Here is a 55,776-nt window from a genome sequence, read left to right on the forward strand (position 1 = left end):
CGGCCTGCGCTTCGTCTCGGCAGACCACGGGGGCGTCTACGACGCCGAGAGCCGGATGGTCAGCTGGAACGTCGGGCCGGTCGGCGGCACACCGATCGTGGTCTCGGTGACCGCGCGGGTCGAGGAGTCGGTCGCTCCTGGCACGACCATCGCCAACCGTGCGACCGTGACGCTCGACGGGGTCTGCCCCGGGTACGACGACCTCGAAGCGTGTCAGGCCGTCGACACCGACGCGGTCCCTGCGCTGGTGCTGATGAAGTCCAACGGGACCGACGTCGGACTTCCCGGCGGGACGACCGCGTACGAGCTCACCGTCGTGAACACGTCGTCGGCGGAGGCGCCCGATGTCGTGATCGTGGACGCGCTTCCCGAGGAGCTTGTCTTCGTGGCCGCCGATTCGAACGGCCACTATGTCGCTGACGACCATGAGATCACGTGGAAGCTGGGCGCGCTGGCCGCAGGAGAGCAGCGCTCGGTACGCGTGATCGCCTGGGTCGACGACCGGGTGGGGCCAGGAGCCGAAATCGTCAACGTGGCCTCGGTGACGAGCTCGGGCGCGTGCTCCGACAGTTCGGTGCCCGCGGACGAGCCGTGGACGCCGGGCGAGGCCCCGCGCTCGACGTGCAGTGCGACGGACATCGACCGGGTTCCCGCTGTCTCGATCACCAAGGACGACGGCAGGACCACGGTGTTCCCCGGTGAGCGACTCGACTACCGCGTCGTCGCCACGAACACGTCCGACAGCCCGGCGCCCGACGTCATCGTGATCGATCGGCTGCCCCACTCGGTGTCGTTCGTCGAGTCGAGTCTCCCGCTCGCCGACGTCTCCACAGCCTCCGTGCTGCACTGGGACCTCGGCGACCTCGCTCCGGGGGAATCGCGGGAGATCATCGTCTCGGTCGTCGTCGACGAGCACAGTCTGCCGGGAACGGCGATCGTCAACACGGCCGTGATCAGCTCGGCCGGAGTATGCGTCGACGATCCGAAGACCGAGGTGGACGAGTGCACGGCGGTCGACGAGGACGTCATCGTCACGCCGGCGGTTCCGGACGAGGAGGAGCCGCCGGCCCCGGTGGATGGTGAGCGGCCGGAGCTCCCGGTCGAGGAAGAGACGGCCGACGTCCGTCCGGTGGCGACCGTTGCGCGTGCCTCCACCGCGGGGAGGCTGGCCGATACCGGGCAGAATCTTCGCATGGTCCTCGAGTTGGGTGGGCTCGCTGTGGCGCTCCTTGTGACGGCGGGGGCGAACACCCTCGCTCTGCGCCGACGCCGCCTGCGGCGCTCTGCCTAAGCGAACATGTGTGCGGGCGGTGAGGCCGGGTTCGGGCTCACCGCCTTCACGTGTGTCCGATGCGAGAGGTCGATCAGCGGCGCGCCGGAGTGCGCTGTCCGGAACGCACGGGGGGATGCGCCGAAACGGTCGGTGAACGAGCGGCTGAAGTGTGCCGCATCCTTGAAGCCCCAGCGCGCGGCGATCTGGGCGATCGTGAGACCGGAGAAGGCCGAGTCGACGAGTTCGCGTCGGCAGTGGTTGAGGCGCCGCGAACGCACCCAGGCCGCGACCGTGATGTCCAGCATCTCGAAGAGGGAATGCAGTTTGCGCGCCGACATGAAGTTCGCGGCGGCGATCTCACCGACAGAGAGGTCGGGTCGGGAGAGATTCTCCTCGATGTAGTGCAGAACGGCGTCCAACTCCTCGGTCCGGGCGGTGTACCCGGTCTCCCGACTGGTCTCGAGGACGATGGCGCCGAGCATGCGGATCGCGGCATCCACCATCCGAGTCTCGACACCGGAGTCTCCCGTCTCGAGGGTGCGGCCGAGGTGCCGGGCGAGCGGGGTCACTGCTCCGACCATCGGGCGCTCACGATCCAGTCGGACTGCGAGCAACTCGTCGATCACCGCGTCCTGCACCTGGAGTTCGGTCGTCGGTGCCCGGAGGATCAGGGACTCTCCGCTGTGGTCGAGCGAGAACGGGCGGGCGGACGAATAGAGGGCGATGTCCCCCGGCCGCAGCACCGCGGTCCGACCGTTCTGCACGAGGGTGCTCGACCCATCGAGCTGCACGTGGACCATTCGCGTGGAGCTCAGGTCACCGTCATCCGAATCGTCTTCGGCCGAGCCGAGGTGTTCGACCGTGTGGTCGCTCCCGGCGAAATGATTGACCGTGATGTCGCCGATGTCTCCGCGATCCATGAGGAGCGAGAACGTCTGCTCGCCCGGCGATGAGCCGATGAGGCCGAGTGGCGCGTCACGAACCCTGCGCCGGAACTGATCGAACGAGACTAGGCGGTCTTCGGCGTCCATGACGAATGGTGACTCTCTTGTTACCGAGACCTGCGGGCCGGTAGCGGAACCCGGCCATATCTCAGATCTCGAATCGAGAATCTAGCAGATCGGATCAAGGGGGCGCGAGAGCTGCGGTCTTGTCACGCCCAGCGGCGGTTCGCCCACCGTTCGAAGAGACCGACGAGTGAGTCGGTGAGCTTGCCGAGGATCGCCAGCAGGATGATCGCGAGGAACAGCCGGTCGGTGCGCCCGTTGTTCTGCGAGTCGCTGAGCAGGAATCCGAGCCCCATCGACGATGCGATCAGCTCGGCCGCCACCAGGAACAGCCACGCTTGGGCCAGTGCGAGTCGGAGCCCCGAGATGACGGCCGGGAGCACCGAAGGGAGCTGGACCGTGGTGAAGAGCCGCACGCCGCCGAGTCCGAATGCCCGCCCCGCCTCCACCAGTTGACGGTCGACGTGGCGAAGAGCCGCGGCCACCGTGGTGTACACGGGGAAGAAGGCGCCGATGGCGATGAGGATGAGCTTGGAGTCCTCCCCGATCTTGAACCAGAGGATCAGCAGGGGCACCCAGGCCAGCGACGGAACCGCGCGGATCGCGCCGAGGGTCGGGCTGAAGAGGATGTCGCCCAGACGGGAGAGCCCGACCACGGCACCGAAGACCAGGCCGAGGGCAGCGCCGATCGCGAACCCGACCAGCACGCGCTGCGTGGAGATCGCGATGTACAGCCCGAGGAGGCCGCGCTGCGCGAGGTCGACGGCCGCCTCCACGACCATCGCGGGCGTGGGCAGCTGCGACGAGGTGAACGCTCCCGAAGTCGACGCGAGCTGCCAGGTCGCAAGCAGCGCGACCGGGATGAGCGCGCCCCCGACGATCCGCACCCAGCGGCGCGACAGGAACGGTGTGCGGCCGGCGGCTGTGGGCGGCGCGGCCTCGCGCGGGGTCTCGCGGGCGACCGCGGTCGCGGCGAGCCCTTCGCCGGGGCCGCCGACGACGATCAGCGGACCGTCGCCATCAGGAGCGTTCTGGTACGACAAGCGCGATCAGCCGCCGATCGCGCTCGGGTCGGCCTTCTTCGCGAAGGTCGGGTCGAGGAGGGAGTCGAGAGCCGTGTCGATGTCCTTCTGCGAGCGCACATCGCCGGACTCCACGAAGATCGGGCCGACCTTCTTCAACACCTTCAGCTGCGCGGCTCCCGGGACGTTCGACACCTCGAGGTTGGTGCGCTGGGTGATGACCGTGGTCGCCACGGCCGGGTCGATTCCCGCGACCTCGGCGAGAATCTTCGCGGTCTCGTCCTGGTGCTTCAGCGCCCAGGCGCGCGCGTACTCGTAGGTGTTCACGACCGTCTGCGCGACATCGGGCTTCGACGAGAGGAACGACTCGGTCGCGTTGAGGAAGCCATACGTGTTGTAGCCGACATTGCGGTAGATGAGCTTGGCGCCCGACTTCTCGGCGTTGGCCATGATCGGGTCGAGTCCGCTCCAGGCCTCCACCGAGCCGCCCTGCAGTGCCGCCCAGCCGTCGGCGTGCTGGAGGTTCTGGATCGTGACATCTTTCGCCGACAGGCCGTTGGCCTCCAGCGCCTGCAGTAGGAAGAAGTAGGGGTCGGTTCCCTTGGTGGCCGCGACCTGCTTGCCCTTGAGTTGCGCGACCGACGTGAGGTCGGAGTTCGGGCCGACCACGATCGCCGACCACTCCGGCTGCGAGAAGATGTCGATGGTCTTGATCTCGGACCCGTTGGAGCGAGCGAGCAGGGCGGCGGAGCCGGCCGTCGATCCGACGTCGATCGCGCCGGAGCGGAGCGCTTCGTTGGCCTTGTTCGAGCCCGCCGACTGCACCCAGTTGACCGTGATGTTCTGCTTCTTGAGCGCCTTCTCGAGCCAGCCCTGCTTCTTGATGACCAGGCTGAGCGGGTTGTACGTGGCGAAGTCGATGTTGAGCGTGCCGCCCTCGGTGACGCCGGCCCCCTTCGTCGAGCCCGACGCGGCGCCTTCGCCGGCGACGCACCCGGAGAGCAGGAGAGCGGCCGAGGCGGCGAGTGCGGCGACGGCGGTGACGATCGTGGGTCTGCGATGCATGGTCGGAGTGCCTCTCGGTTCTGGTGTCTGTTGTGCGGCTCGCGGTGCTGTGTCTCGAGCCTCGCGGATCCGCCGCCGAGGCGGGCGCGATCCGCTGGATCTGTGGATCAGTAGGGGAAGACGGGGATGGTGGAGGAATGCAGATCCTCGAGCGCGCGGCCGTGCCGGTCGATGCCGAGGCCGTCGAGCAGTTCTGCCCGCAGCTCGGCCAGCGCGGCCGACCCCCGGTCGCGCGGGCGCGTGCCGGGGACGGTGACGACGCGACGGATGGTCGCGCCGTCCCGTCCGTCCTCTCCGCCCAGCAGGATGATGCGGTCGGCGAGCTGGAGGGCCTCGTCGACATCGTGCGTCACGAGGAGGATCGTCGTGGGGGCGGCGGCGTGGATGTCGAGCAGGAGATCCTGCATCCGCAACCGCGTCAGGGCGTCGAGGGCGCCGAACGGTTCGTCCAGCAGCAGCACGCCGGGATTGCGCGCCAGCGCGCGAGCGAGCGAAGCCCGCTGGGCCATTCCGCCGGAGACCTCCCGCGGGCGGAGGGCCGCCGACGCTCCGAGACCGACGAGGTCGAGCAGGCGCGCCACCCGCGTGCTGCCCTCCCTGCGATCCAGGCCGCGGGGAAGCCCGAGCGCGACGTTGTCGGCGAGCGATCGCCACGGCAGCAGTCGCGGCTCCTGGAACCCCACGGCGCATCGTGCGTCGATGCCCGCGACCGGCGTGCCGTCGATCAGGGCGGCGCCGGTCGTCGGCGCGTCGAGGCCGCCCGCGATACGCAGCAGCGTCGACTTGCCGCACCCGCTCGCGCCGAGGATCGCGACGACCTCGCCCGCGTCGACGGTCAGCGAGACGTCGCGGAGCACGGTCCGCGACTCCGGGGCCGCACCCGCGCGCTTCACCGCAGCGAACGCCCGGCCGATCCCGGAGAATTCGACGGGGTACGCGGACGAGGGGGAGACCATGGTGCCTTCGACCGTATCGACAGCGGGCCAGCGGCTGCTCCCCGTCCGCAACACCGCGTAACGAAAGTGTCGGCGCGCAGCGATCCGGCGGTAGAGGCGGGATCAGAAAGTGAAGCCGGGCACCCCGGAGACCACCAGGCCCGCGCCGGCGAGCCACACCAGCACCGCCAGTACGATGCCGGCGATCGAAACCCAGAAGCTCACCCGCCGCCGCACCATCAGGACGATCGCGACGACGATCGCCGCCAGCATGACGATCGCAGGGCCCAGCAGCGCGACGAGGAAGCCGGCGCCCATTCGTCCCGTATCGCAGGCGGTGCCTCCGCTGCCGCAGGAGTCGCTCGCGAACACGAGGAAGAAGGCGAAGAAGGTGAGCGCGGCGGCGATCACCACGCCGACCGCCAGGAGCACGGACGACGTCACGATGTCCCAGACGATCGGGGCCCGGGCCGCCCGGGCCGCGCGGGGCGGCCGAGCCACGTCGTCGCTCACCAGATCATCGGGCGGTCGTCGTCGTCGCTCTCGTCCGCCTCCGAGAGCTCCACGAGCACCGGGACGTGGTCACTGGGCGCGTCGCCCTTGCGCTCGTTGCGGTGGATGCTGGCGTCGGTGACCCGGTCGGCGAACGCCTCCGAGCCGAGGATGAAGTCGATCCGTAGGCCCTCGTTGCGCGGGAAGCGCAGCTGCTTGTAGTCCCAGTAGGTGTATCCGTCGGGGACGATCGGGCGCACGACGTCGGTCAGCCCCACCTTCTCGAAGGCGGCGAACGCCGTGCGCTCCTGCGGTGAGATGTGGGTGGACTCTCCGGGGACGAGACTCGGGTCTCCCACGTCGGAGTCGAGCGGCGCGACGTTCCAGTCGCCCATCAGGGCGAGCGGAAGATGGGGGTTCTCACCCAGCCAGCGCTGGGTGTCGGCGGCCAGGGCGGCGAGCCAGTCGAGCTTGTACACGTAGTGCGGGTCGTCGAGCGCTCGCCCGTTCGGCACGTAGAGGCTCCACAGCCGGACACCGTCGACCGTCGCGCCGATCGCGCGTGCCTCCTTGGGCAGGTCGGGCCCGTCGTGGTCTTTGAGGAAGCCCGGCATGTCGGGGAAGCCGATCTCGACGTCCTCGATGGGAAGCCGGGCAGCGATGGCCACGCCGTTCCACTGGTTGAGGCCGTGCAGCACGACCTCGTAGCCCGCCGCCTCGAAGGCCTCGTAGGGGAACTGCTCCGGCTTGCACTTGATCTCCTGCATGGCCAGGACATCGACGTCCTCCCGGACCATCCAGTCCACGACTCGGGAGACTCGGGTGCGGATGGAGTTCACATTCCAGGTGGCGACGCGCATGCCCCGATCGTATCGGCCGCCACCGACCCGCTGCCGAGGGCACGGTGCCCGTAGAATGTCAGACGTGACCGACGCACGACAGCAGCTTATCGACTTCATCTCCGCCGAGGCCGTCTTCCACGGCGACTTCACGCTGACCAGCGGCAAGAAGGCCAGCTATTACGTCGACCTGCGCAAGGTCAGCCTCGACCACCGGGTCGCCCCGCTCATCGGTCAGGTGATGCTCGACCTGATCGCAGGCGTCCCCGACGTGGTCGCCGTCGGCGGAATGACGATGGGGGCCGACCCCGTCGCTGCTGCGATCCTGCACCAGGGTGCCGCTCGCGGTCTCGCTTACGATGCGTTCGTCGTCCGCAAGGAGCCGAAGGACCACGGCCGCGGCAAGCAGGTCGAAGGACCCGATCTCGAGGGCAAGCGCGTGATCGTGCTCGAAGACACCTCCACCACCGGCGGCTCGCCGCTCAAAGCGATCGAGGCGCTGAAGAAGGTCGGAGCCGAGATCGCGGGAGTCGCGGTCGTCGTCGACCGCAACACGGGCGCGCGCGAGGTCATCGAGTCTGCCGGATACCCCTACTTCGCCGCGATCGGCCTCGAGGATCTGGGGCTGGAGTAGTGGCGGAACACCGCGACCCCGGCACGGGGGGCGAACCGGACCAGCCGGAGCGCGACCCGCAGCAGCACGACGACTCCGAGCCGGAGTTCGGCAGCTCGGAGTGGCTGCTCGCACAGCTCACCGGCGGCCGGCGCGTCGAGCGGGCGGACGAGACGGTCGGTGCGACGACCGGCGTTGCGCCCGAGGGGGAGCGGGAAGAAGACGGCGCGGGCGTCGGCGGCGCGGATGGCGGCGAGGTCGCCCCGGAGACGTCCGAGTCGACCGTGTCGAGTGGGGACGAGCCCGCATTCGGAGCCTTCGACGATCTGCTTCGGGAGCCCACGGCGTCGGGAGAGGACGTCGGTGCCCCCGCAGCGCAGCCGGTCCCTCTCGATTTCGCGGATCTGCTTCGAGACGTTCCCGCCCCGACGCCGGACGAATCGGCCGACGACGACGTCGCCACCACCCCGATTGCCACGGTGCCGCAGGGTTTCGTCTGGAACCTGACGTCCCGACAGGACGGGGAGCGAGACGACACGGTCGCATCGGCGCCGAGCGCGGAGCCGGACCGGACGAGCGCATTCGGGGCCGAGAGGCCGACCGAGGAGGCGGGTGCTCCCGAGGCGGATGCTCCCGAGGCGGATGCCGAGGACGCGACCCCACCCGTACGTCGCACGAACTTCGTCGAACCGCAGAGCCGCCCTGCACGGGAGACCCCCGCGGCTGAGAGTGCCGCTGCGTCCGGTTTAGCTGCCGGATCCGCGCCTGCGGCCCAGCCCGAGGTGCCGGCTGCCCAGACGCCACCTGCCCAGACGCCACCTGCCCAGACGCCACCTGCCCAGACGCCGGCCGCTCCGGCGCAGGGCTTCGAGCCGCCGAGTTTCGTGGCTGCTCTGCGGATGCCGCGTCCGCCGGAGTGGGGCGACGCTCCCTCGTCTCCCGCGGAGCCGCCGGCCGGGAGTGACAGCGTCGCGCCCGCCGGCGAGGGGCTCGGAGAAAGCCGACCGAACGTCGACGAGCCGGAAGCCGAACCGAAGCCGCCGACGAACGACACGGAGCCACTGCACGGTCATGGGCTCGCTGCGCTGCTCGGCGCATACCAGGACGAGCGTCCGGCACCGCGTCCTCTCCTCGGTGACACGACCGGGATCATCCCCCTTCCACCCACGTACATTCCGCCCGCCCCGACCGCACCGCCCACCCAGACCCCGCCGCCAACGACCCCCGCTGTGGCGACTCCCGAGACGGTGACCCCCGAGACGGTGAGCCCGGGAGCCGGAACGTCGGGCTCCGACGCGAATCCGGCACCGGTGACTCGGCGGGAGGCCTTGCGTGCCGAGGGGGAGACGGCCCCGGGGGCGTTCGTCCCGCCGGCGCTGAGCGAGCCGGCACCGCCGGCGCCCGTCGTGCCGCCCGACGAGGGGCCGTTCGACGAGGCCGCCCAGACCGAGGCCATCCTCGGTGCGCCGCCGTCGCCGGCAACGAGTCCCTTCGATGCCGCAGCGCTCGCCGCTGCGTCGGCCGAGCTGTCGACCGCGGCGATCCCCGTCGGCGATGTTCCCGCGGCTCCGGAACCGGCGCAGCCGGTCGGGCGGGCCGCTGGCGAGCTGAACGATGCCGGCGAGGCCGATGGCCACGACGAGCCGGACGGCATCGCGGCTCTCTTCGGCGACTTCGCGCTCGCCGACGGCGCAGAGGGCACAGACGACGATTCTGATCGCGTCCACGAGGTGGGCTCCCCGGTCGTCGACGAGTCGCAGCCTGCCGCGGAGTCCGCACCTGCCGCGTCCGCCGCGGCAGCCGACGCGGACACGCCCGCCCCCGCGAACCCGGCGGCCCCCGCGGACCGGGCGGCCACAGCGCAGGGCGGTTCCCTGGGCATCGACGCCATCCTGTTCCCGGAGCTCGCCGGTGACGCGCAGGCGAGCCGAGAGGCCGACCCGGACGCTGCGGACGCCTCCCTTCCGGAGCCCGCTGCCGCGCTGGAGGGGCCGCAGCTGGGCGCCGAGCCGGGTGCCGGATTCGGGCTGGACGACTTCGATACGGCAGCGCCGCCGACCGTCGCGTTCGATGCGGCCGCCGCTGCTCGTGAGCCGCTGGCGGCTCCCACCCCGCCGAGCCCCGCAACGACGCCTGTCGACAGCCCGGCAGCCGGTCCCGCGGCCGGCCCGGCGGCAACCGCGGCCTGGGCAGCAGCCGGTCCCTCCGCTTCCACCGCACCCGCCACCCGACCGACATCGCCGTCGTCCACTCCACCGTCGTCCACTCCGCCGCCGTCCACTCCGCCGACCCCGTCGAATCCTCCCCAGGGCCCGCGCGACCCGCGGCTCAACCGACGCATCTACCTCATCGCCGGTGTGCTGGCGGTGCTGCTCGTGCTCGTCGGTCTGTTCGCGCTCGGCACGCGCATCCCCGCGCTGTTCGGGGCGTCCGCTCCGTCGCACCCGGCCTCGGCCTCCCGGGCAGCGTCCGCGACGCCCACCCCGACGCCGACCCCGACCCCGACCGTGATCCAGAAGCCGGCGGCGGCCGTCGGTCCGGGCGAGCACGCCTGGGACACCCTCGGCGGCGGGGAGTGCATCCAGCCGTACACGTCACCGTGGGCCGAGACCTTCACGGTCGTCGACTGCACAGCCGATCACAGCGCCCAGATGGTCTACACCAACCTGCTCTCCGCCGACCCCGCCGCTCCATACCCCGGCGCGGACGCGCTCGCTCAGCAGATCAACACTCTGTGCACCGCGGGCGGCGTGGTCGACCTGAACGCCGCTGCCGCCTACCCCGACCTGCAGGTGCAGGGCACGTTCCCGGCGACCGACGCGCAGTGGAAGAGCGGCCAGCGCTCGTACTATTGCTTCGCCAGCCGCTCCAGCGGGCAGCCGCTCAGCACCTCCGTGCAGGGCCAGGGACCGACCGGCTGATCGCCTCCGCCTCCTCGCGGCGCGACCCGGTCAGAGCGCCCGATCGTTCTCGTAGCGGTCGAGCGCGGCCGGCGGGTTGAGCCGCCGGGCGGAGGCCAACTCCAGCGCCGCGTCGCCGTCGCCCGGTACGGTCACATTGACGACGACGGCGTCGCGCTCGGCGCCGACGCCGAAGACGCCGTCGGCATCGAGGTCGGCCAGGGCGGCGACCATCGCCTCGCGCAACCGGCCGTTGACCGCGGCCGAGCGTTCGAACGGGTCGCCGAGACCGTCGAAGAGTCGCTCCACCTCGCCGAAGTGGGTGTCACCGAAGAACGCGAACGGCGACTCCAGCTCCGACCAGCGCAACTCGTCGGGCAGCAGTTCGACGCCCTGGTGGCGGTAGCCGGCGACCGTGAGGGCGAGCCCGTCGTACGACGCAGCGGTCGGGGCCGGCCGGTGCGACTGAGCGGTGGTGGCGAGACCGAAATAGTAGAAGGTCTCGGACGGGTGGACGGACCGGAGGTCGTCCCAGGCGGACCGTGCCGCCTCCCGGACGGCGACGCGCACGAGGTCGTAGGTTGCGGAAGTGGGGACGCCCATGGTGGTGCTTCTTTCTGGTGGGGGCGATCCGACGCGGTTGCGTTCGGGGCACGACGGGACCGCGGCCCGTGGAGGCCGGTGGTCCCGGGTCAGAGATCCGACTCGACCGGACCCGTGGTGACGAGCTCGTGCACGCCGGAGAGGATCTCGTCGGGGCGGAACGGGTACCGGTCGATCTCGGCCTGGTCGCTGATGCCGGTGAGCACCAGGATGGTGTGCAGGCCGGCCTCGATGCCGGCGACGACATCGGTGTCCATCCGGTCGCCGATCATCGCGGTGTTCTCGGAGTGTGCGCCGATGCGGTTGAGCGCCGAGCGGAACATCATCGGGTTCGGCTTGCCGACCACGTAAGGCTCCATTCCGCCTGTCGCCTTGGTGATCATGGCGGTCACCGCTCCGGTCGCGGGAAGCGGGCCCTCCGCGCTCGGCCCTGTGGCGTCGGGGTTGGTCGAGATGAAGCGGGCACCCGCGCCGATCAGACGGATCGCCTTGGTGATCGCGTCGAACGAGTAGCTGCGGGTCTCGCCGACGACCACGTAGTCCGGGTTCGTGTCGGTCATGATGAAGCCCGCCTCGTGCAGGGCGGTCGTCAGCCCGGCCTCCCCGATGACGTACGCGCTGCCTCCCGGCGCCTGCGACTTGAGGAAGTCGGCGGTGGCCAGCGCGGAGGTCCAGATCGACTCCTCCGGAACGTCGAGCCCCGACGCGCGGAGTCGGGCGGCGAGGTCGCGCGGCGTGTAGATCGAGTTGTTGGTGAGCACGAGGAACGGCGTGCCCTGGTCGCGCCACTGCTGGATCAGCTCGGGGGCGCCGCGCAGGGCCTCGTTCTCGTGGACGAGCACGCCGTCCATGTCGGTCAGCCAGCACTCGATCTCGTCGCGTCGCGCCACGCAGGACCCCTTTCGAAGGTGATGTGACGCCCCCAGCTTATTGCCCGGTTGGTTGCAGCAGGGTTTCCAGAGCCTGACGGGATCCCCCGAATGCGTCCATGTCGATGTACGTCTCGTCGCCGTCGTAACCCGCGAGCCGCTCGCGATCGGAGTACTGCCAGAACGTCCAGCGGCGGCCGTCCGGGATCATCGGCGGCAGCAGGACGGAGCGGTACCAGATCGGATTGTCGCGGTACGCGCCCTTCAGATAGCGGTCGTAGGCCGTGCCGGTCGCGTAGAGGATCGCGGGCCTTCCGTAATGCTTCTCGAGCTCGTCGAGGAGCGGGTCGAGGACGGCCTGCACGCGTTCGCGCGACGGAGGAGCGGAGAGGTAGCCGCCGTAGAGCTCGACGTCGACCGTCACCGGGAGGGTTCCCGCGTCGGCGGGGACGGTGCGGAAGATGTTCTGCGCCTGCCGCTCGGCGCTGCTGTCGAAGCTGAGGAAGTGGTACGCGCCGACGATCAGCCCGCTGGCCTTGGCGTCCCTCCAGTTCGCCTCGAAGCGTTCGTCTTCGTCGCCGGAGCCCTCGGTGGCTTTGATGATCGCGAAGTCGACGCCCTGCCGCGAGAGCACCGGCCAGTCGATCCTGCCCTGATAGCTGGACACGTCGACGCCGCGCACCGGCAGCGCGGCGGCGAGGACGCGGTTCGGCCAGAGGATCCCCGCGAAGAGGAGCACCGCCGCGACGGACACGGCGGTGACGCCCGCGACGATACCGACCACGAGGTACGTGCCGTGCCGGGGACGCGCGGGGTTGTTCGCGTCGTGCGCGGTCTTCGTCACCCGCCCACCCTGGCAGCAGCCGCTGGGAACTCGCGGTGCGGACACGCGGGTCTCGCTACGCTGGATCGGTGACGCCAGAGACACCGCAGGAGCCGGGCCGGGAGCACCTCCCGCCGTCGGCCGAGCTGACCACCCACGGCGTCGGCCCCTGGCCGGGCGACTGGCCGGAGGACCCCCGGTACGACCCCGAGCTGCTGCGACACGGCGACACCCGCAACGTGATCGACCGCTACCGGTACTGGCGCATGGAGGCCGTGGTCGCCGATCTCGACGAGCACCGGCATCCGTTCCACGTGGCCATCGAGAACTGGCAGCACGACATGAACATCGGCTCCATCGTGCGCAGCGCGAACGCGTTCGCGGCCGACACCGTTCACATCATCGGCCGGCGCAGGTGGAACAAGCGCGGCGCGATGGTGACCGATCGCTATCAGCACGTGCTGCACCACGACGACGTGGAGGCCTTCGTGGCGTGGGCGCGGCAGGCCGGCCTCCCGATCGTCGCGGTCGACAATGTGCCGGGTTCGGTGCTCATCGAGACCTACGCGCTGCCGAAGGAGTGCGTGCTGTTGTTCGGGCAGGAGGGTCCTGGTCTGTCGGCCGCCGCCCTGGAGGCCGCGGACGTCGTCGTCGAGATCTCCCAGTTCGGCTCCACCCGCTCCATCAACGCCTCCGCTGCGGCCGCCGTCGCCATGCACGCCTGGATCCTCCAGCACGTCCCCTTCTCGTAGAGCTATCCGTTCCTCACTTTCTCTCGCTGTCGCCCGGCGTGTTGCGGGAGGAAGTGAGGAAGCGACGGTGGGTGAAGGTCAGCGGTTGCTGCGGCGGATGACGAGCTTGAGGGCCGACCAGTCGTGCGAGAGGGCGGCGACCTTGACGTCGACGAGGCCGCGCGCGAGCGCGGTGTCGCGGATGACGTTCTCGTCGAGGTCGCTGACGTGGCCCGCGGCCTTGCGCGGCCAGGCGGCCCAGATCATCCCGGCCGGGTGGATTCGCGGCGCCAGCGCGTCGAGCTCGCCGAGGTACTCCGCGGCCTCCCGGTAGAACGCGACGATCATCCCCGCCGGTGCCGTGGAGGACGGCGGCAGCCAGACGATGTCGCCGGGGCCGTCCTCGACCGGGACCGACCAGCCGGGATCGGCGTGCAGCAGCTGTGCGCGCATCCCGGGCTTGAGGCCAAGCTTCTTCCAGAGCGGCGTGCCAGAGTAGCCTGCGGCGCCGGTCATGCGCCGCTCCATCCCGAGTCGGCCGCGATGCGCGCGATCGCTTCGGCGTCGAGGTCGTAGACCGTCTCGCCGTCATCGGCGGCGGGTGCGCGCACCACATGCGCCCGCACCGGGCCGTCGACCGGCAGCCAGATCATCGCGAACCCTGCTCCGCGCTCGGCGCGCTCCCGTGGCGGGGGCCACAGCACGTCGGTCGTGTTGGCGACCGCGGGCGCCACCACGACGGGGATGCCGCGCGGGCCGGCCTCGGTGACCAGTGCGTGGTGGTAGTGGCCGGCGAGGATCAGCCGGACGTCGGAGGCCGAGCACACGTCGATCAGCGGCTGCGGATCCACGAGGCGCAGGGTGTCGAAGAGCCCGGTCGTCGGCGGGACCGGCGGGTGGTGGAGGACGACGACGGTCCCGTTCGCGCTCGGGGTGCGCAGTGCGTCGCGCAGCCGCTCGAGTCGCGCGCCGTCCACTCTCCCGTAGCCGGCCCGCGCGACGGTCGTGTCGACGGTGACGACACGGAAACCGCGCACCTCCCGCTCGGTCTCGCGCGGCCCGAGCACCTCCTCGAACGCGTCGGAGAGGTCGTGGTTGCCCATCGCGTACGCGACCGCGGCTCCCCGCTCGGCCGCCCACGGCTCCAGTCGTTCGCGCAGCAGCCGGTAGGAGGCCGCGCTGCCGTCGTCGGAGAGGTCCCCGGACGCCACGACCAGATCGACGGCCTCCAGCTCGCCCGCGCGCAGGAGCACCCGGTCCAGGGCCGCCAATGTGTCGACCAGCCCGTAGTGCAGCCGGCCGTCACCGTACAGGTGGGTGTCGCTGAGGTGCAGGATGCGCAGGGGATCGGTCACGCGGCCCACCCTAGCGCCGAGCTCCGACCCTCATGCGTAGCGCGGTCCGGCGTCGGCCGTCTCCGCACGTGGGCCGTTACTCGGTGTCGACGGCCTGGATGAGCGCTTCGACCGCGGTGAGCAGATTGTGCAGCGCCTGCCGCTCGATCGAGTCCTCTGCGAGCTTCTGGATGTCGTAGCTCGCCGCGCTGGCCGCCTGCCTGGCTTGCGAGATCGCCGCCTGTGCTTCGAGATCCGCCATGGGTTCCTCCTCGGTTCGGGGTGTCGTCGTGCGACACCCTAGTCACCGGCCGGGTGCGAGCGATAGGCCCGCCCGGCTCAGCCGATCAGCGACGGCCGCAGATCGCGCAGCGTCCGGAAGTGCGTCATCCGGGTGACCCCGATCGCCGAGACGAGCAGGGCGATCAGCATCCACAGCGTCAGCACGCCCGCGTCGGCCCACGCCGTGGCCGGGTTGCCGCCGTACATCAGCTGTCGTATTCCGTCGACGGCATACGACATGGGCAACACGTGGTGCAGTCCGGCGAGCGGCCCGGGCAGCGTCTGCCAGGGGAACGTGCCCCCGGCGGTGACCAGCTGGAGCACCATCAGCACGAGTCCGAGGAACTGCCCGACGCTTCCGAGCCAGACGTTCAGCGCGAGGATGATCGACGCGAACGTCAGGGAGGCGAGAGCCATCATCCCGAACATGCCGAGCGGGTTGTGGATGGCGAAGCCCAGCGCTCCGGCGACGATCGCGAACAGGCCGACCATCTGAATCGCACCGAGGAGGCCGGGGGTGAGCCATCCGGCCAGCGTGATCTTCACCGGCGAGTGGAGGGCGGTGATCGCCCTGCGGGACACCGGCTTGACGATCAGGAACAGGGCATAGATGCCGATCCACCCGGCGAGGGCGACGAAGAAGGGCGCGAGGCCGGCGCCGTAGGTTCCCGCTGAGGTGATCGAGTCGTTGTGCAGGTTCACGGGGTCGGCGATGGTGGACGCCTGCTTCTTCTGCAGCGACGGCGAGTTGTCGGGGATCTGCGACACCCCGTTCACCAGCCCGTCGCGCAGTTGCGTCGTGCCGTCGTGCAGGGTGGTCAGGCCGTCGCGCAGCTGGGCGGAGCCGGTGGCGGCGCTGGACGCTCCGCTCGCGAGCTGTGCTGCGCCGGCCTGCGCCTGCGACGACCCGCTCGCGACCTGGGCAGCGCCGGACGCGACCTGGTCGGCGCCCGAGGCCAGCTGGTTCACCTGGCCGACCGCGGACTGGATCTGCGCGTTGCCCGACTGCACCTTTCCGTCGATGTCACCGAGCGCGGTCTGCACCTGATCGATGATCGCGGGGTCGACGTGGGCGGCCTGGAGGCGGGCGATGAGGTCCTGGCCCACCGCGGGAGCATCCGTGGCGAGTTGCGCGGCCACCTGGCCGGCCTGCGTGGCCTTGGCGGCGAGCTGGTCGTTGCCGGCTGCGACGCGCGATGCGCCATCGCTGACTTGCGCGGCCCCGGCGGACAGCTGGCCCAGCTTGTCGGCGAGCGTCTGCGATCCGGTGGCGAGCTGTGCGGTGCCGTCCGCCAGCTGGGAGGCGCCGCTCTGGGCGGTCGCGCTGCCGTCGACCAGCTTGTCGGCGCCGTCCACGGCCTTCACGAGGCTTGAACGGATGTCGGCGAGACCGAGCAGGAAACGCTGGGCGGCCTCCTCGTTGACCTGCTTCACGATCGAGGTGCGGATCTTCTCGGCCGCCTGCGTGCCGATCGTGGAGGCCAGGTAGCTGTTCGTGTCGTTGGTCGTCAGGGTGACGATAGCGCGTCGCGGGCTGTCGCCGGACGCCGAGGCCAGAGCCGTCGAGAAGTCGGAGGGGAACGTGATGCTGAAGTCGTACTTCGAGTCGTCGACGCCACTCGCCGCCGAGCCGGACGCGACGCGGTGCCACTGGAACGAGCCGTCCTCGATCAGCTGGTCGGCCACCTGGTCGCCGTAGTTGACGCTCTTGCCGTCGATCGTGGTGCCGGTGTCGTCGACGACGATCGCCGCGGGGATGCGGTCGAGGTTGGCGTACGGGTTCTGGTTGGCCCAGAGGTAGAGGCCGCCGTAGAGCACGGGCACGCACATCAGCGCGATGAGCGCGACGATGGACATGGGGCTGGCGGTCAGCCGGCGGAACTCCGCCGCGATCATCTGCGGGATCTTCATGCGTTCTCCACCGGGTCGGTGCCGGTCAGGTCGCCGGATTCTGAGGGGTGCGGTTCGTCGGTGTCGTCCCGTCCCGGGTCTTCGTCGAAGGTCTCTTCGTCGGAGGTCTCTTCGTCGAAGGTCTGGGGGCCGGTCTGCGTCTCGTCGATCCGCGAGACCAGGGAGGCTGCGGCGATCGCGGCGGCGGAGGCGTCGCCGGCGACGACCAGCACGGCGATATCGCGCGCCGCCAGCTCGCGGGCGAACTCCCACCACTCGACCGGGTCGCCGCCATGCCGGTCGGGAGAGACGATCACGAGGCCCTCGACGCCGGCGCGCATCAGCGCGAGCTCGGCGAGCAGGCGGATGCGCACCGTCGGCGGCACGGTGCCGATCGCCCAGCGCCCGTACTCGGATGCGCCGAGTTCGCTCAGGCGGCGGCTGACGGCGATCGGGTGCGATGCGCGGCCGGCGAACATGAGCTCTTCCGCCACGATACCGGCGACGGTCACGTCCGGCGCCGGCTCGCACACGTCCGGGGCGTCGATGAGGGCGATGCGCTTGCGCATGTCGCTGTAGTCCTGCCGGCCGTCGATCGCGACGCTCCCGGCGTCGGGGCGCATGCGGCCGGACGCGATGAGACCGAGCACTGTCGGGCGCTGCTCGGTCTCGGCGCGCACGAGCGTCGCCTGACCGGTCTGGAAGGTTGCAGAGGTCGTGGGCAGCGCCGCGAAGCGCGGGCCCTTGGCGACGGCGTCGAGCACGATCTTCACTTGCCGGCCTCCTGTCGGTGCTGCGCTTGAACGGCCTCGAACGCGAGCTCGGGGGTTCCCTCGAGCAGTTCATCGGCCTCCCGCCAGCCCATTCCGGCGGCGGAGAGGGCGGCCAGGATGACGAGACGGTGGCCCGCCCGGTCGGAGAGCCCCGCCCGCGTCGCCTCGTCGAGCACCGACACGGCCGCGTTCTCGATGAGCCGAGTGGCCGTCTCGCGGTCGAGGTCGGTGCGGATCGTGCCGTCGTCCATCCCGCGCTGCACCGTGCCCCTGAGCCGGTCGCGGGCGGGGTCGAGAGCGGTACCGACGAGCTCGCGGTGCGGGCCGCGCACGGCGAGGGCCGCGCTCACCCGGATGTGCTCGACCTCCGCCCACAGGGTCGCGCCGAACAGCGCGATCTCGACGCGGGCATCGGGGTGCGAGACCGGGTCGAGCAGGGCCGAGAGGCGGCCTGCGCCACGGGTGAAGACGTCGACCAGGAGGTCGTCGCGGTTGGCGAAGTGGCCGTAGAGGGCACGGCGGCTGAGCCCGGCGCGTGCGGCGATGGTCTCGAGAGAGGCGTCGATGTCCTCGTTGAGGGCCGCAGCGGCGGCGACGAGGATGGCCTCCCGATTCGCGGCCGCGTCTCGGCGCGGAGCGCGGGTGGAGGGGATGGGCATGCCCCCATTCTACTCTTCTTGCACATTGCTGTGCAACTTAATCCTCCCGCCCTTCCGCCGAAGGGCACGTCGTTGTCCCCTTCGCGCGTCGAAAGGGACAACAACGTGCCCCTCGGGGGCGGGGAGCGAACGAACGGGAGGGGCGCGCGTGTCAGCCGGGGGTCGGAGCGCTGCGCGCGACCCGCGGCAGCCGCACGCTGCGCCGGGCCGCAACCGCCGCGAGCGTCAGCGCGAGCGCCGCGACGGCGTACACCAGCAGCGGCCCGACCGCGCCGAAGGCGGCCCCGGCATCGCCGCCCGCAGCCGCGCGCAGCATGGCCAGCGCCGGAGCCGTCGGAAGCGCGCCGGCGAGGGACGAGAGCGCTGCAGGCACCGTGGACGACATCCCGGCTGCGAGGGCGACGATGCCGACCACGAGTGCGACCAGCCGGCCGACTCCGCCGAACGCCGCGGCCAGCGCCTGGCTGAGCACCCCGAAGACGGCGCCGACGAACGCGGTGGCGAGCGCGAAGCCGAGCCAGACGTCCGGCCGGAGGCCGAGGCCGAACTGGGCGGCGCCGGCGACCACGACGCCCTGGCCGGCGCCGATCAGCGCGACGAGCCCGGCCGAGCGAAGGGCGATGAGCGGGGAGGGGACCGTCGACAGCAACAGCCGGGACGGGACGGCACGGCGTGCGAGCGCCGTGGCCATCCCGCCGAGCCAGAGAGCGAGCACCGCGAACAGCGGGAGGGTGGCGAGACCGACAGGCGGGGCCTTCTGCACGGCGCGCACCGGCTGGGCGGCGACGGACGAGAGCGTGCTCATGTCGCTGTCGCTGTAGGTGGGGATGGACTGCACGGCCTGGGTGAGGCCGGTCGACAGCTGGGCGGCGCCGTCCGAGGTCTGCGCAGCGCCGGTGGCAGCGGAGGCCGCTCCCGTGCTGAGCGACGCGGCGCCCGACGCCGTCTGCGTGGCTCCGGCCGCCACCTGATCGGCGGCGGCCGACGAGGAGTCGATGCCGTCGACCACAGCGGGCATCGCCGCCGCGAGGGCCGCGTTGCCGGACGCGACCGCGTTCGAGCCGGTGGCGAAGGTCGAGAGCCCGGTGCTCGCGCTCTGCAGCGTGCCGAGCGCGGTCTGCGCCCGCGAGCACAGCGCCGCCGGGCCGGTCGCGCAGAGCTGTGCGACGACCTGGGCGAACTGGCTTGTGGCCGAGGAGACCGCGGCGGAGGCGTGGTCGGCGCCGCCGGCGAGCGCGGCCGAGCCCTGTGCAAGCTGCTGCGTCTGACCGGGGAGGGGTTGGGTCTTGTCGCTCAGCGTGCCGAGTCCGGACGCGAGAGATTGCGCACCCGAAGCCAGGGACTGCGTCCCGCTGGCGAGGGTGGCCGCCCCGCTCGCGAGGGACTGCGTTCCCTGCGCGAGCGACGACGCCCCGGCAGAGAGCGAGGCGGCGCCCGTCGCCGCAGAGCCGATCTGCTGGTCGATCGTGTTGAACCCGGCGTAGACGTTCTGCAGGTATTGCGCGGTCAGTTGCCGGTCGAGCGCCGCCGTCGCCGACTGGCTCACCGCCGCAGCGAGCGCCGGATCGACCAGGGAGGCGGCCGGGCTGGTCTGCACGGTCACGAGCGCCTGTCGCGCGCTCGCCGCGGGTCCGCCGATCGAGGTGGCGTCGGCCGAGAACGACGACGGGATGGTGAGCACTGCAGCGTACTGTCCCCTCGCGAGCCCGGCTGCCGCGTCCTTGTCGTTGGTGAGCACCCAGTCGAAGTTGGTCGGGTCGTCGCTGGGCGGCGCCTCCGACGGGCTGCCGGACCCGGACGCGGAGGATGTCGATCCGCCGGCGATAACGGCGCCCGCGAACTGCCTCCCCAACGGCACGGTCTTGCCGTTCACGGTCACGGGGGTGTCGTCGTTGACCACGGCGGCCGTCACCCGGTCGAGGTGCTGCACGGGCGAGAACAGGCCCCAGCCGAGCACGCCGACCACGAGCAGCGGCGCGAGCGCGAGGCCGACGAGGGTGAGGGCGTGAGTGCGCTCGGTTCCGGCCCGGGCGTCGAACGGCGCCCTGTCGTCGTTTCGGAGTGTCATGGGATGGGCTCCCGTCGCGTGCGAGGGGTGGGTGGGTCGGTGTCCGCGCCGGTCGGCAGGAGGTCGGCGACCGACGCGGGCGAGGTCGCAGCGAGCACGAGCGCCGTTCCGCCGGCTGTCACGCGGGCGAGCTGACCGGCGAGCGCCGCCCGCTCGGCGCCGGTCACCGCCTCCGCGCCGTCCACCACCAGGACGACGGGGCGGTCCGACATCGCGTCGCGGACGGCGGCGACGGCGTCGCGGGTACGGTCGAGCCGGGCGATCGCCGCGCGCGACCGCACCGACGACCGACGCACGGGCAGCAGCAGGCCGTCGACCTTGACCCGGCCGGCCTCCAACGGTGCGCGTCCGGCGATCGCCGACGCGAGTGCGGTGTGCCCCGGTCCGGTCAGCACGACGGCCCCGCCGCGCGGCACCCGTGCGTCGAAGGTGCCCGACGCGCCCGCGCGGGCTCCGTCCGCGGCGATCGCGTAGTCGGCGTCGGGCTCCGGCCAGTCCGCGGCGTCGAGCTCCGCCTGCACTCCCTCGCCCTCGATGTCGAGCACGGGGAGTGCGCGATCCCATGACCGCGGCATCCACCAGGTCGCCCGGCCGAAGAGCACCAGCACGGCCGGGATCAGCGTCATCCGCACCACGAACGCGTCGACCGCCACACCGACCGCGAGGCCGAGCGCGATCGGCTGGATCTGCGCGTCGCCGCCCGGGATGAAGGCGGCGAACACCGCGAACATGATGATCGCGGCGGCGGTGACGACCTTGGCCGAGCCCTCGAAGCCCGTGTGCACGGAGCCCTTCGTGTCGGCGCCCAGGATGTGCGCCTCGCGCATCCGGCTGGCGAGGAACACCTCGTAGTCCATGGCCAGGCCGAACAGCACACCCATGACGATGATCGGCATGAAGCTGATCACCGAGCCGATGTGGGCGACGCCGAGCGGCCCGGCGAACCAGCCGCTCATGAAGACCAGACTGGTGACGCCGAAGGCCGCGCCGATGCTGAGCAGGTAGCCGAGCGCGGCGGTGACCGGCACCACGATCGAGCGGAAGACGACGGCCAGCAGCACGAGCGACAGCCCGACGACCAGCAGAGCGAATGGCAGCAGTGCGCCTCCCAACCGGCTGGAGATGTCGATCCCGGCCGCCGTGTAGCCGGTGATCGACAGGTCGATGCCGTACTCGCGCTCGAAGTGGTCGTGCATCGAGCGGAGCGTCGCGACGAGCTGCTGGGTCTCGGGAGAGTCCGGCGCACCTGTCGGCACGACCTGGGCTATCCCGGTGTCTCCCGACTCGTTCGGTGTCGACAGCGGCACGGCGGCGACGCCCGGCACGGTCTTCAGCTCGGCGGCGAGGTCGTTCATCAATCCGACGGGGTCGGTGCTGCCGATCACCGATCCGGTGGCGATCAGGGGCCCGTTGTAGCCGGGGCCGAAGTGATCGGCGATGAGGTCGTACGCGATGCGCGCGGGCTCGTGCTCGTCGAGCGAGCCGGCGTCGGGCAGCGCGAGCCGGAGGGAGGCCGCCGGCAGCGCGACCAACGCCAACAGCGCGACCACCAGCACCACCGTGAGGATCGGGATGCGGGTGACGGTGCGCACCCAGGCGGTGGCGACGGGATGCTCGCGGCGCGGGCGCTTAGGCCCGGGGGTGGGCTCGGGGGCGCGCTCCGGGGGCGGGGCGGCCGATTCGGCGGCCGATTCGTCTGGCGGTTCACTCTCCTCCGCATCGCCGCCGGCCTCTGCGGTGTCGTCCGTCGCCGCGGCATCCTCCGACTCCGCCGGAGCCGCAGCCGCGGCCTTACGGTACCTCTTCGCCACCACGCGCATCCCCGCGAAGCCCAGCAGCGCGGGGGTGAGCGTCATGGAGATGAGCACCGCGAGCGTCACGGCGAGGGCAGCGGCGACACCCATCGTCGTCAGGAACGGGATCCCGGCGACGCTGAGCCCGACGAGCGCGATGATGACCGTGACGGCCGCGAACACCACGGCGGACCCGGCCGTCGCGACCGATCGCGCGGCGGACTCCTCGGGCTCGACGCCCTGTTTCAGCTGCTCCTGGTGGCGGGAGATGATGAACAGCGCGTAGTCGATCCCGACCGCCAGCCCGAGCATCAGAGCCAGCAGTGGAGTCGTCGAGGCGATGGTGAGCCAGTGCGTCGCCGCGAAGATGAGCGACAACGACATCCCGGCGCCGAGCAGCGCGGTGATCAAGGGCAACGAAGCGGCGATCACCGACGCGAAGGTCGCGATCAGCACCGCGAAGGCGACGACGATGCCCAGCAGCTCTGTGACGCTGATCCCGGCCACGGTCTGCGCGAACAGCTGACCGCCGACGGCGACCTCCGAGCCTGTCGGAAGTGCCGTCTCCAGGTCGCGCCCCGCCTTCTGTAGGGCGTCGGCGGTGGCGGGCAGCACGGCCGTCTGCGCGACCGAGAGCTGGATGGGCACGATCACCGCGGAGCCGTCTGCTGCGATGTTGCCGGTCGAGGGCCCGATATAGGGCGAGGACGCGGAGGTGACCTGGGGGATCTTCGCGATCGCCGCTGCCGACGACTCGACCGCCGACTGGAACGCCGGATCGTGCACGTCCGTGCCCTTCGGCGCGACCGCGACGAGCTGCGCCGACGTGCCGCTGACCTCCGGGAAGGTGCGGGCGAGGGAGTCCTGGGCCTTCTGCGACTCGGTGCCGGGGATGCTGAAGGTGTTGTCGGTGCCGTTGCTGAGCAGCCCCGCCCCGGCCAGCAGGAGGACGAGCGCCACCAGCCAAGCGGCGAGCACCCAGCTCCTCGCCCGGTAGGCGGCACGGCCCAGCATGTACAGAAGGGACGACATCGGGGCCAATGTAGAGCTTTGCTCAGCTCCACGACAATGCCGGTCGTGGATCGAGTGGTCGTCGACGGAGGGCGTCACGAGCGTCGCGACGCCCTTCGGTCTCCCCGCAAACGGGTCGCGATAGGATCGAGTGCGACGGTCGTCCCGCGAGGCGCCGACGCGCTCCCGACCATCGAGAGGACCGAAACGTGCCCGCGATCGTGATCATCGGCGCCCAGTGGGGCGATGAAGGCAAAGGCAAGGCGACCGACCTGCTCGGCAGCCGCATCGACTATGTCGTCAAGTTCAACGGCGGTAACAACGCCGGGCACACGGTGGTCGTCGGCGACGAGAAGTACGCTCTGCACCTGCTGCCGTCCGGCATTCTGACCGACGGTGTCACGCCCGTCATCGCCAACGGCGTCGTCGTCGATCTCGAGGTGCTGTTCGAGGAGCTCGACGGGCTCATCGCGCGCGGCGTCGACGTGTCACGCCTCAAGGTCAGCTCCAATGCGCACGTCATCACGCAGTACCACCGCACGATCGACAAGGTCACCGAGCGATTCCTCGGCAAGCGGCAGATCGGCACGACCGGCCGTGGCATCGGCCCCACCTACGCCGACAAGATCAACCGCGTCGGCATCCGCATCCAGGACCTCTTCGACGAGAACATCCTGCGGCAGAAGGTGGAGGGCGCCCTCGACCAGAAGAACCACCTGCTGGTGAAGGTCTACAACCGACGCGCGATCGGCGTCGACGAGGTCGTCGAAGACCTGCTGAGCTACGCCGAGCGGCTGCGGCCCATGGTGGTCGACTCGTCGCTGCTGCTGAACGAGGCGCTGGAGGACGGCAAGTACGTGCTGTTCGAGGGCGGCCAGGCCACCATGCTCGACGTGGACCACGGCACCTACCCGTTCGTCACGTCCTCCAACTCGACCGCGGGAGGCGCGGCCACCGGGTCGGGGATCGGCCCCAACCGCATCGACCGCGTCATCGGCATCGTGAAGGCCTACACCACGCGTGTCGGCGCCGGTCCGTTCCCGACGGAGCTGTTCGACGAGTGGGGTGAATTCCTGCGCGAGCGCGGCTTCGAGTTCGGTACCACCACCGGCCGTCCCCGCCGCACAGGCTGGTACGACGCACCCGTCGCCCGTTACACCGCACGCATCAACGGCGTCACCGACTTCGTGCTCACCAAGCTCGACACCCTCACCGGCATCGAGCGCATCCCGGTCTGCGTCGCCTACGACGTCGACGGTGTGCGCCACGACGAGGTCCCCTCCTCCCAGAGCGACTTCCACCACGCGCTGCCGATCTACGAGGAGTTCCCCGGCTGGACCGAGGACATCAGCGGTGCGCGCACCTTCGACGACCTCCCCAAGAACGCGCAGGACTATGTGCTCGCGCTGGAGGCCATGTCCGGCGCCCGCATCTCGGCGATCGGCGTCGGCCCGGCCCGCGACGAGATCGTCGTGCGGCACGACCTCGTCGACTGAGAGACGCGTCGCGCTTCGCACATTCGTCACGAATGTCGTCATTCGTGCCACGAATCAGGACATCCGTGACGAATGTCGGGGCGACCCGCCTTAGAACCAGGTGCTGAGCCGCGGCGGCACGGCCGTGCGGAACAGCCGGTCGAGCGCGTCGGCGTCGCCGTGGATGCGGCCGGCGAGGGCGAGGCCGCGCGCCAGGTCGTGTCCGAGGTAGACGCTGCCGAGCGACTCCACCGGGAGTGTCACGTCCGGCGCGTCGGTGGTCGGCTCCACCCTGGCCTCGCCGTCTTCGACGATGACCCGGTAGCGGCCCCCGGCGAATCCGAGCTCGTCCGAGACCTCCAGCACCAGGTCTCCGTCGCTCTCGTAGCGGCGGGAGGTCAGGGTCGCCGGCACGTCGAGGATGCGCACCCACAGGTGGTCCTGCACGCTGGTGATCCGGGCGCCGCGGATGTCCTGAACCAGCAGCTGCACGGGCTCGTCGACGCCGCGCGCCCAGGCTTTCACCTCGGCGACGAGGTCGAGTTCGAGGAGATAGCGCCACAGCGCCGTCAGTGCGGCGTCGGTCGCCGCCGCCAGGTAGCCGACCTCCACCACGTGACGCGAGAAGTCCTCTTCGCCGCCGCGGACGACGTAGCTCACGAAACCTTCCGGCCGCCCGTCGGGGGAGTCGTAGCGGACGAGCAGTCGGCGGTCGCCGTCCTCGTCGCCCTTCAGTGGTCCGATGAGGCGGTCGGCGAGGTACGGCTCCAGTCCGATCTCGCCGGCGCGGGCGGCCATGGCCTCCGCGAGCACGGCGCGGCCCGTCTCGCGGTACTCCTCCGGCGTCGTGAACGAGAGGCGGCCCGGGGTCGGCCCTCCGGCCCAGCGCACCCGCTTGGTGTCGATGCTCCAGCCGGTGGTGAAGGTCGCGGGACCGAAGCCCCAGCGCCCGTAGATCGTTGACTCCGACACGGTGAGGATCGCGGCCGGGACGCCCTGCGCGTGGGCGGTGCGCAGCTCCGCGCCGAGAAGCGCGGTCGCGATCCCGCGGCGGCGGTGCGTCGGCGCGACGGTGACGGAGCTGATCGCCCACGCGTCGAGCGCGCCTCCGCCCGGCACGGTCAGGGGTGCGACCCACGAGTTCACGGTCCCGACCGGCGTGCTGACGCCGTCGTCGTACACCGCGGTCGTGCGGCGGCCGCCGAAGTTGCCGCGCGCCTCCTCGAGCACTTCCTCCGTGGGCCGTCGGCCGTGGAAACCGCGGAAGTCGGCGATGATCCATGCGTCGACGGCGGCCGTATCGGTGGGGTCGAGGAGGGACAGTCGGAGGCCGGAACCGGCCAGCGCTTCCTTGGAGCGCTCGTCCAGGGGTGCGGTGAGGTGTGTCTGGGTCATGCCTCCACGCTATCGGGAGGGTGCGACGCCCGGCCAGATCCCGCTGGCCCGGCCGTCACCGCTCCGCGAGCGCGTGCAGGATCGGCAGCAGCGCTCCCGGGGCCGCTGTCGCCGCCGGCCCGAAGAACGCCGCGTCCGCCGCCTCCACCGAGCCGATCGCCGCGACCGCGGCCGCGGCTCCCGCCGGCGTGACGCGCAACACCTTCGCCCGGCTGTCCGACGGATCCTGCTCGCGCTCGATCAGCCCTTTCGCCGCCAGCCGGCGGACGACCTCCGAGGTCATGCGCGGGTCGGAGCCGGTGAGCTCGGACAGGCGGGACTGGCTCGGCGGCTCGTCGCGGCCGTTCAGCCACCAGGTGGAGGCCAGCAACACGAACTGTGCATGGGTCAGGTCGTGCGGGTGCAGGGCGTCGGCCATCGCCCGCTGCCAGCGCAGGGTGGCATGCCAGAGCAGGAATCCCGGGCTGGTCGCCGGCCCTTCGGGGAAGTCGGTCATGCGTCCAGTGTGGCCCGGTCGCCTGCCGGAGCGCGGTCGGCGTCGTGGGCGCGGCGCTCCGCCGCCGCGAGGAGCGCGGCGAGCGACTGCGGGAAGTCAGCGCTGATCTGCGGGCCGAGCTCCGGCCCGACGGTGTCGCCGTCCGCGCCGTCGATCGTGAGCGAGTAGCGCACGAAGGTCCCGTCCGCGAGGTCGTCGAGCTCGTAGCGAAACGTCAGCCGCACCGTGCCGAACTCGGTGACGTCGGCGTAGGTCTTCCCGGCGGCGAGCTCCACGATGCGGGAGCGTATGGGCTCCTGGCCCTCCGGGGTGACCGTCAGTTCCGTCCCGACCTCGAACGGTCCGTGCAGTTCGAACCGGTCGGCGCCGGGGTAGGTCAGGCCGCCGGTGTGGAGGTCGCGCACGGCCTCCCAGACGGCCTCGCGCGACGCTCCGGTCTCGGCGGTCTCTTCTGTGCTCCACATCGTCGTCACCTTTCTCTGTGCGTAGATAATCTATGCATAGAGTAAACCGTTCGAGCGAGAACGCAACCCCACCTGGTACCGCGGGCCCACCTCCAGCGGATGAGGCGCGGCGCCTCGAATCGTACCAGCGCCGGACGCGGAGGCCCGGCCGTCGGCACCAGGCTGGAGGGCATGACAGCTGCACCCGACCAATCCGCCGCCCGCCCTGTGCTCCACGCCTCCGCCCTCACCAAGGCCTACGGTTCGGCCGTCGCCCTCGGCGGGGTCGATTTCCGCATCTCCGCGGGCGAATCGGTCGCGATCATGGGAGCCTCCGGCTCGGGCAAGACCACCCTCCTGCACTGCCTGGCCGGGATCGTGAAGCCCGACTCGGGCACCGTCATTCTGAACGCGCCGTCCGGACCCGTCGACGTGACGGCGCTCGGCGAGTCGGGGAGGTCCCGACTGCGTCGAGAGGCCTTCGGCTTCGTCTTCCAGCAGGGCCTTCTCCTCCCGGAACTGACCGCCGTCGAGAACGTCGCCCTCCCGCTCATGCTCTCGGGAGCCGCGCGCACGACCGCCGAGGCCGCCGCAGCCGACTGGCTGGGGCGTCTCGGTCTCGCCGGGATGGAGGCCAGGCGGATCGGCGAGCTCTCCGGCGGCCAGGCTCAGCGCGTCGCCATCGCCCGCTCCCAGGTGACGGGCGCATCGGTGGTCTTCGCCGACGAACCCACCGGCGCGCTGGACTCCAGCACCTCGGCCGACGTGATGGCGGCCCTGATCGCCTCCACCACTGGCAACGGACGCTCCCTCGTGGTCGTGACCCACGACGACGACGTCGCGCGACAGTGCGCCCGGGTCCTCAAGCTGTCCGACGGACGCATCGTCGACGAGGCGGTGACGCGATGACCACGCTCCGGATCGCGTGGCTGTTCGCCCGCCGCGGCGCCGACGACCGCTCGACGGTGCTGCTCCCCGTCATCGCGTTCGCGGTGTCGTCCCTGCTGCTGCTGGTCGTCGCGGGAGGCGCCCAGGCGTTCTTCTCCTGGCGGGACGGCGACGCGTTCCTCTATCAAGCGCTCGCGGTCATCGCACTCGCACTGCTCGTCGTGCCGCTCGTCGGGCTCGGTGGCTCCGCCGCGCGGCTCTCCGCCCGTCGCCGCGACGACCGGCTCGCGGGCCTGCGGCTGCTGGGCGCGTCGCCGGCGATGGTGGCCGCGCTCACCGTGATCGAGTCGACAGGGCTCGCCGTCGTCGGCACGATCGCCGGGCTCGTCCCGTACCTGCCTGTCGCTCCGCTCGTCGGGCTGATCCCGTTCCGGGGCGAACCACTCGGAGCGGCCGCCGTGCTCCAGCCCGGTGCGGTCGCGCTGGCCGTGCTGGGTGTGGCGGTGCTCGCCGCCGCGAGCGCTGCGCTCGGGCTGCGCGGCGTGGTCGTCTCGCCCCTCGGCGTGCGGACCAGGCAGGCCGCCCCTCGCGTGCACTGGATTCGCGCCCTGGTCGCGGTCGTCGTGATCGCGGCGACCTACCTGGTCATGAGCGCCCTCCAGGTCTTCGTCGGAGCGCTCGTCGTGCTGACGGTGCTCGGAATCGGGTTCGGCGGAACGATCGCCGTCCTCAACCTCGTGGGACCGTGGGTGCTCCGGAAGATCGCCTCCGGCCAGGCGCGCCGTGCCACGACCGCACGCCGGCTGCTCGCCGCCCGGGCCGTGCTCGAATCGCCGAAAGCCGCCTGGCGGCAGGTGTCGGGTGTCGCGATGACGAGCTTCATGGCGGTGTTCGCCGGCGTCGGCGTCGGGATCCTCGGGATGGCGGGCGAGGGAGGCGACGCCCAGAGCCGGACGCTGCTCGCCGACATCCGCACGGGCGTCGTCGTCACGGTGATCGTGTCGTTCCTGATGGTCGCCTGCTCTGCCGGGGTGAACCAGGCCGCGGCCGTGCTCGACCGTCGCGATCTCTACGTCAGCCTCGATCGCATCGGCATGCCCGTCGCCGAGATGGACGCCGCGCGGTCGCGTGCCGTGATGTCACCGCTCCGCGTGACGACGATCGGCTCGGCGCTCACCGCGGCGATCGTGGTGTTCCCGCTCGCCGGGCTGAGCCTCCTGGTCGCACCCCTCACCCTGGTCATGGTGGCGGCCTGCCTGGCGGCCGGCGTCCTGCTGGTGTGGGCGGCGCTCCGGGCGACGCGCCCCGTGTTGAGGCACGTGCTGGCGGAGACGTCTCCCTCGCTCTGAACAGTGCTCCGGCGGTGCTCCGGCCCGGTAGGGTCGGAGCATGGCTGAGAACGAGTCGACCGCGGAGGCGCTGGAACGCCTCCGGAGCATCCGGCAGAGCATCGACAACATCGACGCGGCCGTCATCCACATGCTCGCCGAGCGATTCAAGTTCACCCAGCAGGTGGGGGCGCTCAAGGCCGAGCACGGCCTCCCTCCCGCCGATCCGGAGCGGGAGCGGGAGCAGATCCAACGTCTCAGGGTGCTGGCGGAGGAGAGCCATCTCGATCCGGCCTTCGCCGAGAAGTTCCTGGGCTTCATCGTCGCAGAGGTCATCCACCACCACGAGCGCATCGCGTCAGAGAACGGCCGCTGAGGCGTGGCCTGGGATCCGGCGCAGCTTCCCGACGCCCACGGTCGCACGGTCGTCATCACGGGCGGTAACTCCGGGGTGGGCTATTTCACCGGGGAGCAGCTCGCCAGAGCCGGCGCCCGGGTCGTGCTGGCCTGCAGGGACCCCGAGCGGGCAGAAGCGGCGGTGTCGGCCATCCGCCGTCGCGTGCCGGGCGCGCGGGTGGAGGCCACCCCTCTGGACGTGACGGACCGTCGGTCGATCGACGCCCAGGCGACGATGCTCCTCGAACGCGGCAGGGTGGACGCCCTGGTGCTCAACGCCGGTATGGTGCACCCGCCGCGCGAACGCCGCACCGACGCCTACGGCAACGAGCTCGTCCTCGCGACGAACGTGCTCGGGCACTTCCGGCTGGTCGCCCGCGCGCTCCCGGTGCTGCAGGCGACGGAGGGCGCACGGGTCGTGACGCTCGGCTCCCTCGCGACACGGCTCTCGCGGCTGCGGCTGGACGACCTCCAGCTGGAGCGCGGCTACACGGCGTGGCGCGCGTACGCCGGCTCGAAGATCGCCGCCCAGGCATTCGGTTTCGAGCTCGAGCGGCGGCTGCGCGCCGCGGGGAGCGGCGTCACGAGCATCGTCGTGCATCCCGGCTACTCGACCTCAGGCCGTACGCCCGGCGTGCGCGGGGTCAACCAGCCGACGCGGGCGAAGCGTTTCGTCGACAACCTGCAGGCGGCGTGGACGCAGGGCAAGGACCACGGGGCCTGGGCGCCGGTCAGGGCGGTGCTCGACCCCGGCATCACCGGAGAGGACTACCTCGGCCCGGTCGGCAGGACCAAGGGCCTCCCGACGCACGCGCACCCGACGCGCAGCTCACGGTCGCCGCGCACCGGGGCCCGCCTGTGGCCGCTGCTGGAGGCTGCGGCGGATCAGCCGTTCCCCATCGTCTGACGGATCGTCGTAGCCCTCAGCGGAAACCGGCGAGAGCCGCGCCGTAGCGTTCGCGGTCGGCGCGGGTCTCGGCGGTGACGAGCAGGCCGTGCTCGCCGATGCGTCGCGTGAACTCGCCCGTGCACGGTATCTCCACGATCGTCGTGAGACCCGACCGCCAGGCCGGGACGAGAGCGTCGATAGCTGCGTGCTCCGGCTGCTCGTCCAGCGCGCGGGGTGCCTGCAACCTGCGGTCGAGCAGCGCGTTCCTCCACTGTTCGGCGGCCGGGGTCAGCGCCTCAGGGCCGACATCGTCGCGCCAGGACGGACCGATGAGCTCACGGAGGAGGCTGGCGCGTTCCTCCAGACCGATCCCGGGATCGTGGAGGCGGTCGAGGAGGTGCGGATCAGGTGCCCTGCCGGCGTGCTTCAGTGCTGCAGCCCAGCTCCCGGGCCACGCCGCCTGCCACGACGCGATCGGTGCGGCCGCTCGCAGCGAACCGTCGACGGGGGCGGGAGGGGAGCTGAGCGCTGGCGGCAGGTCCGCTCCGTCGGGGAGCAGCTGCCACGCCTCGCGCAACCAGAGGAGGTTCAGCAATTCCTGCGTGTCGTCCTGTACGGTGATCACCATGTCGTGCGGCCAGCGCGAGCCGGGGAGCGGGATCGACGAACGCACGGTGTGCTCAGTCGTCGATGACGATGGACAGGAGGCGATGGCCGTCGGGAACGGCGGCCCGCAGCGCGTCGCGCGCTGTGGCGTAGTCGGGGCCGTCCGCCTCGATCTCGGTCACGGCGGTCGGGCGCACGACCGCGGTGGCGATCACGCGCCCTCCGCGGGGCATGGCGTTGTGCACCTGGATGAGCTCGCTGCCCTCCGGCACCTGCGCCTCGACGAGCTCCCGTGCCGTCTGGGCGTCGTCCGCTTCTGCGGTGAGCTCCTGCGTCTCGCTGCTCTGGATCAGTCCGCGGACCTTCATCAGGCCACCTTCCTGAGGGTGAGGATGGTCTGGATGGTGCTGGGGACGTCGTTGGTCAGGAACGCCTGCACCGCGCTTCCGGCGGCCAGTGTCCGGTAGACGGTGAACTCGGTCGACCCGCTGGCGAACGACCGCGTGCCGCCGACGACCGGAAGCCCGTCGATGCTGAAGGCGGCCATCGCCTGGTCGCCGGAGAGCTGGGCCGAGAAGGTGATCGCGTAGACGCCGGCCGTGGTCGCGACCATCGCGTTCCCGGATTGCACCGGCGCGTCCGTCCCGGCGGTGAGGCAGTTGCCGAGGGGGATGACGACGCCGGAGGTGTTGGTGACGACCGACTGGGTGTTCGTGCAGGACAGCAGGGCCGTCGGGGCGTCCAGCCCGGGCGGTCCCATCGCGCCCTGCGGGCCGGTGGCGCCCGCCGGGCCGGTGGCGCCGATGGTGCCCTGTGGGCCGGTGGAGCCCTGCGGGCCGGTGGAGCCCGCCGGGCCGGTGGCACCGGCTGCTCCTGGCGCGCCGGCTGCTCCGGTCGCTCCGGTCGCGCCAGTCGCTCCAGCCGCGCCCCTCGCGCCGGCTGGGCCTGTCGCACCGGTGGCGCCCGCCGTGCCCGTGGCTCCGGTGGCACCAGTGGCTCCCGCGGCTCCTGTCGCACCGGTGGCGCCGGCATCTCCCTGAGCGCCGGCCGACCCACGCGTGTGTCCCGACCCGCTGCCTGCCGCGTTCGAGGACGCGGCGGTCCCGGCAAGCGCTGCTCCCCCCGCCCCGGCGAGGGCGCCTCCCACGACGGCGGCGGCGACGATCACGGCGGCGAAAGCAGCGCGACTCAGCGGCACGAGCACTCCTCGAGTGGGCGGTACGGGACGGGCGGTGGGCGGCGGGACGGCTCGGCCGTCTCGGGGTCCTGGCGGACGACCACAGTCGGGTGCGGACGTCCGCTGCAACGCTACCGGAACCGGCGTTCGCCGCGGGCTCCGCCACGGCCGCGGCCCCCATACACCCGCCCTCGCCCACGCCTCCCAGCGCACGTTCAGAACGCTGGAGTGGGCTGAGCAGCATGGATATCGCCTACACCGCCATCGCACACGCCTCGGGAGGCGGACGCGACGGCCACGTCCGCAGCGAGGACGACCTGATCGACCTTCCGACCCGACCTCCGCGCGAGCTCGGAGGCTCAGGAGAGGGCACCAATCCGGAGCAGCTGTTCGCCGCCGGGTTCGCCGCGTGCTTCCTGAGCGCGATCCACGCCGTCGGGCGCGCCGACAAGCTCGACACCAGCGACGCGGGAGTCTCCGCCAGCGTGGGCATCGGCGCGAACGGCGAAGGAGGCTATGGCCTCGAGATCGAGCTCGACGTGTACCTGCCGCATCTCGGACGCGAGCAGGCCGAGCAGACGATGGAGAAGGCGCACCACGTCTGCCCGTACTCCAACGCCACCCGTGGCAACGTCCCCGTCCGGCTCACCCTCGTCGAGTAGTCGACAGGAGCGCAGGCGCGAGCCGTTGCTCAGCCCGCTGCGACGCGGCCGACCTTCTCGGTCTTGTCCCAGCGGGCCTCGGCGCCGGCCAGCTCCTTGAGGTAGGAGTCGAAGGTGATCGCGCACAGCAGCGACCCGTATCCCGCCAGGTAGATGAGGGCCGGCGCGAGCCAGCGCCCGGCGCGCGTCCGCTCCGCACGCCGCGCGAGCCAGGCGACGACCATCGAGAACGGGATCCAGATGTAGATCGCGAGCGTCAGGATGAACAGCGCGGCGGTGCTGAGCGTGATCCCGAACAGCCCGGGAAGCCAGACCAGCGTGAGCGGCGGGAACAGGGCCGTGATCATCACGAGCATGTTGATGATCCCGGGGAACAGCAGGATGTGCCCCAGTTCGCGCTTGCTGGTCGTGGCGTCGGTGAGCGATCCCAGCACGAGCACGAACAGGTAGGCGAGCGCCGCGGAGATCCAGAGCACGCGGAAGACCGACGTTGCGAGGCCGTTCTGCAGGAACAGCAGACCGGCGAGGCCGATGGCCGAGGTCACCATGATGAGCGGGAGCAGCCACAGGCTGAACCAGACGATTCCGAACGTCCACGCCCCGAGGTGATGCACCTTGGAGGGCCGGAACCAGATCTTCGAGTAGCGCGACGTCACGGACACGTTGCCGCGCGCCCAGCGCAGCCGCTGCTTCCACAGGGCGTCGACAGCGCGCGGCTCCTCGGCGAGGACGTGCGCGTGCGGCTCGAAGACCACCTTCTTGCCGTGCAGCTGGGTCTCGAACGTCGTGATCGTGTCCTCGGCGAGGGTGGTGGTGTCGACACGGCCGCCCAGTGCGACCAGGTTCTCGCGGGTGTGCAGCTGGGCGCCGCCGGCGAGACAGGCCTGCGCGCCGAGGACGTTCTGCGCGCGCCGGGCGGCCGGCTGCGAGAGCACGTACTCGACGCTGACGAACTTGGTCAGGTAGTTGCGGTCGCTGCTGCCCTCGCGGATGTAGGCCGAGACCGCGCCGACCTCCGGGTCGGCTAGATGCCGGGTCATCCGGCGCAGCGAGTCGGGCAGGTAGATGACGTCGGCGTCCATGATCAGGAGCGCCTCCATCCAGTCTTCGGCGAGGACGCGCTCGATGCCGTGGTTCAGCGTGTGTGCCTTGCCCTGGCCGCCCTGTTCGCGGCGCAGCAGGAAGACGCTGCCGGGGTACTGTTCGGCGCGGCTCCGCACGACGTCGGGTGTGGCGTCCGTGCTGGCGTCGTCGACGACGTAGATGCGCAGAGCCTCCCGCGGGTAGTCGAGGCCCATCAGCCGGTCGATGGAGGCGCCGATGACGGCTCCCTCGTTCCAGGCGGGGACGATGATGGCGACGCGCGGGAGGTAGGGCGCTGCCTTCTTGTAGTGGTTGATCCACGCGTGGAACGGGATCACCACGAACGTGGAGGCCGCCGCGATCACCGGGATCAGCCCGCTGAGGGCGAGGATCAGGCACACCACGACGCCGATCCACTCCAGCACGCTCAGCACGTCCACACGGCTCCCCTCCGTCCTCCCACACAATACTCGGGGGTTCTGCCCCCGAGGGTTGTCGTGGCGTCTACGCGGGGACCGCGGTGGTGGTGGCGGTTGTGGCGAACGCCCCGTCGGCGACCGCCTGCCGGACGGTCCGGTAGTCGGCGTGCGCCTGGTCGGCGTACGCGAAGGCCCAGTCGGTCACGGCGGCGTCGAACGTCGCTCCGCTTCCGAGGTATCCGGCGATGAACGCCGCGCCCGGGGACTGCGCGTGGGCGCGCGCGAGGACAGTGCCGCACGCATCGACGTACTCGGCGAACGGCCGGAACTCGAGCGTCTCGGTGTCGATCGACACGTTCCTGTCGCGGAACTGCCGGATGTAGAACGCGTGCCCGTCCAGGGTCGCGTACCCGAGGAACGGGTCGCTGACCGCCTGCAGCACGCGCTGGTTGCCGACCACCCGGTGTCCGTGCTCGTCGTCGTGGGCGTGGTCGTCGAACACGGGCGAGCGCCCGGCGGTGGCGCCGCCGAACTCGACAGCGACGGACTCGCTGGCCTCCTTCACCTGCAGCACGAGCGGCTCGCCCGCCGGCCCGGTGAGGACGATGATGTAGCAGCGGGTTCCGACGCTCCCGACGCCGACCACGCGGCGAGCCGCATCCGTCGCCACGTACTGCGACAGCAGCACCGCGATGTCGGAGGGCACGGTGGTGAGGTAGGCGCGGGTGATCTCGAGCACGTTCTGCTCTGTGGCCTCCGGCACGTGGGCCAGCACCGGCGGGTTCTCCACGATCGTCACGGCGCCGTCGGCCGCGACGCGCGTGATCTTGCGCACGACTCGTGCGGACGTGCGCCGTTTCGCGGCCTCGATCGCGCGGTCGAGCACCTGTTGGGAGGTGAGATCACGTCGGCCCTTGTTCACGTCCGCGCGGAGGTAGTAGCGATCCAGCAGTCCCAGCCGGGTCATCTGCCGGAGCCCCGAGCGGTAGGCGGCCGCCGCTTCCAGCGTGACCGCCCTGACCTTCTCCTCGTCGAATCCCGTCTGCCGGGCCGCGAGCACGACGCTCGTGAGGAAACGCTTCACGTCCCATTCCCAGGGGCCGTACGCGGACTCGTCGAAGTCGTTCAGGTCGAAGACGAGGGTGCGCTCCGGGGATGCGTAGATCCCGAAGTTGGCGACGTGCGCGTCGCCGCAGATCGTGACGTCGACGCCTGTCCGGGTCTCCCGGCTCAGATCCACCGCCTGGATGGCCGCCGATCCTCGGTAGAACGCGAACGGGTTGGCCGTCATCCGCTCCAGTCGCAGCGGAATGAGCTCGGCGACCCGGTGCTCGTGCTGGCGTTTGAGGACGCCGACGGGGTCGCGATCGCTGGCGGGCGCGTACACGCCGTGCGAGCTGCGCGGAACGCGGGAACGCGCGTCCTTGCCGGCCTGGTACAGCTCGGCGGCACTGCGGATCGTCTCGTGCTCGAAACGGAGGTGTCCTTCTTCAGCAGCCACGGCGGTGCTCCTCCCTCGGCTCGCGTGGCACAAGCCTAGGGGGAGGAGCGCCACCGCTGCGTCAGCTGTGCGCCGGGCCTCCCAGCGTGCCGCCCGCCGCCAGCCGCATCAGGTCGGAGCCCAGGTCGATCCCGAGCTCGTTTCCGCCGGCCGATCCGAACTCGTGCTGGTAGCTGTTCCAGGAGGTGTCCTTGATGCGCGCTTCCACGCCGGTCTCCATTAGCACGACCAGCTCGCGAGCTGCGCGGTCGATCCGCTTGCCGAGGGCGTTGTCCTGCCAGTCTTCGGTAGACGCGAACACCGAGGTCGGGGCCGTCATCGTGCGGAGGTAGGCGAACATCGAGCGCATCTGCTCGTCGACCACCAGGGCGTGCCGGGCCGTCCCGGCGGTCGCGCCGAGGATCACCGGCTTGGCGATCAGCAGGTCGTTGTCGAGCACCTGGAAGAACGACGTGAACAGCCCGCTCGGGCCCGCCTTGTAGACGGGCGCCGTCGCGATGATCCCGTCGGCGGCCGCCAGCTTCTCGATCGCCGCGGTGAACTTCGGCCCCAGGTGACCGGAGGCCAGGGCGCCCGACAACTCGGGCAGCAACTCGCGCAGGTCGAGGTGCTGCGTCTCCACGGTGCGGCCGTCGCGCTGGGCGGCAGCCTCCACGCGCAGGCTGAGCCGATCGGCGAGCATCTTGGTGGACGACGGGTCGCTGACGCCCGCGTTGACGACGACGACCCGGAAGGGTCGGAGGTCGGTGCTGGTCATGGTGTCCTTCTCTCGGATGCGCCGGTGCTGCTCAGAGCGCCGGGTACTCGGCCTGGAACTCGTCGGCCGAGTCCTGGTAAGGCGAGGCCCCGGTGACATTGTCGCCGCGGTTGGCGTTCGGGCGCGGCTGGCGCGGAGCGGCGTCGCCGTACTTCGCGCGGACCAGCGACTCGTGGGTGGGCGCCTCGGGGGTCTCCGGGTCCTTGCGGGCCTCCGTCTCCCTGCGGAGGACGGGCACGACCTCCTCGCCGAGCAGGTCCAGCTGCTTGAGCACGGTCTTCAGGGGCAGTCCCGCGTGGTCCATCAGGAAGAGCTGGCGCTGGTAGTCGCCGGCCCACTCGCGGAAGCCGAGCGTCTTGTCGATGACCTCCTGCGGGCTGCCGACCGTGAGCGGCGTCGCGTCGGTGAACTCCTCCATGGTCGGGCCGTTGCCGTAGACCGGCGCCTCGTTGAAGTACGGGCGGAACTCGTTCTTGGCGTCCTGCGAGTTCTTGGCGATGTAGGCCTGGCCGCCCAGGCCGACGATCGCCTGCTTGGCGGTGCCGTGCCCGTAGTGCTCGAAGCGCTCCCGGTAGAAGGCGATCAGGCGCTGGTAGTGCTCCTTGGGCCAGAAGATGTTGTTCGCGAAGAAGCCGTTGCCGTAGTACGCGGCCTGCTCGGCGATCTCCGGCGTGCGGATGCTGCCGTGCCAGACGAACGGCGGCACGTCGTCAAGCGGGCGCGGGGTCGAGGTGAAGCCCTGCAGCGGCGTGCGGAAGCGGCCCTCCCAGTCCACGACGTCCTCGTGCCACAGGCGGTGCAGGAGGTTGTAGTTCTCGAGCGCGAGCGGCAGGCTCTGGCGGATGTCCTGGCCGAACCAGGGGTACACCGGGCCGGTGTTGCCTCGACCGAGCATGAGGTCCATGCGCCCCTTCGACAGGTGCTGGAGCATGGCGTACTCCTCGGCGAGCCGCACCGGGTCGTTCGTCGTGATGAGGGTCGTGGAGGTCGTGACGATCAGGCGCTCGGTGAGGGCCGCGATGTGCGCCAGCAGGGTCGTCGGAGACGACGAGAAGAACGGCGGGTTGTGGTGCTCGCCGATCGCGAACACGTCGAGGCCGACCTCCTCTGCGTGGGTGGCGATCTTCACGATCGCGTCGATGCGCTCCGCCTCGCTCGGGGTCTCGCCCGACACCGGGTCGCGGGTGATGTCGCTGACGGAGAAGATTCCGTACTGCATTGCTGGCTCCTCAGGTTCGTTCTCGCCGTATCTATGCAAACGCATATAACGTCGGGGGGTCGCGAGTATTCCCGAACCGATTCCACCACCGTCGGAGGGTGCGGCACAAAGGGGCCTCCGGACGCCGAAGCGTCCGAGGGCCCCTTTGTGCTGTGCCGGGTCAGTCGGCCAGGATGACCGCGTAGCTGTCCATGTACGTGCCGGCGACATCGATCGCCGGACCGGGCAGCGGGACTCTGCTCATGATCGTGGTGTTGCCGGCCTTGGTGCCGGTACCCGGTCCACCGGTGTCGTTCTTGCCCGAGAAGTACACGGAGCCGTCGGTCATGAGGTAGAGGCCGCCTTCGCCGCCGAACTCGATGTGCTTGATGGTCTTGCCGTCGGGCACGATGACCCTGGTCCAGACGTTCACGCTCGGTTTGGTAGTTCCGATGCTGCCGTAGCCGGTCGTGTTGTTGCCGGCCATGTAGATCACGCCGTCTTCGGTCTTGGCGAACACCGACTGCAGGTCCGAAGCGTTGACCCAGATCTTGACGACCTTCTTGCCCTCGGGATTGGTGACGGGGGCTGCGTAGGGGGTGATGGTTCCCTTCGGGCCCATGCCGGGGAGCTCGCCGTACTGGTTGTGGCCGGCTCCCCAGAGGCTGCCCCAGCGGTCGAGGTAGATCGAGGATTCCTGGGTCGCGTGGGCTTCAATGATGTCGGTGAGCGGAGCACCGTTCTGCTTCACGGTCTGCGCGGCCAGATACATCGTGTCGAGCGTTCCGTTGTTGCCCATCGCCCGTCGGCGGTTGGAGCCGGAGTTCCAGACGGTTCCGTCGTCGAGGAGGTAGAGCGCGCGCCACCAGCCCGCGTCGCTGATCGCGACGATCGACCGGCCCGGGTTCGCCCTGAGGATCTCCAGACCGACGGGGCGGTAGCCCTTGTTGGTGTGCTGGGTGCTCTTGGTGCTGCCGTCCTGGATGGAGAAGTTGCCACCGGGGTTGTTGCCGACACCGTGCGCGACACCGTTGAGGTCGAAGGCGAAGATCGTCGAGTCGAGGCACGAATTCGCCTGCGCGAACTTGCTCGCATAGAACGTCTCGCCCGTCAGCTTGATGGCAGGGCCCTGAGGGCCCTTCTTGCCCGAGCTGGTCGTGTTGCCGTTCGCGAGCACACCGTACGCGTTGTAACCGGACGCGAAGATCGTGCCCTTCGTGGTGATGGCGTGGAAGGTTCCGTGCGCGCCGGTGATCGTGGTGAACTTCTCCGCCACGGGCCATCGGAACGGTGTGGTGACCGCCGTCGGTGCCGTCGCGTCGCCGGCCTCGCCCGAATAGTTGTAGCCCCAGGCATAGACAGTGCCGGACTGTGGGACGGCGGTGGCTTCGACCCGGAGGATGGCCCCGGTCTGGGCGGTCTCATAGGTCGCCCAGATCGTGCCGGCGCCATTCTCTCCGAGAGGGGCGCTGCTGATGCCGGAGACCGTGACGCTGTCGGGTCCGCCTGTTGCGACGAAGGTCTCGGTCGTCGCGCCGCCGGGGAACGTCGTCCCGGTCAGGGTCACGGTGATCAGTGCGCCCGCGGGGACCGGGGTGACGCCGTCGGTCGTCGCGGCGATGACGATGTCGCCGAAGACCTCGCCCGCCTTCGCCGGAGGCGGGAACGTGCTGAACTCGATCGTCGGCTTGGAAGTGGGGGTGGAAACCGCTGCTGCGGGAGAGGCCGCCGTCATCGCGATCGCGGGTGCTGTCCAGGCGGCGGCGCTGACGAGGGTGCGGCGGGAGACGGGGGGTTTCTGCGGGGTGGGGTGTTTCACGGGAGTTTCCTTCTGGGGATGGACTACGGGCCGGGGGAGGGTCGTGTTGAATATCTTACATTCGTGTAATGTACAGGTTAGTGGGTAACAATGGAACATTCCGCGTGGCCGTAGGGGGGCGTCCACGCGAACACCGACACCGTGACCCGTCGTCCTCCCGTTTCGTCCGGTGACCCGTCCGGACAGAGAGGTGGCAGTTGTGACAGATCGAGACCCCGACCACGACGTGCCCGTCGCCCGTGTCCGTCCTCGAGTCCTGGCGTCCGCTGCAGGCTTCCTCGGCCTGAGCGTGACCGCAGGCGTGCTCATCGCCGCGATGGTGACCCCTGTCGTCGCGGTCGCGGGCGTCGCCGCCGAGACCGGCATCCAGGTCTTCGAGACGATGCCGGAGGCGCTGGCCGCCGACGCTCTTCCGCAGACGACCGACATCTACGCCAGGAATGCCGCGGGCGATCCCGTCCTGCTGGCCTCGGTGTACGAGCAGAATCGCAAGAGCGTGCCGTGGGAGGCCGTGTCGCTTTTCGTCAAGGACGCGGTCGTCTCGACCGAGGATCCGCGGTTCTTCACACATGGCGGGGTGGACTTCACGTCCGCGCTGCGCGCAGCGATCGGCAACGCCGCATCGGGCGAGATCGGATCCGGCGCGTCGACCATCTCGATGCAATACGTCAAGAACATCCTCATGCAGCGCGCCGAGGCCATCCGCGACAAGGAGGCGCGCCAAGCCGCCTATGAGGAGGCCGTGAAGACGAGCATGGACAGGAAGCTCCGCGAGATGCGCCTCGCGATCGGGCTCGAGAAGGCGCTGACGAAAGACCAGATCCTGCTCGGCTATCTCAACATCGCCCACTTCGGCGGATCCGTGTACGGCATCCAGGCCGCAGCCGAGTACTACTTCGGCGTGAACGCGTCCGAGCTCAGCCTCGCGCAGGCTTCCTCGCTCGTCGCCACGGTGAACGAACCGAACGGGCTCCGCATCGACGACCCCGACAACATCGGCGACAACAAGTTCCGTCGCGACCACGATGTGCTCCCGGCGATGCTCAAGCAGAAAGCGATCACGCAGGCGCAGTACGACGAGGCGGTCGCGACCCCGATCGAGCCGAAGATCACGCCTCCGTCGACGGGCTGCCACGCCGCGAACCCGCTCGGCGCCGGGTTCTTCTGCGATTACGTGCAGCGTGTCATCGAGAACGAGAAGGTCCTCACCGACCCGAAGGACGCGAAGTACAACACCCTCACGCGCGGTGGCTACGACATCTTCACCACCCTCGACCTCGATCTCCAGGCAGCGGCCGTCAGCGCGGTCGACGAGTACATCCCGCGCAGCACCGAGGTGCTCGACATCGGCTCGTCGCTGGTCACCGTCGAGCCGGGCACGGGACGCATCCTCGCGATGGCCCAGAACAAAGACTTCAACGCCGACCCGGACGCGGTGTCCGCGGGCAACACGGCTGTGAACTACAGCACCGACGAGGACTACGGCGGTTCGATCGGCTTCCAGGCCGGCTCGACCTACAAGATCTTCACGCTGGCCGAATGGCTCAAAGACGGCCGGTCGCTCAACGACAGCGTCGATGGGAACGCACGCGCCCTCGCCCTCTCCGCCTTCAGGGACAGCTGCCAGGGCGCGGGATCCGGAACCTACTCCCCGAAGAACGACGGCGCGCAGCGCCCTGGCAGCATGTCCGTGCGCACGGCCACGGCCGGCTCGGTCAACGGCGCGTACTTCTCGATGGCCCAGAAGCTCGACCAGTGCGCCATCCGCAAGACGGCGGAGGCCTTCGGCCTGAAGCGCGCTGACGGCAAGCAGCTGACCTCCTATGTCTCCGACGTGCTGGGGACCAACGAGGTGTCGCCCGTGCGGATGGCCTCCGCATTCGCGGCGGTCGCCAATGCGGGCGTGTACTGCTCGCCGATCGCGATCGACCGGATCGTCGCTCCGGACGGCAGCGAGGTGCCTGTTCCGACGAGCGCCTGCTCCGAGGCGGTCGCGCCCGAGGTGGCGGCGACCATGGCGTCGGCGCTGCAGACAGTGATGCAGGGTGGAGGGACCGGCGCGGCGTCGAAACCGCGCGACGGTGTCCCTGTCTTCGGCAAGACGGGCACCACCGACTCCGAGAAGGACACCTGGTTCGTCGGCGCGACGACGCGGCTTGCCACGGCCGTCTGGGTGGGCAACGTCACCGGAGGCGTCTCGCTGCGGCGAACGTCGGTGGGCGGCATCCAGGCAGACCTGCTCCGCCACCGGGTCTGGAAGGAGTACATGACGGCGGCGAACGAGAAGTTCCCGGGGAGCGACTTTCCCGACTCCGTGTCGCGCCCGGTTCGCGACTGAGGTGCCTGGTCCGATTCCCGCGAGTCCATCGTCGGCGGTGGGCAGTAGCCTCGACGAGTGAAGGTCGCGCTGCAGTTCATCGCCATGGGTCTGGTCTGGGGTGCCAGCTTCCTGTTCATGAAGGTCGCGCTCGAGGGCGTCTCGTTCGGTCAGGTCGCGTGGGCGCGGCTCGTGTTCGGCGCGGTGACGCTCGGGGTCATCGTGCTCGCGACCCGCAGCCGACTCCCGAAGCAGCCGATCGTCTACCTCCACTTCGTGGTCGTCGCGATCACCTACTGCGTGGTGCCCTTCCTGCTCTTCGCGTGGGCCGAGCAGTACGTGTCCTCGAGTCTCGCCAGCATCTACAACGCGGTCACCCCGATCACCACGGCGATTCTTGCGACCGCGGCGTTCCGCGTCGAGAAGCTCAACCGCGACCAGGTGCTCGGGGTGCTGTTGGGGGTCGTCGGCGTCGTCGTGGTCGTCGGGCCATGGTCGATCGCCGCGCTGTCGGGCAGCGTGTGGGGTCAGCTGGCCTGCCTCGGCGCGGTCACCTGCTACGGCTTCAGCTTCGGCTACATCCGACGCTTCATCAGCCATCGGGACATCCCGGCGACCTCCACCGCGTTCCTCAACATCGGGGTCGCCGCCGTGATCATGCTGCTGCTGACCCCAGTGGTGGCGCTGTCGCCGATCGAGTTCAGCTGGCCCGTGCTGCTCAGCCTGCTCGCCCTGGGCGCCCTCGGTACGGGGATCGCCTACATCTGGAACATGAACGTGCTGCGGGCTTGGGGGCCGACGGCGACGTCGGGGGTGACGTACGTGACGCCGGTAGTCGGCGTGGCGCTCGGGATCCTCGTGCTCGGTGAGCACCTGAGCTGGAACGAGCCGGTCGGCGCCGCGATCGTGCTGGCGGGCATCCTCCTCACGCAGCAGCGCGTGCGAATTCTCACGCGCCGGAACGTCGACCTCGTCGGCAGCAGCTAGCATCGTGCTGGCGGCGCCGGATGAGCGCCGGTTTCTTCTTGGGGGGATGCTCGATGAAGCACAGTTCTGTCGTGCGCGCCGCGGTGGCGCTCAGCGTGATCGGCCTGCTCGCGGGGTGCTCCGCGGGTCAGCAGGGAGGCGGGGCCGGCGGCACGACCACAGCCAAACCTGCGGCCGCGACGGCCACCTACAGCGCAGCCGACCTCGCGTCGATCGCGACGAAGGTGAACGCCTCGCTCGGTCTCGGCGGCACGGTCATCGACAACGCCGCGGCGAAGAGCCAGGTGGACAAGCTCGGCGGCGCGAACGCGCTGACCCAGCAACTCGGCAGCTCGGTGACCGTGCAGCCCGCCCAGTGTCAGCAGCTGCTGCAGGACAAGCTTGCCAAGGCGCCGCAGGCCGCTGACAACGTGACCGCGATGCTCACCTACGGCAGCAACGTGCTGGTCGTGACCGCTCCCGGAGCGAAGGGGTGGTCGCAGGACGTGCGCACGGCCATGACCTCCGGATCCGACGATGTGCTGGCACAGTGCGGCGACATGACGCTCAGCGCGTCCGGTTTCACCGTCAAGCTCGCGATGACCAAAACGGACGCGAAGACGAACGCGGAAGTGACGCGGGGCATCCACGAGGGCGTGACGCTGGAGGGCGCCGCCCAGGAGGTCGGCTCCGCAGACATCCTGCAGGCGCTCGACGGCAACCTCTACATCATGGTCACGGAGTCGTCGTCGAAACTGTCGAGCGCGCCGCCGTCGCCGGCCACCGCGACGCAGGTCGCGAACGCGGCCCTCGACGCTGCCAAGACCATCACGAAGTAACCCGGAACGCTGAAGGGCACGTAACCGCCCCTCAAACCTGAGTCTCAGGGGCGGTTACGTGCCCTTCGTGCTCTTGCCTACGCGACCGTCGGGCCGAAGTGCTCGGGCAGGGTCGAGCGGTGGACTCCGCGGAGCTCCTCAACGCCGATCGTGAACAGGTCCTGCACCTCGAGGACCGGCTGGGTCCCGACCTCCGCGTCGGTCACGCCGATGCGCAGCAAGGGCACGCCGCGACCCTCGCACAGTCCACGGAACTTCACGTCGTCCTCCCGGGGAACCGACACGATCACGCGCGCGGTCGACTCGCTGAACAGGGCCGTCGCGGCGTCGACGCCGTCGCGCTCCTGCAGTTCGCCCAGCCAGACCCTGGCGCCCACGCCGAAGCGCATCACGCTCTCGGCCAGGGCCTGCGCGAGGCCGCCGTCGGCGAGGTCGTGGGCCGACGAGATGAGGCCCTCCTGCGATGCGGCGTGCAGGGTCTCGGCGAGCGTGCGCTCTGCGGCGAGGTCGACCGCCGGCGGCCGGCCGCCGAGGTGGCCGTGGACCGTTCCGGCCCAGGCCGAGCCGTCAAGCTCCTCGCGGGTGATGCCGAGCAGGTAGATGTTCTCGCCCTCGTCCTGCCAGCCTGCCGGGATGCGGCGGGCGACGTCGTCGATCACGCCGAGCACGCCGACGACGGGAGTCGGGAAGATCGGGGTGTCACCGGTCTGGTTGTAGAACGAGACGTTGCCGCCGGTGACAGGGACCTCGAGCTCGAGGCAGGCGTCGGAGAGACCTTCGACCGCCTGCGAGAACTGCCACATCACCTCGGGGTTCTCGGGGCTGCCGAAGTTGAGGCAGTCGGTGACGGCGACCGGCACGGCACCGGAGGCCGCCACGTTGCGGTACGCCTCCGCCAGTGCGAGCTTCGCGCCCTGCTTGGGATCGAGCTGGCAGTACCGCCCGTTGGCGTCCGTCGCGATGGCGAAGCCGAGCCCGCTCTCCTCGTCGACGCGGATCATGCCGGAGTCGTCGGGGAACGAGAGCGCCGTGTTGCCGCCGACGAAGTAGTCGTACTGGTCGGTGATCCAGCTCTTGTCGGCAAGGTTGGCGCTGCCGAGGAGGGCGAGTGTCTGCTCGCGCAGCTCGTCGCCGGAGGTCGGACGCGCGAGCACCGAAGCGGAGTCGGCCTGCAGAGCGTCGATCCAGGCCGGGTAGGCCACGGGACGCTCGTACACCGGGCCGTCGACCGCGACCGTGCGCGGGTCGACGTTGACGATCTCCTCGCCCTGCCAGTTGATGACCAGGCGGCCGGTGTCGGTGACCTCGCCCAGCACGCTGGTCTCGACGTCCCACTTGGCGGTGACGGCGAGGAAGGCGTCGAGCAGCTCGGGCTTGACGACGGCCATCATCCGCTCCTGGCTCTCGGACATGAGGATCTCCTCCGCCGTGAGCGTGGGGTCGCGCAGCAGCACGCTGTCGAGCTCGATGAACATGCCGCCGTCGCCGTTGGAGGCGAGCTCGGAGGTCGCGCAGGAGATGCCGGCCGCCCCCAGGTCTTGGATGCCCTCCACGAGCTTGTCGCGGTAGAGCTCGAGGCAGCACTCGATGAGCACCTTCTCGGCGAACGGGTCGCCGACCTGCACGGCGGGGCGCTTGGTCGGCCCTCCGGCCGAGAACGTGTCGGAGGCCAGGATGCTCGCACCGCCGATGCCGTCGCCGCCGGTGCGCGCCCCGAACAGGACGACCTTGTTGCCGATGCCCGACGCGTTGGCGAGGTGCAGGTCTTCGTGGCGGAGCACGCCGACCGACAGGGCGTTGACCAGCGGGTTGCCCTGGTAGATCGGGTCGAAATAGGTCTCGCCCCCGATGTTCGGCAGGCCGAGGCAGTTTCCGTAGAAGGAGATGCCGGAGACCACGCCGTGCACCACGCGCGCGGTGTCGGCCTGGTCGATCGCGCCGAAGCGCAGCTGGTCCATCACCGCGACCGGGCGGGCGCCCATCGAGATGATGTCGCGGACGATGCCGCCGACGCCGGTCGCCGCGCCCTGGAACGGCTCGATGTAGGAGGGGTGGTTGTGCGACTCCACCTTGAAGGTGACGGCCCAGCCCTCGCCGACGTCGACGACGCCGGCGTTCTCGCCCATGCCGACCATGAGGTTCTTCTTCATCGCCGGCGACACCTTCTGGCCGAACTGGCGGAGGTAGATCTTCGACGACTTGTACGAGCAGTGCTCCGACCACATCACCGAGTACATCGCCAGCTCGCCCGAGGTGGGGCGGCGGCCGAGGATCTCGCGGATGCGCGCGTACTCGTCGCTCTTGAGGCCGAGCGCCGCGTACGGCTGCTCCTTCTCCGGAGTCGCGGCGGCGTTCGCGACGGTGTCGACGACGTGCTGGATTGAGGTGTCGGTCACGCGGGCACTCCAGGCTGCTGGGCGGTGGCGGGGATGGGTCAAGTCTACCGGCGCTCAGTGGGGGGTGGGGCCGGGCAGCGCACGTACCGCCGCCGTGCGCGATGGCAGGATGTGCGCAGGTGCCCCTGTGCACCTCTCCGACCGATGATGGAGGTCACCATGCAGATCCCACGACCGTCGCAGGAGACGATGGAGCTGTTCCGTTCGGTGGTGCCTGACGCCCCTGGCGTCGAGGTCAAGCCGATGTTCGCCAACCTCGGCGCGTTCGTGAACGGCAACATGTTCGCCGGCCTGTTCGGCGAGAGCGTCGGGGTCCGGTTGCCGGACGAGGCCGTGCGCGCGGAGCTGCTCGCGATCGACGGCACGGGTCCCTACGGTCCGGCGGAGCGGCCCATGGGCGGCTACGTCGCCCTCCCCGACGGCTGGCGCGACGAACCGGACCACCTGCGCGAGTGGATCGGTGTCGCGCTCGAACAGGTCGGGGCGATGCCGCCCAAGGTGAAGAAGCCCCGCGCTCCCCGCGCTGCGAAGAGCTAGCCGATGCGCTTCGGCTCGTTCGTCGACCTGTCGCAGCCGCTCGGCGACGACACGGATGTCTATCCCGGCGATCCGGAAGTGCGGCTCGAACCGCACGCGACCATCGAGGCCGACGGGTACAACCTCCTCGCGGTGCGGATGGGTTCGCAGTCGGGAACACACGTCGATGCGCCGTTCCATTTCGCGCCGGGAGGAGCGCGCGTCGACGAGCTGCCTCTCGCGCTCTTCGCCGGGCCGGCGGTGATCGTCGATGCGAGCGATCTCGGGCCGCGCGGGAGGATCGCGCGGCGGCACCTCGAACCGGTGGCGGGTCGCTTGCGTGCGGGAGCCGTCCTGTTGTTCCGCACGGGGTGGAGCAGCCGGTACGGAACGGCGGCGTACGACGACCATCCCTTCCTCGACCCGGAGGCGTGCGCCTGGGCGATCGAGCGCGGCGTCCGGACGTTCGGCCTCGACGCGCCCAGCATCGACGAGAGCCCGACGGCGGGGAGCGGCGTCGAGGACTATCCGTGCCACCGGCTGATCGCCGCGGCCGGCGGGGTGATCTGCGAGAACCTGACCCGCCTGGAGGATGTGACCTTCGACGACCCGTTCGTGTCGCTCTTCCCGATCCCGTTGCAGGGTGCGGACGGCGCTCCGGTGCGCGCCGTGGCCTATCGCGTGGAGGCGTGACGGCCGATCACCAGTCGGTGCCGTAGCCGTCCGTGATGACGCCGGGACGGAGGGAGGTCGAGGCCGAGTGGCCGGTGGTCGAGCCGACGGTCTGGCCGGGCGGGCTCGTCGTGGCGGTGCCGCCGTTCGAGAGCGCGGCCGCCCCGACCACCAGGACCGCGATGAGGGCGAACGTGCCGAGCAGTGCAGCGGCGAAGCCGAGTTCGCCGCGCAGGAAGCTGGCGAGCCTCCCCGACTCCCTGGCTGCGCCCGGCTCACTGGCGGTGCCCGGCTCCTGCGACTCGTCGGCCATCAGGTCGGCGACGAGCACGTCGAGCTCGCGCGTCGAGAGTCGGGAGAACGCCTCCAGCTCGACCTCGCCGCGGTCGTCGAGCGGGGTGCCGGCGACGAGCTGTGTGTAGCGTTGCGCGCCCTCACGGTCGGCGCGGGTGATGTGCGACATCGTCAGCTCCTCCCCGCCCGACCCGGTGCTCCGACCGAATAGCCTGATCCACACCACCAGTCTGAGCGCCCCGCGCTCGACACGCCAGACCGTGCTCTGCGGCTTCCAAGGCGGTGTCAGGCGGTCGGGACCACCGCGCGGGTGAGCTGGTCGACGTCGCGGGCGGCGCCCTGGTCGGCGGAGAGCGCCATGGCGGCGTACGCGCGCAGCGCTGCCGACACCGGACGGTCGCGGTCGAGCGGGCGGTAGCCGCTGCCGGCCTCCAGAGCCTCCCGGCGGGCGTCGAGCACCGCATCCGGCACGTCGAGGCGCAGGGCGCGGGTGTGCACGTCGATGGTGATCGTGTCGCCGTCCTCGACGAGTGCGATCAGGCCTCCCGCCGCGGCCTCGGGGGAGACGTGGCCGATCGAGAGGCCGGAGGTGCCTCCGGAGAAGCGGCCGTCGGTGATCAACGCGCACTTCGCGCCGAGCCCACGGCCCTTCAGGAACGACGTCGGGTACAGCATCTCCTGCATGCCGGGGCCGCCGCGCGGACCCTCGTAGCGGATGACGACCACGTCACCCTCCTTCACGCGCTTGCCGAGGATCGCCTCGACCGCGGCCTCCTGCGAGTCCACGACGACGGCGGGACCGGAGAAGCTGAGGATGCTCTCGTCCACGCCCGCCGTCTTCACCACCGCTCCGTCGGGCGCGAGGTTGCCGCGCAGGATCGCGAGGCCGCCGTCTTTCGAGTACGCGTGGGCGACGTCACGGATCACGCCGGTCTCGGCGTCCAGGTCGAGCTCGTGCCACCGCTCCGACTGCGAGAACGCGGACGACGAACGGACCCCGCCGGGCGCCGCGTGGAACAATTCGATCGCCTCCGTCGTCGCGGACCCGCCGCGGATGTCCCAGTCGGCGAGCCACCGGTCCAGCGAGGGCGCGTGTACGGTGTTCACCCCGCGATCGAGCAGGCCGGCGCGGTCGAGCTCGCCGAGGAGCGCCGGGACTCCGCCTGCACGGTGCACGTCCTCCACGAGGGCGGCGCCGTTCGGAGCGACCTTCGACAGGCAGGGCACCCGGCGCGACAGGGCATCGATGTCGCCCAGGTCGTAGTCGACACCGCCCTCGCGAGCCGCCGCGAGCAGGTGGAGGATCGTGTTGGTCGAGCCGCCCATGGCGATGTCGAGCGCCATGGCGTTGCCGAATGCGGCGCTGGTCGCAATGGAGCGCGGGAGCACCGACTCGTCGTCCTGGTCGTAGTAGCGGTGCGCCAGCTCGACGGCCGTCGCCCCGGCCTTCTCGTACAGGTCCTTGCGTGCGGTGTGCGTGGCGAGCGTCGACCCGTTGCCGGGGAGGGCCAGACCGAGGGCCTCGGTGAGGAAGTTCATGGAGTTGGCGGTGAACATCCCGGAGCACGACCCGCAGGTCGGGCAGGCGTTCTCCTCGATGCGGAGCAGGTCGGTCTCCGACACGGCGTCGTTCGCCGAATCGGCGATGGCCGAGATCAGGTCGAGCTTGCGCACGGTGCCGTCGACGAGCACGGTCCTGCCGCCCTCCATCGGTCCGCCGGAGACGAAGACCGTGGGGATGTTCAGGCGCAGGGCGGCGAGCAGCATACCCGGCGTGATTTTGTCGCAGTTGGACACGCAGATCAGTGCGTCAGCGCAGTGGGCGTTGACCATGTACTCGACCGAGTCGGCGATCAGCTCGCGCGACGGCAGCGAGTAGAGCATGCCGCCGTGGCCCATCGCGATGCCGTCGTCGACCGCGATCGTGTTGAACTCGCGCGGGATGCCACCGGCGGCCTGAACAGCCTGCGAGACCACCCGGCCGACCGGCTGCAGGTGGGTGTGGCCCGGCACGAACTCGGTGAAACTGTTCGCGACGGCGACGATCGGCTTGCCGAAATCCTCGCGGGCGACGCCGGCGGCGCGCAGGAGGGCGCGGGCGCCGGCCATGTTGCGGCCATGGGTGACTGTGCGGGAGCGAAGGACTGGCATGCTCTCATACTGCGGGGTCGAGGTCTGCACAGGAAGACGGCGCTGCTACTAGTAGTGGGAGCACTAGTATCGGCGCATGGATGCCGAAGGAGCCAGGGCGGAGCTGGGGCGCTTCCTGCGCAGCCGCCGCGAGCAGGCGGCCCGTGCCGACTATGGCCTTCCGCCGGTCGGCCGGTCCCGCGACCGCGGGCTGCGCCGAGAGGAGGTCGCGTACCTCTCCGGCGTCAGCGTCACCTGGTACACCTGGCTGGAGCAGGGACGGCCGATCAACCCGTCGCGGTCGGTGCTCGACGCGGTCGCGCGCACACTCCGGCTTTCGGCCTCCGAGCACGAGTACCTGCTGTCACTCGCGGGCTTCGGCCTCCCCGCACCCGTCGGCACCAGGCCGGTCGAGGACGCCCCGCCGCACGTCCAGCGCCTCCTCGACGCGCTGGGCGACAACCCGGCGTTCGCGCTGGCTCCCGACTGGGGCATCGCGGGGTGGAACGCGGCCTACACCCGGCTGTACCCGAACGTGGCGCGCGTGCCGCGCGAGGACCGCAATCTGCTCTGGCTCGTCTACACCGACCCGGCCGTGCGCGAGCTGCTGCCCGACTGGGAGGAGACGAGCGCGCGCTTCCTCGCGGAGTTCCGTGCGGAGACCGGCACGCGCGCGGGCGACCCTGCCGTGCGCGCGTTGGTCGAGCGACTGCGCACGTCGAGTCCGAAGTTCCGGGAGGCGTGGGACCGCTACGACATCCAGGGCTTCGCCTCCCGCGAGCGCCGTTTCCGCCACCCGCGCGACGGCGAGGTGCGACTCGAGCACCACCAGCTCGCGCCCACCGACCATCCGGATCTGCGCGTGGTGGTGTACACGCGCCTCCCCTAGCCGGCAGCCATCGCTTCCTCACTTTCTCGCGCCCGCCGGCGGCGTGTTGCGGGAGAAAGTGAGGAACGGATGGCTCGGGCGGGCTACGCCTCGACCAGGGCCGAGCGGATCACCGACGTGAAGAACGTGAGCCCGTCCGTTCCCGAGCGCATCGCGGAGGCGGTGTCGGGGCCGAAGCCCGGCTCCACCGCGTGCTCGGGGTGCGGCATCAGGCCGACGACATTGCCGCGTTCGTTGCGCACGCCGGCGATGTCGTCGAGCGAGCCGTTGGGGTTGATGCCGGTGTAGCGGAACACCACGAGGCCCTCGCCCTCCAGCCGCTTCAGCTCCTCGGCCGAGGCGATGAAGCCGCCCTCGCCGTTCTTGAGCGGGATGACGATCTCCTGGCCCTGCTCGAACCCACTGGTCCACGGGGTGCTCGTGTTCTCGACGACGAGGTGCTGGTCGCGGCGGATGAAGTTGCCGTGGTCGTTGCGGATGAGTCCGCCGGCCACGAGGTGCGCCTCCGCCAGCATCTGGAAGCCGTTGCAGATGCCGAGGACGGGCATCCCTCGCCCGGCGGCATCCACGACCTCGGTCATGATCGGCGAGAGGCTCGCGATGGCGCCGCAGCGCAGGTAGTCGCCGTAGCTGAACCCGCCGGGCAGCACGAGGGCGTCGACTCCCTGGAGGTCGTGGTCGCCGTGCCACAGCGCCACGGGCTCGGCGCCGGCGATGCGGACGGCGCGCAGTGCGTCCCGGTCGTCGAGCGAGCCGGGGAAGGTGATGACACCGATGCGCATCAGGCGTCGTCCTCCGGGTAGTGGATGCCCACCACGTCTTCGATGACCGAGTTGGAGAGGATCTCGGTGGCGATCTCGGTGACGGCGGCCTTGGTGGCGTCGTCGATCGGGCCGTCGACGGTCAGCTCGAAGCGCTTGCCGACGCGAACGGCGGAGAACTGGCCCTTGCCGATGCGGGCCAGGGCTCCGGCGACCGCCTTGCCCTGCGGGTCGAGCAGCTCTGCCTTGGGCATGACTTCAACAACGATCGTCGACAAGGGTGATCTCCGCTTCACTCGCGCATCCGGGGCCAGCAACGATTCTACCGTCCCCGCGAAAGGCTCAGGACGACGGCGGGAGCGCGTGCGACGCCGGGACCGGCCGGGCGATCTCGCCGCCGTCGACCACCGAGCCGGTCGCGACGCCGGTCGCGACGCCGGAGGCGAAGGCGACGGCACGCGGCGCGAGCTCGCGGTGCAGCCGGGCGAAGAGTGCTGCGGAGGCGTTCCCCGGCCAGTCGACCGGAAGCGCAGCGGCGGGAAGGCCGGGGTCGCGGTACGGGATCACCCTCCACTCGTCGAGCACCCGGATCCACAGGGCGAACGCCGCGGCATCGTCGTCGGGCACGATCGCGTCGCCGACCCGCGCGAGGAACGACTCGTGCAGCGCGCGGATCGCGGCCAGGTCGTACCAGCGGGCGACACCGGACGCGAGTGCGGCCTCGAGCCCGGCGGCGGGTCGCGCACCGGTGAAGAGGTCTGCGCCGAACTCGGCGGCGACCTCCGCGAGCTCGGGTTCGAGACGGTCGGGCCCGATCCACAGCCCGTCGGCGACGGTGCCGCAACCGAGCGCGGCGAGTCGCCTTCGCAGCTGATGGCGCAGGGAACGCTGATGCTCCGGGAACGAGAACGAGACCAGGCACCACTGCGACGCGGCGGAAGGGGTCCCGAAGATCCGCGCGTCGCCCCGCTCCAGCATCGGGACGGCGCCAGGATCGAGCGCATACCCGGCCACGCCGCCGCGCGGCTCGCGGACGAGCACGCCGCGCGTGCACAGCCGCGCCAGGCTGGAGCGGGCGGTCGCGGCAGGGAAGCCGAGAGCGCCCATCAGCTCCACCGCGCCCGCCGCGCTCATCCAGCCGCCGATCGGGCGCAGAGTGCTGCCGACCACGGTGCGCAGCAGCGCGGTCGCCGAGCCGCTACGGGCCTCCAGGTCTTCGCGGCCCGCGGTCACTCGTGGATCAGCTCCCCGAGCACGTCTCGCACGGCGGCCAGGCCGACCGCGACCTCCTCGAAGCTCGTACTCAAAGGGGAGAGGCCGATCCGCAGACCGCCGGGATCGCGGTAGTCGGGGATCACGTCCCGCTCCCAGAGCCGCGCGGTGACTTCACGCATCGCCGGATGGTTCAGGGTGAGGTGGCCGCCGCGACGCTCGGGATCGCGCGGGCTGGCGAGGGCGACGCCGAGCGGGGACAGCCAGGTCTCGGCCAGGCGCAGCGCGAACCCGGTGAGGGCGATCGACTTGTCTCGCACGGCCTGAATGCCGCACTCGTGGAGCATCGCGACGGTGTCCTGGAGGGCGAGCATCCCGACGATCGGCGGCGTTCCGGAAAGGAAGCGGCGCAGGCCGTCGGCCGGCTGGTAGTCCGGACCCATCAGGAAGACGTCGCGCACCCCCATCCAGCCCTGGATAGGTTGGACCAGTTCGCGCTGCAGGCGCGTGTTCACGTAGCCGAAGGCGGGCGAGCCCGGGCCGCCGTTCAGATACTTGTAGGTGCAGCCGACGGCGAGGTCGACGTCCCACTCGTCGAGCTCGACGGGCACAGAGCCGGCGGAGTGGCAGAGGTCCCACAGCACGAGCGCCCCGGCGTCGTGGACGATGCGGGTGATCGCGCGAGCGTCGGCCAGGTAGCCGGAACGGTAGGCGACGTGGCTCAGCACGACGAGCGCGGTGCGCGGCCCGACCGCCGCGGCGACCTGCTCAGGGGTGACGCCGGCCACCGTGTCGGCCTCGATCCAGACCAGGTCGAGGCCGCGCTCGCGCGCGATGCCGTCGAGCAGGTAGCGATCGGTCGGGAAGTTGTCGGTGTCGAGCACGATCTCGCTGCGCTCGGGAAGCGAGTCGACGGCCGCGCGCGCGAGCTTGTAGAGCAGGACCGTCGTCGAGTCGCCGATGAAGACCTGGCCGCGCCCTGCGCCGAGGGCGGCGTCGCCGAGGTCGTCGCCGATGCGGAACGGCAGCTCCATCCACTCCTCGTCCCAGCCTCGGATCAGCCGGCCGCCCCAGCCGTCGACCACGAAACGCCGGAGGCGCTCCACGCTCGCGAGGGTGGGCCGGCCGAGCGAGTTGCCGTCGAAGTAGGCGAGGACGGACTCGGGGATGGCGAGGTCAGCGGTGGTGCCCTCGGCGGTGGTGCCCTCGGCGGTGGTGCCCTCTGTGGTGGTGCCATCGGTGGTTGTGCCTTCGGCGGCGCTCGGCGTGACGCCGACGAACCGGGCGCGGTAGGGGGCGAGCGGATCGGCTGCGTCGAGAGCGCGTGCCGCGGCCAGGGGGTCGCCGTCGAGGGCCTCGTCGTCGGCGAAGGGGTCGTCGGTGGGGGTGTCGGTCATGGGTGCTCCTGTCGGGCGGGCGTGAGATCGGAGGCCGTGAGATCTGAGACGTGGAGGCCGCGCGCCGTGCCGAGCCACGCGGGGAGGAGTGCGGCGGCGCCGGGGGGCGGCGAGGGGATCCAAGCGACGCGAGGGCCGAGCGCGTCGAGGACGGTGTTCGTGGTGGTCGCGGGGGCGATCGTGCGAAGGAGGGCGGACCCGTCGAGCCCGGCCTCCCGGAGCGCGCCGAGCTCGCGGGCGTTCACCCCGACGGGGAGGTCGCCATTGCCGAGGTCGGTGCCGTAGAGCACGCGACCGCCGCGGTCGGCGAAGCGGCGCAGGTTGTCGACGGCGATGCGATAGGCGGCGGTCGGGGTGCCCCAGCCGTGGATATCGAGGGTGCTGATCCAGGTCATCCCGGCGTCCGCTGCCTCTGCCACGAGGGCGTCGTCGAGGCGCTCGGTGAACGGCGTGTGGGCGAGCTGGTCGACGCCGACGCGTACGGCACGGGCCGTTTGGCCGGCGCCCTGTACGTGCGCGGTCACCGGGAGGCCGGCCGCGTGCGATTCCTCCACAATTGCGCCGAGGGTCGCGTCGTCCACAGTTTCGCCGGCCTCGCTGTTGAGGGCGACCTTGATGCGGGAGGCTCCCATCATGATCTGTTGCCGAACCGCTTCCCCGGCCTCCCGAGGGCCGCCGACCTCGATCGCGGCACCGGGAGGAGCCCACCCCGCCGAGACGGGGTAGCCACCGGGAGCCGTGAGGAGCGCGCCCGCGATCTCGACGGCCGGGCGGTCTCGCGCGTCGTCCAGCCAGGTGGCGGCGATGGCGGGGATCCAGCCGAGATCGACCGCATGCGTGATGCCGCCGCGGAAGAGGGCGGTCGGGTCGCTGAGGCCGAGGTGCGTGTGGTGGTCCGTGAGGGACGGGAAGAGGGTTCCGCCGAGCGGCAGGATGCGGGGCTCGCCAGCCGCGGCTTCTGCGCCGGCCGCGTGGAGGCGCTCGCCGTCGATCGAGAGGAGGGTCGGGCCCGTGAAGCCGTCGCCGGTCCAGAGCGCGTCGACCCGGAGGAGCGCGCGGCTCGCGTCCGACGGTAGGCTGCGGCTGGAACCGTCTTCGTCGCTCACGCGGGGGCGCCCATCTCGGTGCGCACCGCGAAGAGCTCGGGGAAGAAGGTGAGGTCGAGGGCTTTCTGCAGGAAGGTCACTCCGCTCGAACCGCCGGTGCCCACCTTCATGCCGATGGTCCGCTGCACGGTCTTGAGGTGGCGGAATCGCCAGAGCTGGAAGTTGTCCTCCAGGTCGACCAGTTCCTCGCAGGCTTCGTACTCGCTCCAGTGCTCTGCCGCGTGCTCGTAGATGTCGCGGAAGACCGGCACCAGGTCCGGGCTGAAGACGTGGGCCTGACTGACGTCGCGATCGAGCAGCTCGCGCGGCACCGCGTGGCCGGCGCGCGCCAGGTAGCGCAGGAACTCGTCGTAGACGCTGGGCGCCTCCAACAATTCGGTCAACAGCGCCAGCGCGCCGGGATCGTCGCGGAACACGGTCAGCATGCGCCGGTTCTTGTTCCCAAGCACGAACTCCACCGCGCGGTACTGGTACGACTGGAAGCCGGACGAGTTGCCGAGGAAGCCGCGGAACTGCGCGTACTCGGTCGGCGTGAGGGTGGCGAGCACCGACCACTGCTCGGTGAGGGTCTTCTGGATGTGCTTGACGCGGGCGATCCGCTTCAGCGCCTGAGGGAGCTGGTCGGCGCGGAGCAGGTCGCGCGCGTCCTCCAACTCGTGGAGCACGAGCTTGAGCCAGAGCTCCGTCGTCTGGTGCTGGATGATGAACAGCAGCTCGTCGTGGTGCTCCGGCACACTCACCGGCTTCTGCGCGCTGAGCAGGGTGCC

The 55,776-nt window shown here is 70.7% G+C and carries 53 protein-coding genes (2 of these 53 cut by a window edge); 16 read left to right on the plus strand and 37 right to left on the minus strand.

The features are described 5' to 3' along the window. A protein-coding gene (locus JNB50_RS05240; protein WP_208039028.1) for a SpaA isopeptide-forming pilin-related protein crosses the window boundary here: on the plus strand, window positions 1–1,291 show its 3' portion. The gene continues 1,523 nt to the left of window position 1, outside the view; the window shows 1,291 of its 2,814 coding nt (coding positions 1,524–2,814); its start codon lies beyond the left edge, outside the window; it ends in the stop codon at window positions 1,289–1,291. Here the strand turns inward: JNB50_RS05240 and JNB50_RS05245 are convergent. From JNB50_RS05245 to JNB50_RS05270, 6 genes are all read right to left on the minus strand, one after another. Beyond that, complete coding sequence (locus JNB50_RS05245; RefSeq protein WP_208039030.1) at window positions 1,288–2,304, minus strand: helix-turn-helix domain-containing protein; 1,017 nt, start codon at window positions 2,302–2,304, stop codon at window positions 1,288–1,290. The genes JNB50_RS05240 and JNB50_RS05245 overlap by 4 nt on opposite strands. Window positions 2,305–2,426: 122 nt before the next feature. After that, on the minus strand, window positions 2,427–3,182 hold the full coding sequence (locus JNB50_RS05250) for an ABC transporter permease (RefSeq protein ID WP_243768081.1): 756 nt from the start codon (window positions 3,180–3,182) through the stop codon (window positions 2,427–2,429). A gap of 147 nt (window positions 3,183–3,329) precedes the next feature. Beyond that, window positions 3,330–4,367, minus strand: a complete 1,038-nt coding sequence (locus tag JNB50_RS05255; protein ID WP_208039031.1) for an aliphatic sulfonate ABC transporter substrate-binding protein — start codon at window positions 4,365–4,367, stop codon at window positions 3,330–3,332. Window positions 4,368–4,474: 107 nt separating this feature from the next. Beyond that, window positions 4,475–5,323 (minus strand): ABC transporter ATP-binding protein, encoded by an 849-nt coding sequence (locus tag JNB50_RS05260; protein WP_208039032.1) that lies wholly within the window; start codon window positions 5,321–5,323, stop codon window positions 4,475–4,477. A gap of 102 nt (window positions 5,324–5,425) precedes the next feature. Further along, window positions 5,426–5,815, minus strand: a complete 390-nt coding sequence (locus tag JNB50_RS05265; RefSeq protein ID WP_307794603.1) for a DUF6264 family protein — start codon at window positions 5,813–5,815, stop codon at window positions 5,426–5,428. Next, window positions 5,812–6,654 (minus strand): exodeoxyribonuclease III, encoded by an 843-nt coding sequence (locus JNB50_RS05270; protein ID WP_208039033.1) that lies wholly within the window; start codon window positions 6,652–6,654, stop codon window positions 5,812–5,814. Before JNB50_RS05270 ends, JNB50_RS05265 begins: the two co-directional genes overlap by 4 nt. 55 nt (window positions 6,655–6,709) lie before the next feature. On the opposite strand from JNB50_RS05270, the gene pyrE reads away from it, so the two are divergent. Continuing rightward, entirely contained in the window at window positions 6,710–7,267 is a 558-nt protein-coding gene (gene pyrE, locus JNB50_RS05275; RefSeq protein WP_208039034.1) for an orotate phosphoribosyltransferase, read from the plus strand. Next, the gene (locus JNB50_RS05280; RefSeq protein WP_208039035.1) at window positions 7,267–10,167 is read left to right on the plus strand and encodes a septum formation family protein; all 2,901 of its coding nucleotides are present in this window, start codon (window positions 7,267–7,269) and stop codon (window positions 10,165–10,167) included. The genes pyrE and JNB50_RS05280 overlap by 1 nt, the downstream gene beginning before the upstream one ends. 30 nt (window positions 10,168–10,197) lie before the next feature. Here the strand turns inward: JNB50_RS05280 and JNB50_RS05285 are convergent, their stop codons facing one another. The 3 genes from JNB50_RS05285 to JNB50_RS05295 form a co-directional block, all read right to left on the minus strand. After that, a complete protein-coding gene (locus JNB50_RS05285) occupies window positions 10,198–10,749 on the minus strand; it encodes a DUF4303 domain-containing protein (protein ID WP_208039036.1) in 552 nt (183 codons plus the stop codon). Window positions 10,750–10,838: 89 nt separating this feature from the next. Next, a complete protein-coding gene (locus tag JNB50_RS05290) occupies window positions 10,839–11,639 on the minus strand; it encodes an HAD-IIA family hydrolase (RefSeq protein WP_208039037.1) in 801 nt (266 codons plus the stop codon). Between the two features lie 37 nt (window positions 11,640–11,676). Next, window positions 11,677–12,462 carry a GH25 family lysozyme gene (locus JNB50_RS05295; RefSeq protein WP_307794604.1) on the minus strand — a complete coding sequence of 262 codons (786 nt, stop codon included), beginning with the start codon at window positions 12,460–12,462 and terminating at the stop codon, window positions 11,677–11,679. 68 nt (window positions 12,463–12,530) lie between these two features. Here JNB50_RS05295 and JNB50_RS05300 point away from each other — a divergent pair, with 68 nt between their 5' ends. Continuing rightward, window positions 12,531–13,193, plus strand: coding sequence for a TrmH family RNA methyltransferase (locus JNB50_RS05300; protein ID WP_208039038.1), 663 nt, complete (start codon window positions 12,531–12,533; stop codon window positions 13,191–13,193). Window positions 13,194–13,271: 78 nt separating this feature from the next. On the opposite strand, the gene JNB50_RS05305 is transcribed toward JNB50_RS05300, so the two are convergent. The 8 genes from JNB50_RS05305 to JNB50_RS05340 all read right to left on the minus strand — a co-directional run bounded on the left by JNB50_RS05305 (window position 13,272) and on the right by JNB50_RS05340 (window position 23,003). Next, window positions 13,272–13,688 carry a DUF3052 domain-containing protein gene (locus JNB50_RS05305; protein WP_208039039.1) on the minus strand — a complete coding sequence of 139 codons (417 nt, stop codon included), beginning with the start codon at window positions 13,686–13,688 and terminating at the stop codon, window positions 13,272–13,274. Next, window positions 13,685–14,527, minus strand: a complete 843-nt coding sequence (locus JNB50_RS05310; RefSeq protein WP_208039040.1) for a metallophosphoesterase — start codon at window positions 14,525–14,527, stop codon at window positions 13,685–13,687. The genes JNB50_RS05305 and JNB50_RS05310 overlap by 4 nt, the downstream gene beginning before the upstream one ends. A gap of 76 nt (window positions 14,528–14,603) precedes the next feature. Further along, window positions 14,604–14,768: a hypothetical protein gene (locus JNB50_RS05315; RefSeq protein WP_208039041.1), complete on the minus strand. Its 165-nt coding sequence runs from the start codon at window positions 14,766–14,768 to the stop codon at window positions 14,604–14,606. A 77-nt stretch (window positions 14,769–14,845) separates the two neighbouring features. Further along, complete coding sequence (locus JNB50_RS05320) at window positions 14,846–16,699, minus strand: YhgE/Pip domain-containing protein (protein WP_208039042.1); 1,854 nt, start codon at window positions 16,697–16,699, stop codon at window positions 14,846–14,848. Further along, window positions 16,696–17,451: a hypothetical protein gene (locus tag JNB50_RS05325; protein ID WP_208039043.1), complete on the minus strand. Its 756-nt coding sequence runs from the start codon at window positions 17,449–17,451 to the stop codon at window positions 16,696–16,698. The genes JNB50_RS05320 and JNB50_RS05325 overlap by 4 nt, the downstream gene beginning before the upstream one ends. Beyond that, window positions 17,448–18,110, minus strand: coding sequence for a TetR/AcrR family transcriptional regulator (locus JNB50_RS05330; protein WP_208039044.1), 663 nt, complete (start codon window positions 18,108–18,110; stop codon window positions 17,448–17,450). The genes JNB50_RS05325 and JNB50_RS05330 overlap by 4 nt, the downstream gene beginning before the upstream one ends. 151 nt (window positions 18,111–18,261) lie before the next feature. Next, the gene (locus tag JNB50_RS05335) at window positions 18,262–20,178 is read right to left on the minus strand and encodes a YhgE/Pip domain-containing protein (protein ID WP_208039045.1); all 1,917 of its coding nucleotides are present in this window, start codon (window positions 20,176–20,178) and stop codon (window positions 18,262–18,264) included. Continuing rightward, window positions 20,175–23,003, minus strand: coding sequence for an MMPL family transporter (locus JNB50_RS05340; protein WP_208039046.1), 2,829 nt, complete (start codon window positions 23,001–23,003; stop codon window positions 20,175–20,177). Before JNB50_RS05340 ends, JNB50_RS05335 begins: the two co-directional genes overlap by 4 nt. A gap of 188 nt (window positions 23,004–23,191) precedes the next feature. Here JNB50_RS05340 and JNB50_RS05345 point away from each other — a divergent pair, with 188 nt between their 5' ends. Further along, complete coding sequence (locus JNB50_RS05345) at window positions 23,192–24,478, plus strand: adenylosuccinate synthase (protein ID WP_208039047.1); 1,287 nt, start codon at window positions 23,192–23,194, stop codon at window positions 24,476–24,478. Window positions 24,479–24,568: 90 nt separating this feature from the next. On the opposite strand, the gene JNB50_RS05350 is transcribed toward JNB50_RS05345, so the two are convergent. Genes JNB50_RS05350 through JNB50_RS05360 form a run of 3 tightly spaced genes read right to left on the minus strand, consistent with a single transcriptional unit; the run spans window position 24,569 to window position 26,812 of the window. After that, a complete protein-coding gene (locus JNB50_RS05350; protein ID WP_208039048.1) occupies window positions 24,569–25,852 on the minus strand; it encodes a GNAT family N-acetyltransferase in 1,284 nt (427 codons plus the stop codon). 55 nt (window positions 25,853–25,907) lie between these two features. Then, on the minus strand, window positions 25,908–26,348 hold the full coding sequence (locus tag JNB50_RS05355; protein WP_208039049.1) for a MarR family winged helix-turn-helix transcriptional regulator: 441 nt from the start codon (window positions 26,346–26,348) through the stop codon (window positions 25,908–25,910). Then, window positions 26,345–26,812 (minus strand): SRPBCC family protein, encoded by a 468-nt coding sequence (locus JNB50_RS05360; RefSeq protein ID WP_208039050.1) that lies wholly within the window; start codon window positions 26,810–26,812, stop codon window positions 26,345–26,347. The genes JNB50_RS05355 and JNB50_RS05360 overlap by 4 nt, the downstream gene beginning before the upstream one ends. A gap of 171 nt (window positions 26,813–26,983) precedes the next feature. Here JNB50_RS05360 and JNB50_RS05365 point away from each other — a divergent pair, with 171 nt between their 5' ends. Genes JNB50_RS05365 through JNB50_RS05380 form a run of 4 tightly spaced genes read left to right on the plus strand, consistent with a single transcriptional unit; the run spans window position 26,984 to window position 30,310 of the window. Continuing rightward, on the plus strand, window positions 26,984–27,700 hold the full coding sequence (locus tag JNB50_RS05365) for an ABC transporter ATP-binding protein (RefSeq protein ID WP_208039051.1): 717 nt from the start codon (window positions 26,984–26,986) through the stop codon (window positions 27,698–27,700). Next, window positions 27,697–29,028: a permease gene (locus JNB50_RS05370; RefSeq protein WP_208039052.1), complete on the plus strand. Its 1,332-nt coding sequence runs from the start codon at window positions 27,697–27,699 to the stop codon at window positions 29,026–29,028. The genes JNB50_RS05365 and JNB50_RS05370 overlap by 4 nt, the downstream gene beginning before the upstream one ends. 40 nt (window positions 29,029–29,068) lie before the next feature. After that, window positions 29,069–29,383, plus strand: coding sequence for a chorismate mutase (locus JNB50_RS05375; RefSeq protein ID WP_208039053.1), 315 nt, complete (start codon window positions 29,069–29,071; stop codon window positions 29,381–29,383). A 3-nt stretch (window positions 29,384–29,386) separates the two neighbouring features. Beyond that, window positions 29,387–30,310, plus strand: a complete 924-nt coding sequence (locus JNB50_RS05380) for an SDR family NAD(P)-dependent oxidoreductase (protein WP_208039054.1) — start codon at window positions 29,387–29,389, stop codon at window positions 30,308–30,310. 16 nt (window positions 30,311–30,326) lie between these two features. On the opposite strand, the gene JNB50_RS05385 is transcribed toward JNB50_RS05380, so the two are convergent. From JNB50_RS05385 to JNB50_RS25440, 3 genes are read right to left on the minus strand one after another with little or no spacing between them, the layout of a single operon-like run. Further along, window positions 30,327–30,965: a hypothetical protein gene (locus JNB50_RS05385; protein ID WP_307794605.1), complete on the minus strand. Its 639-nt coding sequence runs from the start codon at window positions 30,963–30,965 to the stop codon at window positions 30,327–30,329. 7 nt (window positions 30,966–30,972) lie between these two features. After that, on the minus strand, window positions 30,973–31,266 hold the full coding sequence (locus JNB50_RS05390; RefSeq protein ID WP_208039055.1) for a hypothetical protein: 294 nt from the start codon (window positions 31,264–31,266) through the stop codon (window positions 30,973–30,975). After that, entirely contained in the window at window positions 31,266–32,096 is an 831-nt protein-coding gene (locus JNB50_RS25440; RefSeq protein ID WP_279553653.1) for a collagen-like protein, read from the minus strand. Before JNB50_RS25440 ends, JNB50_RS05390 begins: the two co-directional genes overlap by 1 nt. Window positions 32,097–32,317: 221 nt before the next feature. Here JNB50_RS25440 and JNB50_RS05400 point away from each other — a divergent pair, with 221 nt between their 5' ends. Further along, complete coding sequence (locus JNB50_RS05400) at window positions 32,318–32,737, plus strand: organic hydroperoxide resistance protein (RefSeq protein ID WP_208039057.1); 420 nt, start codon at window positions 32,318–32,320, stop codon at window positions 32,735–32,737. Window positions 32,738–32,766: 29 nt separating this feature from the next. Here JNB50_RS05400 and JNB50_RS05405 read toward each other — a convergent pair whose 3' ends face one another. The 5 genes from JNB50_RS05405 to JNB50_RS05425 form a co-directional block, all read right to left on the minus strand. Beyond that, on the minus strand, window positions 32,767–34,245 hold the full coding sequence (locus JNB50_RS05405) for a glycosyltransferase (RefSeq protein ID WP_208039189.1): 1,479 nt from the start codon (window positions 34,243–34,245) through the stop codon (window positions 32,767–32,769). A 79-nt stretch (window positions 34,246–34,324) separates the two neighbouring features. Continuing rightward, window positions 34,325–35,740 carry a DUF2252 domain-containing protein gene (locus JNB50_RS05410; RefSeq protein WP_208039058.1) on the minus strand — a complete coding sequence of 472 codons (1,416 nt, stop codon included), beginning with the start codon at window positions 35,738–35,740 and terminating at the stop codon, window positions 34,325–34,327. 61 nt (window positions 35,741–35,801) lie between these two features. Then, a complete protein-coding gene (locus tag JNB50_RS05415) occupies window positions 35,802–36,497 on the minus strand; it encodes a CE1759 family FMN reductase (protein ID WP_208039059.1) in 696 nt (231 codons plus the stop codon). A gap of 31 nt (window positions 36,498–36,528) precedes the next feature. Continuing rightward, window positions 36,529–37,716: an LLM class flavin-dependent oxidoreductase gene (locus tag JNB50_RS05420; RefSeq protein WP_208039060.1), complete on the minus strand. Its 1,188-nt coding sequence runs from the start codon at window positions 37,714–37,716 to the stop codon at window positions 36,529–36,531. Between the two features lie 160 nt (window positions 37,717–37,876). Next, window positions 37,877–39,514 (minus strand): hypothetical protein, encoded by a 1,638-nt coding sequence (locus JNB50_RS05425; protein ID WP_208039061.1) that lies wholly within the window; start codon window positions 39,512–39,514, stop codon window positions 37,877–37,879. Window positions 39,515–39,713: 199 nt separating this feature from the next. On the opposite strand from JNB50_RS05425, the gene JNB50_RS05430 reads away from it, so the two are divergent. The 3 genes from JNB50_RS05430 to JNB50_RS05440 are packed head-to-tail and all read left to right on the plus strand — an operon-like array spanning window position 39,714 to window position 43,636. Then, window positions 39,714–41,852, plus strand: a complete 2,139-nt coding sequence (locus JNB50_RS05430) for a transglycosylase domain-containing protein (RefSeq protein WP_208039062.1) — start codon at window positions 39,714–39,716, stop codon at window positions 41,850–41,852. A gap of 57 nt (window positions 41,853–41,909) precedes the next feature. Beyond that, window positions 41,910–42,818 (plus strand): DMT family transporter, encoded by a 909-nt coding sequence (locus tag JNB50_RS05435; protein ID WP_208039063.1) that lies wholly within the window; start codon window positions 41,910–41,912, stop codon window positions 42,816–42,818. A gap of 53 nt (window positions 42,819–42,871) precedes the next feature. Then, complete coding sequence (locus JNB50_RS05440; RefSeq protein WP_208039064.1) at window positions 42,872–43,636, plus strand: hypothetical protein; 765 nt, start codon at window positions 42,872–42,874, stop codon at window positions 43,634–43,636. 77 nt (window positions 43,637–43,713) lie between these two features. Here the strand turns inward: JNB50_RS05440 and purL are convergent, their stop codons facing one another. Then, window positions 43,714–46,032 (minus strand): phosphoribosylformylglycinamidine synthase subunit PurL, encoded by a 2,319-nt coding sequence (purL, locus tag JNB50_RS05445; RefSeq protein ID WP_208039065.1) that lies wholly within the window; start codon window positions 46,030–46,032, stop codon window positions 43,714–43,716. Window positions 46,033–46,191: 159 nt separating this feature from the next. Here purL and JNB50_RS05450 point away from each other — a divergent pair, with 159 nt between their 5' ends. Together JNB50_RS05450 and JNB50_RS05455 are read left to right on the plus strand one after the other, a co-directional pair. Next, window positions 46,192–46,569: a TfoX/Sxy family protein gene (locus tag JNB50_RS05450; protein WP_208039066.1), complete on the plus strand. Its 378-nt coding sequence runs from the start codon at window positions 46,192–46,194 to the stop codon at window positions 46,567–46,569. Between the two features lie 3 nt (window positions 46,570–46,572). Further along, window positions 46,573–47,241: a cyclase family protein gene (locus JNB50_RS05455; RefSeq protein WP_208039067.1), complete on the plus strand. Its 669-nt coding sequence runs from the start codon at window positions 46,573–46,575 to the stop codon at window positions 47,239–47,241. Between the two features lie 7 nt (window positions 47,242–47,248). On the opposite strand, the gene JNB50_RS05460 is transcribed toward JNB50_RS05455, so the two are convergent. Together JNB50_RS05460 and ilvD are read right to left on the minus strand one after the other, a co-directional pair. Next, window positions 47,249–47,683, minus strand: a complete 435-nt coding sequence (locus JNB50_RS05460) for a hypothetical protein (RefSeq protein WP_208039068.1) — start codon at window positions 47,681–47,683, stop codon at window positions 47,249–47,251. 116 nt (window positions 47,684–47,799) lie between these two features. Continuing rightward, the gene (gene ilvD, locus JNB50_RS05465; protein ID WP_208039069.1) at window positions 47,800–49,665 is read right to left on the minus strand and encodes a dihydroxy-acid dehydratase; all 1,866 of its coding nucleotides are present in this window, start codon (window positions 49,663–49,665) and stop codon (window positions 47,800–47,802) included. A 76-nt stretch (window positions 49,666–49,741) separates the two neighbouring features. Here ilvD and JNB50_RS05470 point away from each other — a divergent pair, with 76 nt between their 5' ends. Beyond that, entirely contained in the window at window positions 49,742–50,533 is a 792-nt protein-coding gene (locus tag JNB50_RS05470; RefSeq protein WP_208039070.1) for a helix-turn-helix transcriptional regulator, read from the plus strand. 83 nt (window positions 50,534–50,616) lie between these two features. Here the strand turns inward: JNB50_RS05470 and purQ are convergent, their stop codons facing one another. The 6 genes from purQ to kynA all read right to left on the minus strand — a co-directional run. Further along, the gene (gene purQ / locus JNB50_RS05475; protein ID WP_208039071.1) at window positions 50,617–51,315 is read right to left on the minus strand and encodes a phosphoribosylformylglycinamidine synthase subunit PurQ; all 699 of its coding nucleotides are present in this window, start codon (window positions 51,313–51,315) and stop codon (window positions 50,617–50,619) included. Next, window positions 51,315–51,572, minus strand: a complete 258-nt coding sequence (gene purS / locus JNB50_RS05480; protein ID WP_208039072.1) for a phosphoribosylformylglycinamidine synthase subunit PurS — start codon at window positions 51,570–51,572, stop codon at window positions 51,315–51,317. The genes purQ and purS overlap by 1 nt, the downstream gene beginning before the upstream one ends. 64 nt (window positions 51,573–51,636) lie before the next feature. Then, a complete protein-coding gene (locus tag JNB50_RS05485) occupies window positions 51,637–52,527 on the minus strand; it encodes a PaaX family transcriptional regulator C-terminal domain-containing protein (protein WP_307794606.1) in 891 nt (296 codons plus the stop codon). Beyond that, window positions 52,524–53,903: a kynureninase gene (locus JNB50_RS05490; RefSeq protein ID WP_243767961.1), complete on the minus strand. Its 1,380-nt coding sequence runs from the start codon at window positions 53,901–53,903 to the stop codon at window positions 52,524–52,526. Before JNB50_RS05490 ends, JNB50_RS05485 begins: the two co-directional genes overlap by 4 nt. Beyond that, on the minus strand, window positions 53,900–55,009 hold the full coding sequence (locus tag JNB50_RS05495; RefSeq protein ID WP_208039073.1) for a hypothetical protein: 1,110 nt from the start codon (window positions 55,007–55,009) through the stop codon (window positions 53,900–53,902). Before JNB50_RS05495 ends, JNB50_RS05490 begins: the two co-directional genes overlap by 4 nt. Then, on the minus strand, window positions 55,006–55,776 hold the 3' portion of the coding sequence (gene kynA, locus JNB50_RS05500) for a tryptophan 2,3-dioxygenase (RefSeq protein WP_208039074.1). It continues 90 nt past the right edge of the window; only the last 771 of its 861 coding nucleotides appear in the window; its start codon lies beyond the right edge, outside the window; its stop codon occupies window positions 55,006–55,008. The genes JNB50_RS05495 and kynA overlap by 4 nt, the downstream gene beginning before the upstream one ends.

This window comes from Leifsonia sp. TF02-11, assembly GCF_017565305.1.
Taxonomy (GTDB): Bacteria; Actinomycetota; Actinomycetes; order Actinomycetales; family Microbacteriaceae; genus Leifsonia.

What these genes read in the sequence shown, in the direction of transcription:
- JNB50_RS05375 (WP_208039053.1), top strand. Translation starts at nt 29,069, where the DNA reads ATGGCTGAGAACGAGTCGACCGCGGAGGCGCTGGAACGCCTCCGGAGC.
- JNB50_RS05305 (WP_208039039.1), bottom strand. Translation starts at nt 13,688, where the DNA reads ATGACCGGCGCCGCAGGCTACTCTGGCACGCCGCTCTGGAAGAAGCTT.
- JNB50_RS05420 (WP_208039060.1), bottom strand. Translation starts at nt 37,716, where the DNA reads ATGCAGTACGGAATCTTCTCCGTCAGCGACATCACCCGCGACCCGGTG.
- JNB50_RS05470 (WP_208039070.1), top strand. Translation starts at nt 49,742, where the DNA reads ATGGATGCCGAAGGAGCCAGGGCGGAGCTGGGGCGCTTCCTGCGCAGC.
- JNB50_RS05315 (WP_208039041.1), bottom strand. Translation starts at nt 14,768, where the DNA reads ATGGCGGATCTCGAAGCACAGGCGGCGATCTCGCAAGCCAGGCAGGCG.
- JNB50_RS05400 (WP_208039057.1), top strand. Translation starts at nt 32,318, where the DNA reads ATGGATATCGCCTACACCGCCATCGCACACGCCTCGGGAGGCGGACGC.
- JNB50_RS05340 (WP_208039046.1), bottom strand. Translation starts at nt 23,003, where the DNA reads ATGTCGTCCCTTCTGTACATGCTGGGCCGTGCCGCCTACCGGGCGAGG.
- purQ (WP_208039071.1), bottom strand. Translation starts at nt 51,315, where the DNA reads ATGCGCATCGGTGTCATCACCTTCCCCGGCTCGCTCGACGACCGGGAC.
- pyrE (WP_208039034.1), top strand. Translation starts at nt 6,710, where the DNA reads ATGTCAGACGTGACCGACGCACGACAGCAGCTTATCGACTTCATCTCC.
- JNB50_RS05285 (WP_208039036.1), bottom strand. Translation starts at nt 10,749, where the DNA reads ATGGGCGTCCCCACTTCCGCAACCTACGACCTCGTGCGCGTCGCCGTC.
- JNB50_RS05360 (WP_208039050.1), bottom strand. Translation starts at nt 26,812, where the DNA reads ATGTGGAGCACAGAAGAGACCGCCGAGACCGGAGCGTCGCGCGAGGCC.
- JNB50_RS05270 (WP_208039033.1), bottom strand. Translation starts at nt 6,654, where the DNA reads ATGCGCGTCGCCACCTGGAATGTGAACTCCATCCGCACCCGAGTCTCC.
- JNB50_RS05440 (WP_208039064.1), top strand. Translation starts at nt 42,872, where the DNA reads ATGAAGCACAGTTCTGTCGTGCGCGCCGCGGTGGCGCTCAGCGTGATC.
- JNB50_RS05450 (WP_208039066.1), top strand. Translation starts at nt 46,192, where the DNA reads ATGCAGATCCCACGACCGTCGCAGGAGACGATGGAGCTGTTCCGTTCG.
- JNB50_RS05260 (WP_208039032.1), bottom strand. Translation starts at nt 5,323, where the DNA reads ATGGTCTCCCCCTCGTCCGCGTACCCCGTCGAATTCTCCGGGATCGGC.
- JNB50_RS05335 (WP_208039045.1), bottom strand. Translation starts at nt 20,178, where the DNA reads ATGACACTCCGAAACGACGACAGGGCGCCGTTCGACGCCCGGGCCGGA.
- ilvD (WP_208039069.1), bottom strand. Translation starts at nt 49,665, where the DNA reads ATGCCAGTCCTTCGCTCCCGCACAGTCACCCATGGCCGCAACATGGCC.
- JNB50_RS05330 (WP_208039044.1), bottom strand. Translation starts at nt 18,110, where the DNA reads ATGCCCATCCCCTCCACCCGCGCTCCGCGCCGAGACGCGGCCGCGAAT.
- JNB50_RS05390 (WP_208039055.1), bottom strand. Translation starts at nt 31,266, where the DNA reads ATGAAGGTCCGCGGACTGATCCAGAGCAGCGAGACGCAGGAGCTCACC.
- JNB50_RS05455 (WP_208039067.1), top strand. Translation starts at nt 46,573, where the DNA reads ATGCGCTTCGGCTCGTTCGTCGACCTGTCGCAGCCGCTCGGCGACGAC.
- JNB50_RS05255 (WP_208039031.1), bottom strand. Translation starts at nt 4,367, where the DNA reads ATGCATCGCAGACCCACGATCGTCACCGCCGTCGCCGCACTCGCCGCC.
- JNB50_RS05365 (WP_208039051.1), top strand. Translation starts at nt 26,984, where the DNA reads ATGACAGCTGCACCCGACCAATCCGCCGCCCGCCCTGTGCTCCACGCC.
- JNB50_RS05350 (WP_208039048.1), bottom strand. Translation starts at nt 25,852, where the DNA reads ATGACCCAGACACACCTCACCGCACCCCTGGACGAGCGCTCCAAGGAA.
- JNB50_RS05460 (WP_208039068.1), bottom strand. Translation starts at nt 47,683, where the DNA reads ATGTCGCACATCACCCGCGCCGACCGTGAGGGCGCGCAACGCTACACA.
- JNB50_RS05490 (WP_243767961.1), bottom strand. Translation starts at nt 53,903, where the DNA reads ATGACCGACACCCCCACCGACGACCCCTTCGCCGACGACGAGGCCCTC.
- JNB50_RS05370 (WP_208039052.1), top strand. Translation starts at nt 27,697, where the DNA reads ATGACCACGCTCCGGATCGCGTGGCTGTTCGCCCGCCGCGGCGCCGAC.
- JNB50_RS05415 (WP_208039059.1), bottom strand. Translation starts at nt 36,497, where the DNA reads ATGACCAGCACCGACCTCCGACCCTTCCGGGTCGTCGTCGTCAACGCG.
- JNB50_RS05245 (WP_208039030.1), bottom strand. Translation starts at nt 2,304, where the DNA reads ATGGACGCCGAAGACCGCCTAGTCTCGTTCGATCAGTTCCGGCGCAGG.
- JNB50_RS05355 (WP_208039049.1), bottom strand. Translation starts at nt 26,348, where the DNA reads ATGACCGACTTCCCCGAAGGGCCGGCGACCAGCCCGGGATTCCTGCTC.
- JNB50_RS05320 (WP_208039042.1), bottom strand. Translation starts at nt 16,699, where the DNA reads ATGAAGATCCCGCAGATGATCGCGGCGGAGTTCCGCCGGCTGACCGCC.